Consider the following 57,671-nt stretch of genomic DNA (forward strand, 5'->3'; position numbering starts at 1 on the left):
TGTGGACGTCCGGTCGACGGCCGACGGCCAGCGGGCGTTCCGCCTCGAGCTGGCCGGTCCGACCGGGCAGCCGGTCATGGTGGTGGACAAGGTCGTGGCCGAGCCCGTGGAGCTGGCCCCGGTCACCGTCGCAGGCTCCCCGGCCGGGCTGTTCCGCGTCGACTGGGTCGACCACCCGATGCCGCCCGGCTCCGCGGCCCGCCCGGCCGCACAGTACGTCACCGGTGTCGACGACGTCGCCGCCGCGACGGCCGACCTGCTGGTCCACGAGGTCGACACCGCGGCGGGCGACCCGTGTGCCGTGGTCACGACGGTGCTCGGCGTGCTGCAGGCGTTCGTCGCCCGGCCGGCCCGGGACGACGCCCGACTGGTGGTCGTCACGCCGGAGGGCGAGGAGATCGCCGCGGCCGCCGTGTGGGGGCTGGTGCGTTCGGCACAGTCGGAACATCCCGGTCGGCTCGTCCTCGTGGCGACCGACGCCGCTTCCAGGGCGGCCGGGACGGTGATGGCGGCGGCGCTGACCGGCGAACCGCAGCTGCGGCTGCGGGATGGCCGGGCGTCGGTCCCCCGGCTCGCCCGCCTTGCCCCGGTCGCGACACCCGCCGTGGCTCGACCAATCAGCCCGGCCGCGACATCCCCTGAAGCCGGGCCGCTCGACCAGGCCGTGACTTCGCCCGGAGCCCGCCCGCTCGCCCCGGCCGCGACACCCGCCGGAGCCAGGCCGCTCGATCCCGAAGGCACGGTTCTGATCACCGGCGGCACCGGAACCCTCGCGGCCGTGACCGCCCGGCACCTCGTCATCGAGCACGGGGTCCGGAACCTGATCCTGGCCAGCCGCAGTGGCCCCGCAGCCGAGGGTGCCGCCGAGCTGCGCGACGACCTGGTCGCGCTCGGCGCGAACGTCCAGCTCGCCGCCGTCGACGTGGCGGACCGGGTCCAGCTGGCGGCCCTGCTGGAGGCGGTGCCGGCGGAGCGACCGCTGACGGCCGTCGTGCACACCGCCGGGGTACTCGACGACGCCGTCGTCACGGCACTGAGCGCGGAACGGTTCGGCACGGTGTTCCGCCCGAAGCTGGACGCGGCCCGGCACCTGCACGACCTGACCCGCGACCTCGACCTCGCGGCGTTCGTGATGTATTCCTCGGCCGCCGGCGTGCTCGGCAATCCGGGCCAGGGCAACTACGCCGCCGCCAACGCCGCGGTGGACGCGCTGGCTGGGGAACGCCGGCGCGCCGGCCTGCCGGCCGTGTCCCTCGCCTGGGGCTACTGGGAGCAGGCCAGTGGCCTCACCCGCCACCTGGGCCAGGCCGACCTGCGGCGAAACCAGGGCATCGGCATGGTCGGACTGTCCAACGAGGACGGGATGGCGTTGCTGGACCGGGCGCTCCGGGGCGACACCGACGCCGCGCTGGTGGCCGCGGGATTCGACCTGACGGCGCTGCGTGCCGCCGACGACACCCGGATGCCGCCGGTACTCCGCGGCCTCGTCCCCGCCAGGCGACCGGTCGCCAGGGCCGCCGCCCGGACCGGGACGTCGCTGGCCGAGCGGATCCGGGCGTTGCCGACGGCGGAACAGCAGCTCGACGCCCTGCTCGACCTGGTGCGCCGGCAGTGCGCCCTCGTCCTCGGCCACGCGAACATCGACGCCGTCCGGGTCGACCGGACGTTCAAGGAATCGGGCTTCGACTCGCTCACCGCGCTCGAACTGCGCAACCGGCTCGCCTCGGCGACCGGCCTGACGCTGTCCCCGGCGATGATCTTCGACTACCCGCGGCCCAAGGCGCTCGCCGGTCACCTGCGGACCAAGATCCTCGGCGAGGCGGCGGGTCGGCCGGCGACCGGGCGGACCGGGTCTGCGGTCGACGAGCCGATCGCCATCGTCTCGATGGCCTGCCGGTTCCCCGGCGGGGTGCGCAGCCCCGAGGACCTGTGGCGGGTACTCAGCGGGGAGATCGACGCGGTCACCGAGTTCCCCGCGGACCGCGGCTGGGACATCGAGCGGCTGTTCGATCCCGACCCGGACCATCCGGGTACCACCTATGTCCGGCACGGTGCGTTCCTCGACGACGCCGCCGGGTTCGACGCCGCGTTCTTCGGCATCTCGCCGCACGAGGCGTTGGCGATGGACCCCCAGCAGCGCCTGCTGATGGAGACCTCCTGGGAGCTGTTCGAGCGGGCCGGCATCGACCCCTCCGGCCTGTCCGGCCAGGACGTCGGCGTGTTCGTGGGGGTCAACAGCCACGACTGGACCGTGCGCACCCACTACGCGTCCGACGTCGAGGGTTTCCGGCTGACCGGCGGCTCCGGCAGCGTCATCTCGGGGCGGGTGGCCTACCACCTGGGCCTCGAGGGCCCGGCGATCACCGTCGACACCGCATGCTCCTCCTCGCTGGTCGCCCTGCACCTGGCCGCGCAGTCCGTGCGCAACGGCGAGTGCTCGATGGCGCTCGCCGGTGGCGTGATGGTGATGGGCACCGTGGAGACCTTCGTCGAGTTCTCCCGGCAGCGCGGGCTGGCGCCGGACGGTCGGTGCAAGGCCTTCGCCGACGCCGCGGACGGCACCGGCTGGTCGGAGGGGGTCGGGCTGCTGCTGGTCGAGCCGCTGTCCCAGGCCCGCGAGCGCGGGCACCACGTGTTGGCGGTGCTGCGGGGCACGGCCGTGAACCAGGACGGCGCGTCCAACGGCCTGACGGCTCCGAACGGTCCGGCGCAGCAACGCGTGATCCGCCGGGCGCTCACCGCCGCCGGTCTGCGCCCCGACGAGGTCGACGCCGTGGAGGGGCACGGCACCGGTACCACGCTCGGCGACCCGATCGAGGCGCACGCGCTGCTGGAGGCCTACGGCAGGGACCGCCCGGCCGACCGCCCGCTCTGGCTCGGGTCGGTGAAGTCGAACATCGGTCACACCCAGGCGGCGGCCGGCGTGGCCGGGGTGATCAAGATGGTGCTGGCGATGCGGCACGGCGTCCTGCCCAGGACGCTGCACGTCGATGCGCCCTCGACCCACGTGGACTGGTCGGCGGGCGCGGTCCAGCTGCTCACCGAGGCCCGGGACTGGCCGCGCGACGGGCGTCCGCGCCGGGCGGGGGTGTCCTCGTTCGGCATCGGCGGCACGAACGCCCACGTGATCATCGAACAGGCCGCCGACCAGGCGGAACCACACCGGACCGAGCCGATCCAGGTCGAGCCGAACCACGCCGAGTTGAATCACGTCGAGGCGAGCCAGACCGAGCCACACCAGGTCGACTCGGACCTCGCCGCGTCGGAGTCGTCCCACCACGATGCCTGGGTACCGGTCCCGCTGTCCGGCCGCACCCCAGCGGCGTTGCGCGCCCAGGCCGGCCGGCTCGCGGGCTTCCTGGAGTCCCGCCCGGAGGTGGCCGTCGCCGACGCCGCCCTCGCGCTCGCCACCGCCCGGGCGCACCTGGACCGGCGAGCGGTCCTCGTCGTCCGGCACCGCGAGCGGCTCGTCGCCGATCTCCGGGCACTGGAGGGCGGCTCGGTTCCCGCCGTCGGCGGCGCACCGGTCGACGGCAAGCTGGCCTTCCTCTTCACCGGGCAGGGCAGCCAGTGGGCCGGTATGGGTCGTGAGCTGGCGGCGACGTTCCCGGTCTTCGCCGAGGCGTTCTCCGAGGCGTGTGGTGCCGTGGAGAAGCACTGGGCGGGTCACGCCGTGGAGCGGTTGTCCGACGTCGTCTTCGCCGCGGCGGGATCGGACGTCAGCCAGCTGATCGACCAGACCATGTACACGCAGGCCGGCCTGTTCGCCCTGGAGACGGCGCTGTACCGCCTCTACGCCTCGTGGGGGGTGCGCCCGGACTTCGTCGCGGGACACTCCCTCGGCGAGCTCACGGCCGCGCACGTCAGCGGGGTGCTCGGTCTGGACGAGGCCGGGGAACTGGTCGCCGTGCGGGCCCGGCTGATGCAGGCGTTGCCGACCGGCGGGGCGATGGTCGCGGTCCAGGCGACCGAGGCCGAGGTCACGCCGCTGTTGGCGGACGCGCCGGGCGTCATCGACGTCGCGGCGGTGAACAGCGCCCGGTCGCTGGTGCTCTCCGGTGACGAGGCCGCCGTGCGGTGGGTGATGCAGGATCTCGCCCAGCTCGGCCGCAAGACCCGCAGGCTGCCGGTGAGCCACGCCTTCCACTCGCCGCTGGTGCGGCCCATGCTCGCGGAGTTCCGCGCGGTCGCCGAGTCGTTGACGTACCGGTCGGGTGTGGTGCCGGCGGTGTCCGCCGTCACCGGTCGGCTGGACACCGAGCAGCGGTGGGCGACCGCCGACTACTGGGTCGGGCAGGTCCGGGCGGCGGTGCGGTTCGGGGACGCCGTCGGCACGCTGCGCGATCACGGGGTCTCGACGTTCCTGGAGCTGGGGCCGGGCGGCGTCCTGACCGCGATGGCCGCGGAGACCGTGGACGCGTCCGCGTGCGTCGCCACGCTCCGCAAGGATGGCCGGGAAGCCGCCGACGTCGTCGCCGCACTGGGGGAACTGCACGTCCGCGGCGTGGCGCTGGACTGGCCGGCGGTCCTCGACCGGCCGGCCGGGTCCGCGGCGGTCCTCGCGACGCAGCTGCCCACCTACGCCTTCCAGAGCCGGCGGTTCTGGGTCGACGAGACGCGCACGGTGGCCGAGGTCGCCACCTCCGTGCCGGGTCCGACGGTCGAGGACGCCGACGAGAGGGAACCCCGGTTGGCGGACCGCTCGCGGGGCGACCGCGTGCGCGTCGTCCTCGACCTGATCCGGGAGTCCGCGGCGATCGTCCTGGGCTACCGGGAGGGCGAACTCGACGAGTTCGACGACGACCAGTCGTTCAAGGGCCTCGGGTTCGACTCGCTCGGCGGGGTCCGGCTCCGCAACCGGCTGCGCGACCTCACGGGTGTCGACCTGCCCGCGACGTCGGTCTTCGACTACCCGACACCGAGGGCCCTGGCGGCGTACCTGGTGGCGGAGCTCTCCGGTGGGTCTGCGGCCCCGACCGGCCCGGTTCCGGCGCGGGCGGTGGACCTCGACGAGCCCGTCGCGATCATCGGGATGAGCGTCCGGCTGCCCGGGGGCGTGGAGAGCCCCGAGGAGCTGTGGCGGCTCGTCGCCGAGGGCCGCGACGCGATCTCCGACTTCCCGACCGACCGGGGCTGGGACGTCGACCGGCTCTACCACCCGGATCCCGCGCACGCCGGGACCAGTTACACCCGCTCGGGGGGCTTCCTCTACGACGCCGCGCAGTTCGACGCCGGGCTGTTCGGGATCTCCCCGCGCGAGGCGCTGGCGATGGACCCGCAGCAACGCCTGCTCCTGGAGGCCTCCTGGGAGGCCCTGGAACGCGCCGGCATCGACCCGCTGTCCGCCCAGGGCCAGGAGGTCGGCGTGTTCACCGGGATCGTGCACCACGACTACGCGACCCGGCTGCACCGGATCCCCGAGGAGGTCCAGGGGTACGTCATGACCGGCACCTCGCCGAGCGTCGCGTCGGGCCGGATCTCGTACGTGTTCGGATTCGAGGGGCCGGCGGTGACCGTCGACACCGCGTGCTCCTCGTCGCTGGTCGCGATCCACCTGGCCGCCCAGGCGCTGCGGCGGGGCGAGTGCACGATGGCCCTGGCCGGCGGTGCCACGGTGATGTCCAGCCCGGACGCGTTCCTCGAGTTCTCCCGCCAGCGCGGGCTGTCCGCCGACGGCCGGTGCAAGGCCTTCTCGTCGGACGCGGACGGCACCGGCTGGTCCGAGGGCGTCGGCGTCGTGGTCCTGGAGCGGCTCTCGGTGGCTGTGGAGCGTGGCCACCGGGTGCTGGCCGTGGTCCGCGGGTCCGCCGTCAACCAGGACGGCGCGTCCAACGGCCTGACCGCGCCGAACGGCCCGTCGCAGCAACGGGTGATCCGGCGGGCCCTCGCATCGGCCGACCTGGGCCCGGCGGACATCGACGTCGTGGAGGCGCACGGGACCGGGACGATGCTGGGCGACCCGATCGAGGCCCAGGCGCTGCTCGCGACGTACGGGCGGGGCCGGGATCCGCAGCTGCCGCTGTGGCTCGGGTCGTTGAAGTCGAACATCGGGCACACCCAGGCCGCCGCGGGCGTGGCCGGTGTGATCAAGATGGTCGAGGCGCTGCGGCACGGCGTCCTGCCCGCGACGATGCACGTCGGGGAGCCCACGGCGCAGGTCGACTGGTCCTCCGGCGCCGTCCGGCTGTTGACCGAGGCTCGGGAGTGGCCGCAGACCGGCCGCCCGCGCCGGGCCGCGGTCTCCGCCTTCGGAGCCAGCGGCACCAACGCGCACCTGATCCTCGAGGAGGCCCCGCGCGAACAGGTCCCGGGCTCCACCGGGACCCCGCCACCGTCGGGCGTCGTGCCGTTGGTGGTCTCCGCCAGGACCGCCCGGTCGCTGGCCGCGCAGGCCACCCGGCTGACCGGCTTCCTGGAGGGCGGAGCAGGGTCGGCCCTGCCTGCGACGGCGTCGGCGCTGGCCCGGAACCGGGCGACCCTGTCGGAGCGGGCCGTCGTCCTGGCCGGAACGCGCGAGGAGGCGCTGGAAGGTCTGGCCGCGCTCGCCCGCGGTGAGCTGGCACCCAACCTGACCACGGGAACGGTGGTCGGATCCGGTGCGCCGGGCCGGCTCGTGTTCGTCTTCCCCGGCCAGGGTTCGCAATGGGCCGGCATGGGGCGGGCGCTGCTGGAGACCTCCCGGGTGTTCCGGGACCGGATCGAGGAGTGCGCGCGGGCGTTCGAGCCCTGGGTGGACTGGTCGTTGGTCGACGTCCTGCGCGGCGAGGTGGACGAAGGGACGCTCGAGCGGGTGGACGTCGTCCAGCCGGCGAGCTTCGCCATGATGGTCGCACTCGCAGCGCTCTGGGAGTCGACGGGCGTCGTGCCCGACGCGGTGCTGGGACACTCCCAGGGCGAGATCGCTGCGGCGTGCGTCGCCGGGGCGCTGTCCTTGGCGGACGCGGCCCGCATCGTCGCGGTACGCAGCCAGGCGATCGCTGCCACCCTGTCGGGCCGGGGCGGCATGGCGTCGGTGATGCTCGGCGTGGACGAGGTGCGCGACCGGCTCGCGGCCTGGGACGGCCGACTCGAGGTGGCCGTGGTGAACGGGCCGGCCGCCGTCGTGATCGCCGGCGACCAGGAGGCGCTGACCGAGGCTCTCGAGTCGCTGGCCGGCGACGGGGTCCGGGCCCGGCTGGTGCCCGTCGACTACGCCTCCCACACCCGTCACGTCGAGGACATCGAGGACGCGCTGGCCCAGGCGCTGGCCGCGATCGACGCCGGGACGCCGAGCGTTCCCTTCTACTCGACGGTGACCGGTGGCTGGCTCGACGGCGCAGAACCCCTCGACAGCGGGTACTGGTACCGGAACCTGCGCCGACCGGTCGGCTTCGGTCCGGCGGTCGCGGACCTGTTGACGCAGGGCTTCGGGGTGTTCCTGGAGGTCAGCGCGCATCCGGTCCTGGTGCAGCCGATGACGGACATCGTCGATGACGTCCAGCGGCCGCAGGGCGGCGTCCGGCCGGTCGTCGGCGGCACCCTGCGCCGCGATGTCGACGGCTCCGCGTGCTTCCTGTCCTCGGCCGCGCGGCTGTTCGTCAGCGGCGTCCCGGTCGACTGGACGTCGACCCTGCCCGTGGCTCCCGCGGCCGACCTGCCCACCTACGCCTTCGAGCACCAGCACTACTGGCTGCGGGAGGCCACCACCGACGCCGATCAGACGGTCACCAGCGCCGACGCCGGTTTCTGGACCGCGGTCGACGGGGCGGACTCCGACGGCCTCGCCGGGTTGCTGCGGCTGTCCGCCGGCCAGAGCGAGGCCCTCAGCACCGTCCTGCCGGCCCTCGTCGACTGGCGGAGGGCCAGCCAGAGCCGGTCGACCGCGGAGAGGTTGCGGTACGCCGTCGACTGGGTTCCGCTCCAGCGTGAGGCTCTGGGCGTACCCGCCGGCAGGTGGCTCGTGGTCGGGCCCGGCGGCGACGGTACCCTCCTGGAGACCCTGCGGAGCAAGGGCCTGGACCTGGTGTCGCTCGAGGTCGCAGCGGACACGACCCGGTCTGATCTCGTTGATCTGCTCACTCCGCTGCTCGCCGCGCACGACGTGTCGGGGGTGTTGTCCCTGCTCGCGCTCGACGACGGCGCGCAGGACCCGACGGCGCTGACGGTGTCCACCCTCACCCTGATCCAGGCGCTCGGCACGGCGGGGGCCACCGCGCCGCTGTGGTGCCTGACCCGCGGTGCGGTGAACGTCGGCATCCGCGACTCCTTGTCCGCGCCGGCGCAGGCCGCGCTGTGGGGCCTGGGCCGGGCGGCGGCGCTCGAGCGGCTCGACCGTTGGGGCGGGCTGATCGACATGCCCGCCGAGTCCGACGGCCGGGCCGTCGGGCACCTGCTCGGCGTCCTGAACGGGGCGTCGGGTGAGGACCAACTGGCGATCCGGCGCTCCGGGGTCTACGTCAGGCGCCTGCGGCGCGGATCCCCGGCCGCCGAAACGGTCGGCGACCGCCACTGGCAGCCGCGGGACACGGTCGTGGTGACCGGCGGAGCCGAGGGGCTCGGGCGGCACGTCTCGCTGTGGCTCGCGCAATCCGGGGCCGAGCGACTGGTGGTCACCACCAGCGCCCGCACCCCCGACGGGAGCGTCGGCGCCCTGCGGGACGGGCTGGCGGAGCTGGGCCTGGACACGGTCGTCGCGTCGTGCGAGGACTCCGACCGGGACACGTTGGCCGGGCTCCTCACCCGGACCCCGGACCAGCCGGTGACCGCGGTCGTGCACGCCGCCGACATGTCCCAGACGAGCGCCCTCGACGACACCGGCGGGGCGGACGTCGCCGACGTCTTCCGCGCCAAGGTGGACACCGCCGTCTGGCTGGGCGACGTGCTGGCCGACGTGCCGCTCGACGCGTTCGTCGTGTTCTCCTCGATCGCCGGAATCTGGGGCGGCGGCGGGCAGGCGACCTCCGGGGCGGCGAACGCCGTCCTGGACGCCGTGGTCGACGGGCTCCGCACCCGCGGCGTCCCCGCGATGTCACTCGCGTGGGGTGCGCTGACCGAGGCCGGCGTGGGCATGGACGAGGCGACGCTGGCCCAACTGCGGCGACGCGGTGTCATCCCCATGACCCCCGAGACGGCGCTGGCCGTGCTGGCGCAGGCGGCGCGGGGCGACGCGAAGTCGGTGGTCGTCGCCGACATGGACTGGAACGCGTTCATCGTGCCGTTCACCTCGGTCCGCGACAGCCCGCTGTTCGCCGACCTGCCCGAGGCGGCGGCGGCGATCGAGGCGGCCCAGCCGTCCGGCGACTCCGGGGACACCGCGTCCTCACTCGTGAGTTCGCTGCGTGCCGTGGCGGAGGCCGAACAGGATCGGATCCTGCTCCGGCTGGTGCGGAGCCAGGCTTCCGTGGTCCTCGGGCACGGCGGCGCCGACGGGATCGGCCCGGCCCAGGCGTTCCAGGAGGTCGGGTTCGACTCCCTGGCCGCGGTCAACTTCCGCAACAGCCTGATCGCCGCCACCGGACTGCGGCTGCCGGCCACCCTGGTCTTCGACTACCCGACCCCGCAGGCGCTGGTCGTGCACCTGCGGTCGGAACTGCTCGGCGCCTCCGACGAGCTGGAAGCCCGCGAGGACGACATTCGACGGGTACTGGCCGGGGTGCCGTTCGAGCGGTTCAAGGCGGCCGGCGTCCTGGAGGCGCTCCTCAGCCTGGCCGACGAGGACCCGGACCCCGACGCGACGGCCGGCGGGGACGGTGGCGCCCCGCCGCCCGACGCCGTCGACGACGAGCTCATCGACGCGTTGGACGTCAACAGCCTGATCGAACGCGCGCTCGGAACCCTGAGCTGACCGGCAGGACGGTGTCACATGGATGGTGGACTGGTGCGGCGACGAGTTCCGGTGAGTCTGGGGGACCGTTCCTACGAGGTGGTGATCGGGGCCGGCGTGCGCTCGTCGCTGGCCTCCGTCATCGAGGGGCTGGGGGCGAGCCGCACGGTCGTCGTCTCCGCCCGTCCCCGGGAATGGGTGCCGGACACCGGCGTCGAGACGTCGTTCGTGCCGGCCCAGGACGGTGAGGCGGCCAAGACCCTGGGCACCGTGGAGGCGCTGTGCCGTGAGTTCGCGCGCTTCGGGCTGACCCGGCGGGACGCGGTCGTCTCCTGCGGCGGCGGCACCACCACGGACGTCGTCGGCCTCGCGGCGGCGCTCTACCACCGCGGCGTCGCCGTGGTGCACCTGCCGACGTCGCTGCTCGCCCAGGTGGACGCGAGCGTCGGCGGCAAGACCGCGGTCAACCTGCCGACGGGCAAGAACCTGATCGGCGCGTACTGGCAGCCCAGTGCCGTGCTGTGCGACACCGACTACCTGTCGACCCTGCCCGGCCGCGAGATGCGCAGCGGGCTCGGCGAGATCGCCCGGTGCCACTTCATCGGGGCCGGTGACCTGCGCGGCCTGCCGCTGCTCGAGCAGATCACGGCCAGCGTCGCGCTGAAGGCCAGCGTGGTCGCGGCGGACGAACGCGACGCGGGACTCCGGCACGTGCTCAACTACGGGCACACGCTCGGACACGCGCTCGAGACGGCCACCGGCTTCGCCCTGCGCCACGGTGAGGCGGTCGCCATCGGAACGGTCTTCGCCGGCCACCTCGCCGGCGCGCTGGGCCGCATCGACGAGCGGCGGGTGGCGGAGCACCGGGAGGTCGTGGAGCACTACGGTCTGCCCACCGCCGTGCCCACGGGCATCGAGGTCGCCGACCTCGTCAGGAGCATGCGGCAGGACAAGAAGGCCCTCGCCGGCCTGGCGTTCACCCTGGACGGCCCCGACGGCGCGGAGCTGGTCCGCGATGTGCCCGAGGAGATCGTGGTGCGGGTCCTGGACCGGATGCCCCGTCAGCCGCTGGCGGAGCTGACATCCGGCTGACTCTCCGGCAGGGGCCCGGGATGTCATGCCGACTCTCCGGCATCGGCCCCGGGCGGCCCGGGTGACTTTCCGGCAGGGGCCTCGAGACGTCCGGCTGACTCTCCGGGATCGGCCCCGGGGTGCCCGGCACCGGGCCCCGGGGCGACGTCGACAGGTCGTCCTGCGACCTCACCCCGCGCGGAGCTGCCGGGGAATCAGCTTCGACAGGTCATCGTCTCGAGTGGACGGTGCGCCGGACTCGCCGACCCCGCTCCGCGCACGGACGTTACCGGCGTCCGCGGCCAGCTCGTTCCACATGACCGCCAGCTCGAGCCGCGACTTGACGCCGATCTTCTGGAAGATCTTGCGAAGATGGAACGCCACGGTGTGCCGGGACAGGAACATCTGATTCGCGGCCTGCCCGTTGGTGAGGCCGTTCGAGACCAGCTTCGCCACCGCGTACTCAGTGTCGGTCAGGCCCGGAATGCCGCTGGACGGCCAGAATCTGGCCTGCGACTGCGGATTGGCGTTGATGCACCGCAGGCCACTGCGGACGCGGGAGGAATCGCGGAGCGAACCCATCTCAGCATACGAGCGCATCGCCAACTCGAGATTCTCCACCGCCTCGGGGCAGCCCTCGCGCCCCTCGGCCAGGAGCATGCCGATGTCCTCGACCGCCAGCGCGCGCCCCCAGGGGTCGGTGTGCATGTCGGCGGCCCTGCGGAGCATGTCGATGTCCTCCTCCAACAGCCCCGCCCCGTGCAGTGCCGCGGCGGCTATCTCGGGGACATCGGGATTCTCGGCGGCGAGCCTCTCGGAGAGACGGACCCCGTACCTGGCCAGGTCCGGTCGACGATGGCTGATCATGAGCCGCACGAGCCACGGAATGGCCGAAGGCTCGTCGGTGAGGAGCGAACGGGTGGTCGCCTCCGACTCGAGCAGCTCCCGGGCGAGCATCGCGGCGTGCTCGCGACCCTTCTCCGCCTCGGTGACCTGAATGACGATCCACGCGGATTGGCCGGCGGACAGCATTTCGCGCCCGAATACCGCGTCCTCTTTGAGTCGATTGGCATAGTAGATACTGGTCGATAGTTCACCGCGCCGCAGTGCCGTCGTCGCCAGGATGAGGTTGCCCAGTGGCGTCCACGCCGTCAGGCCGACCTCGTTCGCGAGTTGCAGGCCGATTTCCGATTGCGCCGCCGCGTCGACGAGATCGCCATTTACCAGCGTGATCTTCGCTTCCACCAGCGTCGTAATAGCTGTGAACTTCGGATCGTCGCGAATTGCCGGGTTGGCCGTCACCTCATCGAGGATCTGCCGCGCCTCGTCAATGCGCCGGATCAGGGCGAAGAACAGCGCCTGTTGCAGTCGGGCGTAGAGCGCGCAGGGTTCCTGGCACCTATCGCAGTTCGCGAGGGCCGCGGCCTTCGCGTACGAAATCCCTGCCCCGAGATCTCCGGACCGCCAGCTCGCACGAGCCTGTGTAAGAATTCCTGTGGTTATGCAGTTTGATGACATATATGCACGGGTTTCATCACCGATAATCTGCTCACGTCGTCGGTCGATCAAGATCAAACCCCCGTGTGACAGTATGTTGAATTTGTCAACTACTTGACGCAGAGTGCCGACTAGATAGTTCTCTTCACTGGACGTGCGGGTTCAAGAGGCAAAGCTACCAAAGATCACCAACGGGCAAGCATCACCCATGTTGACAGGGCGATTTATTGGTGTCAATCCTGTGATGGGAGATTCAACTTTGCGTGAGCGTGGGCGCGTTCGAGGGCAAAATGGCCTGCTCAGCCAGCCGGCTTCCGGGGCGAGCCGCCCGCGGGCGGCGGGTGTTGCGCGCGCACACCGGCGCTGACGGCCGCATGGTGATTGTCGGGCACTCGACAGCACGTCGGCAGTCCTCGCGGGGCGTGTCGACAGACAGGCGTTGGCGCGTCACTGTCGGGATGCCAGCCGGGTAGGGGATTGACTGCGGAACGGGTTTGTCGATATAGGAGGCTCCGGGTCGCGCGCGGGCAGGCATCAGTCTCATCAGGACGGTTGTCGAGTGCGCACGACGGTGCCGTTGTTCGCCGGCTCCATGACGGCGCTCTGGTCACCGTGGGTAGTCCGAGGGTGTTCGCGGGGGCGGCGCGCCGCGCGACCACGGTGACCCGGCGCGCACCGGAGGACCTGTGGGACCGGACGGTTGGAGTGCCGGCTCGGCGCCCCCAACGGACTTCGCGCCGGCCCCGGGCAGGGCTGCTGCCGCCGGGCTCCAGGGGCCTGGCCCTGGCTGCCGCCTGTCGGGCTGTGGCCATTGCCACGGATCAGAGCCGCGACGATGTGGATCAGGTGCGGGAAGCCGTTCTCGGCCGAGCCCAGGGCTCCGAGCGCATCAGGAGATCAGGGGCTGAGTCGCCGACAAGGCCGTCGCCGTCGAGGGCTCTGAGCGCTTCTGGAGACCGGAGCGGCGGATCGGCTGCGATGAGCGCGGTAGGCCGGACCACCGCTGTGCATCAGCTCGGCGGCTACCAGGGGGCCCAGGATGCGTCGGAGGTCAGAGCCGGCCACCGGTGGCGGAGGATGGCGAGGCCGCCGACCCCCCGGACGCGGAAAGCCGCCGCCGGATGACGTCCAGCACCCGTTCGCTCTGCTCCACGAGGTAGAAGTGCCCACCCGGCAGCACCAGCAGATCCGTGGGCCCGGTGGTGTGCTCCTCCCACGCGCGCGCCTCGTCCACGGTCACCAGCGGATCACGGTCGCCGGTGAGCACGGTGACGGGACAGTCCAGGACGCGGGACGGATCGTGCCGGTAGGTCTCCACGGCACGGTAGTCGTTGCGTACCACGGGAAGGATCATGTCGCGGATGTCCGGGTCGTCCAGCGCCATCAGGTCGGTGCCGTTCAGCCGACGGATCTGGGCCAGGATCTCGCCGTCCGACATCAGGTGGACCCGGTCGTCCCGGTGGCGCGACGGTGCCCGCCGCCCGGACAGGAAGACCCTCGTGGGCGCTGGCAGTCCGGCGGCGGCCAGGCGCAGCGCGATCTCGTACGCCAGCATCGCCCCCATACTGTGCCCGAACAGCGCGAAGGGCCGATCGACCATGTGGGTCAGCGCGTCGACGATCCGGTCGGCGAGTTCCGGCAGGTTGTCGATGTTCGGCTCGTGGCGGCGGTCCTGCCGGCCGGGATACTGGACGGCCAGCACGTCGATCGCCGGGGCGAGCGCCCGCGACACGGGGAAGAAGAAGCTGGCCGATCCGCCGGCGTGCGGCAGGCACACGAGGGAGACGGCCGCGTCGGCCGCCGGACGGAAGCGGCGGAGCCAGGTCGTGGACCGGGCCGGCGACTCCGACGTCGTCATCGGGTCTCCCGCGCCGCGTCGGTGTCGCACAGCTGGAGCAGCGCCCGGGCGGCCAGGCGGTAGCCGAGCGCGCCGAGTCCGACGACGACCCCGCTCGCGAGCGGTGCGATGACCGACTCGTGGCGGAACTGCTCCCGGGCCCAGACATTGCTGAGGTGTACCTCGATCCACGGCCGCGGGTAGGCCGCGAGCGCGTCGCGCAGGCTCCAGCCCGCGATCATCAGCGCGCCGGGGTTGACGATCGCGCCGATGGTCGAGAAGCGGTGCGCGTGCACCGCCCGGACGAGTTCGCCCTCGGACTCGTCCTGGACCGAGACGACCTTCCAGCCGGCCCCGGCGACCTCGTCGGCGACGTACCCCGCGATGTCGTCCAGGGTGTCGTGGCCGTAGATCTCCGGCTCGCGTTGTCCGAGGATTCCGAGATTCGGCCCGTTGAGCAGAAGGAGGGTGGTCATGGGAGATCTCCTGACAGTGTCGCGGGACACGCGACCGCGGACGGCCGTCAGTCGTCATGCTCGTCGTCGCACGGGGCCGCGGACAACTACCCGGCCTGACAGTGTTCGGCGGGAGTGGTCGTGGAGTCTACTGACCTGGCACGGCGCAGCGTGCCACCCGTAGCCGAAGGAGATCCCATGCCCGATCCGACCCGGGACGCGACGACGATCACGGGGCAGACCCGGTTGGTGGCGGTGCTGGGCGATCCGGTCGCGCAGGTGCGGGCGCCGGCCCTGCTGAACCGGCTGTTCGCGGCACGCGGCGTCGACATCGTGGTGATCCCCGCGCACGTCCGCCCCGATGACCTCGGCACCGTCGTGCGCGGCCTGCAGGCGACCGCGAACGTGGTGGGCCTGCTGGTGACGGTGCCGCACAAGGTCAACGTGCTGCGGTACGCCGATGTCCGCAGCGCCGCGGCCGAGCTCGCCGGGGGTGCCAACGCCCTGCGGCGGCTGGACGACGGCACCTGGCACGCCGACAACTTCGACGGCGCGGGGTTCGTCGCCGGGCTCGTCGAGGCAGGTCACCGGCCGGAGGGTAGGCACGTGGTCCTGGTGGGGGCCGGTGGCGCCGGCGCGGCGATCGCCCCGGCGCTGCTGGGGGCCGGCGTCGACCGTCTGACCCTGAGCGACGTGGACGACACCAGAGTCAAGGAGGTCGCCGAGCGCCTGAGTCCACACTGGCCCGGAAGGATCTTCACGGGTACCGGTCTGGAGTCGGCCGACATCGTCGTCAACGCCACGCCGCTGGGCATGGGGCCCGACGATCCGCTGCCGTTCGACCCGGCGGAGTCCCGACCGGGTGCCCTTGTCGCCGACATCGTCATGAAGCCCCGCGAGACGCGGCTGCTGCGGGAGGCGGCCGGGTTGGGTCGCCCCGTTCTGCCGGGGGAGCCGATGCTCCGCAACCAGATGGACCTGTACCTCGGGTACTTCGCCCCGGGGGCCTAGTTCCCGTAGGGCAGGATCCGGCGCGGCACCGTGCGCTCCTGGGGCCACCGGCGGCGCTCCGAGGGGTAGCGGAAGGAGACCTCCTCGCACCGTACGCCGTCGTACCAGGTGGTCCTCGGGATGTGCAGGTGGCCGTAGACGACCACCTCGACCGGGAACCGGACGTGCCAGTCGGCGGTGGACTCGGTGCCGCACCACTGGGCGAACTCCGGATACCGCAGGACCTCGGTGGGCCGGCGGCTCAGCGGGAAGTGGTTGACCAGCACCAGCCGGGCCCCGTCCTGGTGCTCCCGCAACCGCGCCGCCGTGTACCGCAGCCGGTACGCGCACCACGCGTCGACGCTGGCGAACGGCTGCGGATCGAGCAGGTACTCGTCGCTGCACACGATGCCGGCCTCATGGGCCCGGGCGAGAGACTCCTCCTTGGTCCGGGTGCCCGGCGCGCGGAACGAGTAGTCGTAGAGCACGAACAGGGGAGCGATGACGACCGGACCCCCGGGGCCGTGCCACGTGGCGTACGGGTCCTCCGGCGTGAGGATGCCCGCGCGCCGGCAGAAGGCGACCATGTGCTCGTACCGCTGCTGGCCCCGCAGCTGCTGCGGGTCGGCGGGCGGGGTCCACAACTCGTGGTTCCCCGGCGCCCACACCACCTGGGCGTAGCGGCCGGCGAGCAGCGACAGCGTCCACTCGATGTCCGCCATGAACTCGCCGATGTCGCCGGCCACCACGAGCCAGTCCCCAGGGTTGTCCGGATACAGCTTGTCGGCGACGAAGGCCCGGTTCTCCTCGTAGCCGACGTGCAGGTCGCTGACGGCGTAGAGGGACGGCTCCGTGTTCACCGACCCATCGTGCCAACCCCGGGCACCCGCGCACAGCTGCCAGGGTGAGTGGTTCAGCAGACGGGTCCGCCCGCGACGTGGATGATCTGGCCGGACACGAAGGACGCGCGGTCACTCGCCAGGAAGGTCACGACGTTGGCGATGTCCACCGGCTGCCCGACCCGGCCGAGCGGGATCCCGGCCGCGGCGTGGGCCTGGTGTTCCGCGACGGTCCGGCCGGCGCGGGCCGCGAGCGCCGCGGTCATCTCCGTGGCCACGTAGCCGGGGGCCACGGCGTTCACGGTGATGTTCAGCGGGCCGAGTTCCATGGCCAGCGTCTTGGTGAGACCCTCGATGCCGGCCTTGGCCGCCGAGTAGTTGGCCTGGCCGACATTGCCGACCGCCGCGATGCTCGACAGGTTGACCACCCGGCCCCAGCCGAGCTTGGACATGTGCTCGACGACCGCCTGCGTCATCAGGAAGGTGCCGCGCAGGTTCACGCCGAGGACGAGGTCCCAGTCCTGTGCCGAGAGGCCGAAGAGCAGACCGTCCCTTGTGGTACCGGCGTTGTTGACCAGGATGCCGGGCGGCCCGAGGACGTCGGCGACCTCGGCGACGGCGTCGCGTACCGCGTCGGGGTCGCTGACGTCGGTCCTGAGCGCGACGGCCCGGCCGCCGGCCCGCTCGATGTCGGCCGCCGTGGCCGCCGCTGCCGCCGGGTCGATGTCGAGGATGGCGACCCCGACACCGTCCCGGGCGAGCTGGTCGGCGACGACGGCCCCGATGCCGCGGGCCGAGCCGGTCACGATCGCGACCCGGGTCACGCGGACCCGGCCCCGGACGACCGGGTGACGGGGGAGCTCATCGGCCGATCCGCGCGTTCGGCTCCGGCTTCAGGACGGCCGGCAACGAGCTCATCCCGTGCAGGATGCTGGAGTAGATCCACCGCTCCGGCCCGGTCTGCTCGGCGGACGAGACGAGGGTGCGCAGCGAGTCCAGGACCTCCTCCACCTCGATCCGCGCCAACGTGTGCCCCAGGCAGATATGCGAGCCGAAGGCGAACGTCAGGTGCTTGTTCGGGGTGCGGTCGAGGGCGAAGCGGTCCGGGTCGGCGAAGACCTCGGGGTCCCGGTTGGCCGAGGCGATCCAGACGCTGACGATGTCGCCCCGCTTGACCGCCTGGTTGCCCACCACGGTGTCGGCGGTCGCCAGGCGGCCGCCGTGCAGGGACGGGACGGTCCACCGCAGCACCTCGTTGGCGGCGGTGTCCAGGCCGACGGTGCCCTCCTTGAGCGCCCGCCACTGGTCCGGCCACTCGACCAGGGCCTGCAGGCCGCCGGAGATCGCGTGCCGTCCGGTCTCGTCCCCGCCGATCATGAGCCCGTAGCAGTTGGACATCAGGTCGGCGTCACTCAGCGGCTCCCCGCCGATGTGGCAGTTGGCCAGCAGACTGACCACGTCGTCGGAGTCATTGTTGCCGCGCCGGGTGTGTGCCAGGTCCGCGAAGTACAGCAGGATCTCGCTCTTGGCCTGCCAGCTCTCCTGGGGCGGGGCGTCGGCGTAGTCGGAACTCCACGCGTGCGACGTGAGGCCGAGCAGGTAGCGGCGGTCCGCCTCCGGCACGTCCATCAGGCCGCAGATCGCGCCCAGCGGAATGTTCTCCGACACGTCGTGGACGAAGTCGCACGAGCCCTTGTCGATCGCCGCGACGATCAGGTCGTCGATGGTCTTGCGGATGGCCTCACGGATGCTCTTGAGCCGGCGGGGCGAGAACGCGGCGTTGAGCACGTTGCGCAGCTGGGTGTGCTTCGGGCCGTCGGTGACGGCGAGCATGGAGCCCGACGCCGAGTCGCCGCCGGTGAGGAGGGTGGCGAGCGCGTTGCCGCCCTCGGTGGTGAAGGTCTCCTTGTCGCGGTAGACCGTCATCGCGTCGGAGTAGCGGGTGAAGACCCAGAACCCGGGCTGGTCCCCGCGCGGCGGCTGCCAGTGGTAGGGCCGCTCGTCGCGGAGCCGCCGCCACACCTCGGAGAGGTCGTTTTCGGCGTGCAGCACCGGATCGGCGAGGTCCAGCGAGTCGAGGTCATCGGGGCTGACGATCGGGCGAGTCATCTGCGGCCTTCCGCGGGGGGAGTCGGGGACTGGAGAGGGGTCGCGACCGCGGCCAGGGCCCCGACCGTCGGGTGCTCGACGATCTCCTTGGGCGAGATGCCCAGACCGGCGGCGCGGGCGCGCTGGATCAGCGAGATGGCCATCATGCTGTCGCCACCCAGGTTGAAGAAGTTGCTGTCGAGGCCGATCTCGGCGGTCTTGAGGAGATCCCGGAAGATGGCGCACAACGCGTGTTCGGCCGGGGTCTGCGGGGCCCGCAGGGTCGCCCCCGGGTCGGCGGGACCTTCGCGGTGCGGCACCTCCGGCAGCGCCGCGGCGTCCAGTTTTCCGTTCGGCGTCACCGGCAGCGCCTCGACGAGGACGAACCCGGTGGGCACCATGTGTTCCGGCAACCGGCGTGCGGCGTGCTCGCGGAGGTCGTCCCGGGTGGGCGTGGCCGCGTCGACCGGCACGACCCAGGCGAGGAGCCGGAGCCGTCCGGCGTCGTCCTCGCGGACCCGGACCACCGCCCGGGCGACACTCGGCAGTTCCTCCAGGACGGCGGCCACCTCACCCGGTTCGATCCGGAAGCCCCGCAGTTTGACCTGGTCGTCGGCGCGGCCGTGGAAGTCCAGGCTCCCGTCGGGGCGCCAGGCGGCGACGTCGCCGGTGCGGTACATCCGGCTCCCGGGCGGTCCGTACGGGTCCGCCACGAAGCGTTCGGCCGTCAGTCCCGGCCGGTTCAGGTAGCCGCGGGCGACGCCGGGTCCGGCGACGTACAGCTCGCCGCGGAACCCCGGCGGCACCGGTCGCAGCCCGGGGCCGAGCACGTAGACCAGGGCGCCGGCGATCGGTCGTCCGATCGGCGGCCGATCGCCGCCCGTGATCGGCGAACTCTGCGTCGCGCAGACGGTGACCTCGGTGGGGCCGTACGCGTTGACCATCCTGCGGCCGGCCGACCAGCGCGCGGCGAGATCCGTCGGGCACTCCTCCCCGGCGCTGATCAGGCCCCGGAGCCCGGGCACGGCCCCCGGATCCATGCTGCCGAGCGCCACGGGCGGGAGAATGGCGTGGCTGACCCGCCGGTCGCGCAGGACCGCCGCCAGCGGCTCCCCGGCGAGCGGCCCGGCCGGTGGCACCACCACCGTGGCTCCGGCGGTGAACGCGCCCATCAGCTCGGCGACGAACGCGTCGAAGCTCGGCGACGCGAACTGCAGCAGCCGGGACTCACCGTCGAGGCCCAGACCCTCCCGTTTCGTCGCGGCGAGGTTGGCGAGCCCGGCGTGGGTGACGGCGACGCCCTTCGGCCGGCCGGTCGTGCCGGAGGTGTAGATGACGTACGCGAGGTCCTCCAGCGTCGGGGTCACCCGCGGATCCGCGTCGGAGTCCCCGGCGAGCCGGGCCCGGACCTCCGGGTCGTCCAGCAGGACGCGCGGCCACGGGCGGGTCAGCGGCAGGTCGCCGGACCCCAGACCGCACACCACCTGCGGATCGCAGTCCTCCAGCATGGCCGCGATCCGGTCCCGGGGATAGCCGGGGTCGACCGGGACGAACGCCGCGCCGGTCCGGGCCGTCGCCAGCACCGCCGTGATCATGTCCAGCGAGCGGGGCAGCGCGAGGGCCACCAGCTTCCCCGGTTCGGCACCCGCCGCGGCGAGCACGGCCGCGAGGCGTCCGGCGCGCCGGTCGAGTTCCGCGTAGGTGACCGTGGTGTCGGCCTCGTCCACCGCCGGGCGGTCGGCGTGACCGTCCACGGCGCGCCGCCACAGCTCGCCGAGGGTCGCGGCGGGCTGGGGGACCGCGTCTCCGGGAACGAGAAGACGGGTACCGGGGTCCACGACGTCCACCCGCGCGAGTGGCCGGTCGGGCTCCCGGACGTACCCGTCGAGGAGGTGGACGAACAGGTCGAGCACCTGCCGCGCCGGCTCGCCGCCGATCCGGCCCGGGTCGGTGCGCAGCGTGAGGGTGAGCCCGTCGCCGTCCCGACCGACCCGGAGCTCGACCGCCGGTGGCGTCGACATCTCGGACAGCGGCTGGTCGGGGGACTCGAAGGTGAGGGTGGTGTCGAACAGCGTGTCGACGGCGGCGTCGACCGACGCGCGACCCTCGGGCCCGAGCACGGCGTGCTCCGCCGCCGCGTCCGCGGCCCGCCGGGCCCGCTCGAGTACCGCGGCGATCGGGTCACCGGGTTCGGCGGCCACCACGAGCGGGCGGATGTCGAGGTCGTCTCCGGGGACGGCGAAGGAGCCGCGGGTCCCGAACACCACCGGGGAGGTGGCGCCCAGCAGGCGGAGCAGGACCGCCCACAACCCGCGCAGCACGTGTTCCTCGGCCACGTCGCCTGCGGTCGACCGGAGGGCCGCCGCGTCGAGCCGCCGGACGAGAACCGGGTCGGCGTCCGCGGCCGTGACGGCGTTGGAGGCCGAGACGGCGGGCGCGGCGGCGACGGGCGTGGACAGCATGTCCCGGAGCATCGTGGCGTCGTCGACGCCCGCGAGCGACGACCGCCAGAACCGTGCCGCGAGTGCCTGCTGACGCAGCAGCCCGCGGTCCGGTTTCGCCGAGCCCAGCAGGGGCAGTTCGGCACGGACCTCGATCTCCAGGGGCGCGTGGCTGTCGCCGAGCGTCTCCGCGACGTGCGCCCGCAGGTCGGCCGGTCGGGGGGTGCAGCCGGCGGCGGGCGTCACCACCGCGTGCACCTCGTCCAGCCGGTCTGAGTCCTCGACCCCGAACACCGCGGCCTGGGCGACGTCGGCGTGCTCGAGGAGAACGCGCTCCACGGCCTCCGGGTAGATCTTGACGCCGTTGCCCTTGAGGACACCGCCGAGCCGGCCGTGCAGGGTCAGGTACCCGGACTCGTCGAGCTGGCCGATGTCGCCGGTGCGCACCCACCCGCCGCGGACCGTCCGCGCGGTCTGCTCCGGGTCGTTCCAGTAGTGGCTCATCGCCCAGCGGCCGATGACACAGATCTCGCCGGGGGTACCGGCCGGGAGGACCCGGGCGTGGTCCCGCGGATCGCGGATCGTGATCCGGACGTTCCCGGGGGCGCGGCCGACGGTGCGCCGCCGGTCCGGATCGAGGTGGTCCTGCGGGGTGAGGAGGCTGATCATGCCCGTCTCGCTGGTGCCGTACGCCTGGAACAGCACCGGACCGAGCGCCTTGGCCGCGGCAGCCACCCGTTCGGGGGCCGCCGGGCTGCCGGTGTAGAACACCTCGCGCAGGCTCGACACGTCGCTGCCGTCGAACGCCGGGTGCTCGGTGAGGGCGTAGACCTCCGGCGCGCCCAGTACCAGTCGGGTCACGCCGTGCCGGTCGACGGCCCGCAGCACGGTCTCGGGGTCGAACCCGTGGTGCAGCACGACGCTGCCGCCGGCGATGATGGCGTCGTCTGCCGAGAAGCCGCTCGAGTGGGTCAACGGCCCGGTGATGAGGCAGACGGCCGGCTCGCCGGTGGCCGCGGTCGCGAGCATGTCGTTCTTGACCTCGAACGACCAGCTGATTCCCTTGGGACGTCCCGAGGAGCCGCTGGTGAACGTCACCACGGCGATCTCCGCCTGCTCGGCCGTCGCGTCGTCGAACTCCGAGGCAGGGCACCCCGTGACGTCCAGGACGTCCGGGCCGTGCTGGCCGGGAGCGGTGAGCCGGACCGGCCATCCCGCCGCGGCACGCAGCGTCCGGGCCCGGTCGAGGTTGTCGCGGTCCACGGCGAGCAGCTTCGGCCGGACCTCGGCCAGGATGTCGGCCTGGGTGCGCAGGCGCAACTCGTCGCGCGGGTCGGCGGCGTTGACGCCACGGATGTGGACCACCGTCCCGCCGACCAGGTTCACCGCGTACCGGTACACCAGGGTGGACAGTGTGTTCGGGCTCGTCAGGACGGCCACGGAGTCGCCCGGGCCGATTCCGGCACCGCGCATCGACGCTGCGGTGGCGCGGATCGCGTCGGCGATCCGCGCGGCGGAGAAGGGCTCGTCCCGGAGGAGAACGGGGTTCGCGTCAGGCTCGGCGTCGAGCCGGCCGAGGATCTGGCGGACGTAGTGGTCATGCCCCTGCAACGGTGGCCTCCAATACAGCTCGTCGGGCGCAACCGACGGATGGGCCGGGAGGCGAGGCGCCGGCGCCGGCAGGCCGTGAAGATGCTGTTTCGCTGGCAACGGTAGATTCCGCGCCCGCCGGTCCGGAATCCCTCACGTTGGTAGTGGGGACGGCTCCCCGTCGTACCGTCAGGTCGAGGGATGGTGGCGTCGCGGGCCGGATTCGTATGCTCGCGCAGCCCGGACAGCTTCAGCAGGAAGGCGCGACATGACTTCCCCGACCCCGCCGGCGGACGTCATCGTCGTCGGCTGCGGCCCGGCCGGTGCCGTGCTCGCCAGCCTGCTGGCCCGCAAGGGACGCCGGGTGACAGTGCTCGAGCGGCACCGCGAGGTCTTCGCGCTGCCCCGCGCCACCAGCTTCGACGGGGAGACCGCCCGGCTGCTGGCCGCCGCGGGAGTCGGCCCCGGCCTGCCACGGATCTCGGAGCCCGCGACCGGCTACCAGTGGCGCGGCGTCGACGGTCAGGTCCTGCTGGACATCGCGTTCAGCGCCACCGGCCGGTACGGCTGGCCGGACGCGAACACGATGCACCAGCCCTCGCTGGAGGAGCTGCTCGGCACCGCGCTCGCCGCCGAGCCCGCCGTGGTCGTCCGCCGAGGCCTGTCCGTCGTGGGCGTGCGCCAGACCGACACCGGCGTCACCGCGGTCGCCGAGGACGACGACGGCGCGACCCACACCTTCCAGGCCGGCTGGCTGGTCGGCTGCGACGGCGCGAACAGTGTCGTGCGCGACCTGGCCGGGGTGTCGGTGACCGACCTCGGACTCTCCTTCGAATGGCTGCTGTGCGACGTCCGACCGCACGCACCGCGCGAGTTCGTCCCCACGAACGTGCAGCTGTGCGACCCGGCCCGGCCCACGACGCTGGTGGGCAGCGGGCCCGGCCGGCGGCGGTGGGAGTTCATGCGGCTGCCCGACGAGTCCTCCGCCGAACTCGGCGACGTCGGCACGGCGTGGCGCCTGCTCGCCCCGCACGGCGTCACCCCCGACACGGCGACCCTGCTGCGCAGTGCCACATACCGGTCCCACGCCCGGTGGGCCGACCAGTGGCGGGTGGGCCGGATCTTCCTCGCCGGCGACGCCGCGCACCTCATGCCGCCGTTCGCCGGCCAGGGCATGTGCTCCGGCATCCGGGACGTCAGCAACCTGGCGTGGAAGCTCGACCTCGTCATCGCCGGCCGCGCCGACGAGCGGCTCCTTGACAGCTACACGGTCGAGCGGCGCGGCCACACCAAGGCCGCCATCCTCGCCTCGGTCAAGCTCGGCCGGGTCATCTGCGTGACCGATCCGTCCGCCGCGGCCGACCGCGACGCGGCGATCCGGGCCAACGGCGGCGGGCGCACCACCCCGCCGCCCGAGGCGACCCCGCTGACCGCCGGGCTGTTCGAGCCCGACGCCGGCCGGGGCGGCGGCGAGGTGATCGTCGCCGGCCGGATCGAGGTGGACGGCGTCACCGGCCGGTTCGACGACCTGGTCGGACGTGGGTTCGTGCTGGTCACCACCGAGGAGCCGGAAGCGTTGGGGGAGGCCCAGCGCGCCTTCCTGGCCGAGATCGACGCCACCGTCGTCCACATCGGTCCCCCCGATCGGCCGGCGGCGCCCGGGCGGGCGCGCGACGTGGACGGCGTGTACGGGGCGTATCTGCGCGACCGGGGCGCGACCGCCGTGCTCGTCCGGCCGGACTTCCACGTCTACGGCACCGCCGGTCCGGGCGCGGTCGCCGGGCTCCTCGACGGCCTGCGCGGCCGGCTGCGCGCGGGCTGACGCGGCAGTCACCCGTCAGCCTGAGGGATCCCGGTGCCCGCGGCGAGCATCTAGCGTCGGCGACACGTGCGCCGTCGATCGGCGCGCGCGCACCGTGGCTCCCGCGCGGTCGATGCGAGCAACCGTGGAGGATCGACGTGAGTACGTCGGAAAATGATCTCATCAGGGCTCTGCGTGAGTCGGTCAAGGAAACCGCGCGGCTGAAGCAGAAGAACAGTCAACTGCTCGCCGCGGCCACCGAGCCGATCGCCATCGTGTCGATGGGGTGTCGCTTCGCCGGCGGCATCACGGGACCCGAGGACCTGTGGAAGGTCGTGTCCGAGGGCGTCGACGTGTACACGCCGTTCCCCGACGACCGGGGCTGGGACCTCGAGCGGCTCTACGACCCGGACCCGGACACCCCCGGCACCACCTACGTCAGCCAGGGCGCGTTCCTGCGCGAGGCCGCCGAGTTCGACGCGCGCTTCTTCGGGATCTCCCCGCAGGAGGCGACCGCGATGGACCCGCAGCAGCGGCAGCTGCTCGAGGTCTGCTGGGAGACGATCGAGCGCGCCGGGATCGACCCGGACAGCCTGCGGGGCACCAACACCGCCATCTACGCCGGGATCGTGCACCAGGACTATGCGCCGGACATTGCGGGGGCCGAGGACTTCCTCAGCCTGGAGCGCGCGCTCGGCAGCGCCGGCGGCATCGCGTCCGGCCGGGTGGCGTACTGCCTGGGCCTCGAGGGCGGCGCCGTCACGGTCGACACGATGTGCTCGTCCTCGCTGGTCGCGATCCATCTGGCGTCCCAGGCGCTGCGCCGGGGCGAGTGCACGATGGCGCTCGCCGGCGGGGCCACGGTGATGTCCACTCCGGGTGGGTTCGTTGGGTTCGCCCGGCAGCGCGGCCTCGCGTTCGACGGGCGGTGCAAGTCGTTCGCCGCGGCCGCCGACGGCAGCAGCTGGGCCGAGGGCGTCGGCGTGGTGCTGCTCGAGCGGCTCTCCGACGCGCAGCGCAACGGACACCGGGTGCTCGCCGTGATCCGGGGCTCCGCCGTCAACCAGGACGGCGCGTCCAACGGCCTGACCGCCCCGAACGGACCCGCGCAGCAGCGGGTCATCCGCGCAGCCCTGGACGCCGCCGGCCTGTCCCCGGACGACATCGACGCCGTCGAGGCGCACGGCACCGGGACGACTCTCGGCGACCCGATCGAGGCGCAGGCGCTGTTCGCGACGTACGGGCGTGGCCGGGACGCGGACCGGCCCCTGCTGCTGGGTTCGGTCAAGTCGATCCTCGGCCACACCCAGGGCGCGTCGGGCGCGGCCGCGGTGATCAAGACGGTGCTCGCGTTGCGGCACCGGTACCTGCCGGCGACCCTGCACGTCGACGCCCCGACCCCACAGGTCGACTGGTCGCCGGGAACGGTCGAGCTGTTGACCGAGGGGCGCGCGTGGCCGGAGACCGGCCGGCCGGCCCGCTCCGGCGTCTCGGCGTTCGGCGCCAGCGGGACCAACGTCCACATGATCCTGGAGGAGGCCCCCGCCCCCGCCGCCGCCGGGACCGGGGTCGAAGCCGGGGTCGAGGCCGTGGCCACCCCGCCGGAGACCGCGCTGCCGTTCGTCGTCTCGGCCAAGACCTCGACGGCGTTGGCCACCCTGGCCCTGCGCCTGGGCGACACCGTGGCCGGGGACACCGTGCTCGGTGACCTGGCCCGCGCCCTGGCGACCGAGCGCGCGGTGATGAGCCGGCGGGCCGTGGTCGTCGCCCGGACGCTCGACGAGCTGCGCGCCGGGCTCGAGCTGCTGGCCGACGGCCGCACCGGGCCCGCGGCCGTCGCCGGGGTGTCCGAGGCCACCGGACCGGGAAAGACGGTCTTCGTGTTCCCCGGGCAGGGCACGCACTGGGTGGGCATGGGCCGGCAACTGCTGGACACCTCACCGGTCTTCGCCGCCCGGATCGGGGAGTGCCAGAAGGCGTTCGAGCCGTGGGTGGACTGGTCGCTGGTGGACGTCCTGCGCGGGGAGGGCCCGGACCTCGACCGCGTGGACGTCGTACAGCCGGCGTGTTTCGCGGTGATGGTCGCGATGGCCGCGGTCTGGGAGTCCCTCGGCGTGGTGCCGGACGCCGTCGTCGGCCACTCGCAGGGTGAGATCGCCGCGGCCTGCGTGTCGGGCGTGCTGTCCCTGGCCGACGCCGCCCGGGTGGTGACCCTGCGCAGCCAGGCGATCGCCGAACTGCTGCCCCCCGGTGGCGGCATGGTGTCGATCGGGCTGCCCGAGGACGCGGTGCGGGCACTGATCGAGCCCTGGGGCGAACGTCTCCAGGTCGCGGCGCTCAACGGACCCTCCGCCGTGGTCGTCGCCGGAGAGGGCGCCGCGCTCGACGAACTCGGCGCCCAGGTCGCCGACAGCGAGATCCGGTTCCGCCGGATCCCGGTCGACTACGCCTCGCACAGCCACTACGTGGAGAGTCTGCGGTCCGCGCTGCTGGCCGACCTGGCCGGACTGGCGCGGTCGACCCCGCGCGTGCCGTTCTACTCGACGGTCGAGGCCCGGTGGCTGGACGACGACGCGCTCGACGCCGACTACTGGTACCGCAACCTGCGCCAACCGGTCCGCTTCGATCCGGCCGTCCGCGACCTGATCGCGCGGGACCACCGGATCTTCATCGAGCTCGGGGCCCATCCCGTCCTGCTGCCGGCGGTCACCGAGATCGGCGTGGAACTCGACGCCGACGTCCTCGCGGTCGGTTCGCTCCGCCGGGACGAGGACGGGCCGGCCCGACTGGCCACCTCGGCCGCCGAGGTCTTCGTCCGCGGCGTGCCGGTGGACTGGTCGGCGCTCCTGCCCTCCGGCCCGCCCGCTGGACCGGTCGAGCTGCCCACCTACCCGTTCGACCACCAGCGGTACTGGATCACCATGCCCGGCACCGCCGCGGGCGCCGAGTCGCTGGGCCAGACGACCAGCGACCACCCCCTGCTCGGCGCGGTGGTGGAGCTTCCGCAGACCGACGGCCTGGTCTGCACCTCGCGGCTGTCCCTGGCCACCCATCCGTGGCTCGCCGGCCACCAGATCCAGGACAACGTGCTCGTGCCCGGTACGGCCTACGTCGACCTGGCGATCCGGGTCGGCGACGAGTTCGGCTACGGGGTCCTCGACGAGCTGGTCATCGAGGCCCCGCTCGTCCTCCCGGCGGACGAGTCCATCCGGCTCCAGGTCGCGGTCGCCGGACGGGACGCCTCCGGCCGCCGGCGGGTGGAGGTGCACAGCGCACGGAGCGAGGGCGCCTGGACCCGGCACGCCTCGGGTCTGCTGTCCGACTCCTACGCGGAGACCTCGGGCAGCGGATTCGACTTCGGCCAGTGGCCGCCGCCCGGTGCCGTCCGCGAGGTGATCGACGACTTCTACGAACGGCTCGCCGACCGCGGGTACGCCTACGCGTCGGCGTTCGCCGGCCTGACCGCCGTGTGGCGGCGCGGCGAGGAGATCTTCGCCGAGGCGGCGCTGCCCGTCGGGCACCTCGACGATGTGGACAAATTTGGGATCCACCCGGCGCTGTTCGACGCCGCCCTGCACGCGAACGCCTTCCACCAGCGCACCGACGACCGCAACGTCCTGCCGTTCGCGTGGAACGGCGTCCGGCTGCACGCGGCCGGTGCCGGCGCGCTCCGGGTCCGGGTCGCGCCGTGCGGCCCGGACGCGCTGTCCTTCGACGCCGCCGACGAGACCGGGGCGCTGGTCCTGACCATGGAGTCCCTGGTCTCGCTGCCGATCGCCGACCTGCCGTCGCCGTCGGACCGGCGGGTCCCGGACGTGCTGTGGCAGGTCGACTGGACGCGCCTGCCGTCGGGGGTCGCGGGCGCACCGGGGAACCGGGTGTCCGTCGAGACCTCCGGCGATGTCGTACGGCTGGCGTTGGCCGAGGACCTCGGCGATCCGCTGCCGGACCTCGCGATCCTGGACCTCGCTCCCGGGGCAGAGCCGCTGCCGCTCCTGGGCCGGGTGCTCGGGGTGCTGCAGGCCTGGCTGGAGGAGCCGGTGCTCGCGTCCGTGCCCCTGGTCGTGGCGACCCACGGCGCGGTGCCGGCGTCCGGGCCGGTCCTCGACCCGGCGGGCGCTGCGGCGTGGGGGCTGGTGCGCTCGGCGCAGGCCGAGCACCCGGACCGCTTCCTCCTGATCGACGTCGAACCGGGAGCCGACCTCGACGGGTCGCTCCCCGCGGCCCTCGCCGCCGGTGAGCCGCAGGTCGCGGTGCGCGCGGACGCGGTACTGGCCCCGCGGCTCGCCCGCGCGCGCCTGACCGAGCCGGCCGTCGCGACAGGGTTCGCCGAGGCCGGCACCGTGCTGATCACCGGCGGCACCGGCGTGCTCGGCGCCCTGCTGGCCCGGCACCTGGTGCGCGAGCACGGGGTCCGCAGGCTGATCCTGGCCGGCCGGCGCGGCGCGGCGGCCGGGGGCGTGGCCGAGCTGGTCGACGAGCTGACCGGCCTGGGCGCGTCGGTCGAGGTGGCGGCGTGCGACGTCGCCGACCGCGCGGCGCTCACGGCGCTGCTCGACACTATTCCGTCCGACCACCCGCTGACCGGGGTCCTGCACGCGGCCGGGGTGCTCGACGACGGCGTCATAGGCGCCCTGGACCCGCGCCGCCTGGCCAGCGTCTTCGCGCCGAAGGCCGAGGCGCTGCGCCTGCTGGACGACCTGACCAGGGAACGCGCGCCGGAGGTCTTCGCCGTGTTCTCCTCGGCCGCGAGCGTCTTCGGCTCCGCCGGCCAGGGCAACTACGCCGCGGCCAACGCCTACGTCGACGCGGTCGTGTCCGCCCGCGCCGCCGCCGGCCTGCCCGCCGTGTCGCTGGCCTGGGGGCTGTGGAGCCCGGCGACCGGGATGACCGGTCAGCTCGCCGACGTCGACAAGACCCGGATGAGCCGGGGCGGCGTGCGGGCGATGCCGACGGCTGAGGCACTGGCCAGCTTCGACGCCGGGATCAGCGCCGGCAACCCGCTGCTGGTGCCGATCGGTCTCGACCTCGGCGCGGTCCGGGCCGAGGCCGGTGCCGACGGCACGATCCCCCCGCTGTTCCGGGCACTGGTCCGCCTGCCGAGGCGGGCGGCGCAGGCCGGCGCCGACGGGGCGAAGGGCGCGCTGGGCCGCCGCATGGCCGGCCTTTCCCCCGACGCGCAGACCGACCTTGTGCTCGACCTCGTGCGGGCCGAGGTCTCCACCGTCCTCGGCCTCACCGAACTCGACCCGTCCGCCGACGCCCACCGCTTCGGCGACATCGGGTTCGACTCGCTGACAGCGGTCGAGCTGCGCAACCGGCTGACCGCCGCGACCGCCGTCAAGCTGCCGGCGACCCTGATCTTCGACTACCCGACGCCGCGGCAGCTCGCCGCGCACCTGATCGAGAAGGTGCGGGGATCGGTCGACGGCACCGCCGCGCCCGCGCTCCCGGTCCCCGACCGGACGGCCCCGGTGGGCGACGACCCGGTGGTGATCGTCGGGATGGCGTGCCGGCTGCCCGGCGGGATCACCACCTCCGCCGAGTTCTGGGACCTCGTCGCCGAGGGCCGCGACGGCATGTCCGGGATTCCGGACGACCGCGGCTGGGACGTCGAGAATCTCTTCGACACCGACCCGGACCATGCCGGGACCACGTACATCCGGCAGGGCGGTTTCCTGCACGACGCCGGGTACTTCGACGCGGCGCTGTTCGGCATCTCGCCGCGCGAGGCGACGGCCATGGACCCGCAGCAGCGGCTGCTGCTGGAGACCACGTGGAAGGCGCTGGAGACGGCGGGCATCGACCCGTCCTCGCTGCGCGGCGAGCGGGTCGGCGTGTACACGGGCATGTCCATCCACGACTATCTCGGGGATCTGGCGGACGTCCCCGCCGAGTTCGAGGCGTTCACCACCACCGCGACGGCCGGCAGCGTCGCGTCCGGCCGGGTGTCGTACGTGTTCGGTCTCGAGGGCCCGGCCATGACCGTGGACACCGCGTGCTCCTCGTCCCTCGTCGCGATCCACCTCGCGGCCCAGGCGCTGCGCCAGGGCGAGTGCGAGATGGCCCTCGCCGGAGGGGTCGCCGTCATGGGCTCCCCGGTCGGCCTGACCGGTTTCTCGCGCGCCCGGGGCCTGGCGGCCGACGGCCGGTGCAAGGCGTTCGCCGCGGCGGCCGACGGCACCGTGCTGTCCGAGGGCGTCGGCGTGGTCGTGCTGGAGCGGCTGTCCGTCGCGCGCCGCAACGGGCACCGCCCCCTGGCCGTGATCCGCGGTTCGGCGATCAACCAGGACGGGGCGTCCAACGGCCTCACCGCGCCCAACAGCCTCGCCCAGCAGCGCGTCATCCGGGCGGCACTCGGCGCGTCCGGGATCGGTCCGGACGAGGTCGACGTGGTGGAGGCGCACGGCACGGGTACCACGCTCGGCGATCCGAGCGAGGCGCAGGCGATCATCGAGACCTACGGTCGCGGCCGCCCGGCGGACCGGCCGCTGTGGCTCGGTTCGGTGAAGTCCAACCTGGGGCACACCCAGGCCGCGGCGGGCGTGACCGCCGTCATCAAGATGGTGGAGGCCATCCGGCACGGCACGCTGCCGCCCACCCTCTTCGTCGACGAGCCCACGCCGCACGTCGACTGGTCCGAGGGCGCGGTGGAGCTGCTGACCGAGGGCCGCGGCTGGCCGGAGGTCGACCGGCCGCGCCGGGCGGGCATCTCGTCGTTCGGGATCAGCGGCACGAACGCGCACCTGATCCTGGAGCAGGTGCCAGCCGACGTCGTCGCCGGGCCCGCGCCCGAGACGCCGGACACTGTGCGGCCCTTCGTGCTGTCCGCGCAGAGCGCGACCGCCCTCGCCGGGCAGGTGGGCCGGCTGCGGGCCGCCGTGGCCGACGGACTCTCTCTTCCGGGTACGGCCCGCACGCTCGTCGGCCACCGCGCCCTGCTCGCCCACCGGGCTGTGGTCGCCGCAGCGGACCGTGACGCCCTGCTCGCAGGACTCGACGCGCTGGTCGCCGGCGACGCCGCGCAGGGCACGGCCGTGGGCGCGGTGTCCGTGGGCGCGGCGGCGTCCCTGGTGTTCGTGTTCCCGGGCCAGGGCGCGCAGCGGCTCGGCATGGGCCGCGCGCTCCACGACCGGTTCCCGGTGTACGCCGCGGCCTTCGACGACGCGTGCGCCCGCCTCGACGAGCGGTTGGCCGGCTTCGTCGACGCGTCCGTCCGCGACGTCGTGTTCGCGGAGCCGGGCGGTCCCGGGAGCGACGCGCTGCACCAGACCGTCTACACCCAGGCCGCGTTGTTCGCGGTGGAGACCGCGCTGTTCCGGCTCGTCGAGTCGTGGGGCGTGCGGCCCCGGCTGCTGCTCGGCCACTCGGTCGGCGAGCTCGCCGCGGCGCACGTCGCCGGAATGCTGTCGCTGGACGACGCGGCGACCGTGGTGGCCGCCCGCGGCCGGCTCATGCAGGCGTTGCCGACCGGCGGGGCGATGGCCGCGGTGGCCGCGACGGAGGACGAGGTCCGCCCGTTCCTGGGCTCCGGCGTCGGTCTCGCCGCCGTGAACCAGCCCTCGTCCGTGGTGCTCTCCGGCGACGAGGAGGGGGTGCTCGCCGCCGTGGAGGCGCTGCGGGCACAGGGTCGCAAGGTGCACCGGCTGCCGGTGTCGCACGCGTTCCACTCGGCCCGGATGGACCCGATGCTCGCCGACTTCCGCGCGGCGATCGCCGACGTGACCTGGCGGCCGGCCAGGATCCGGATCGTCGCCCACCAGGACGGCGACCTGACGGACCCCGGCTACTGGGTCGAGCACGTGCGCCGCACCGTGCGCTTCGCCGACGGGGTCAGCGCGGCGCTCGAGCAGGGCGGCCGGCTGTTCGTCGAGCTGGGACCCGGCGCCGGCCTGTCCGGGGCGATCCTGGAGACGGCGGCGGGGACCGGGCACGAGCCGGTGTGCGTGCCGGTGCTGCGGGACGGTCAGGCCGAGCCGCACACCGTGATCACCGCCATGGCCACGCTGTTCGTGCGGGGCGTGCCGATGGACTGGCAGGGGCTCGTACCCGTCGACGCCCCCGTCGTGGATCTGCCGACCTACGCCTTCGACCGCAGGCACTACTGGCTCACGTCCACCGCCGGCGCCGTCAACGCCGCGGCCCTCGGGCAGGTCGACGTCGACCACCCGCTGCTGTCGGCCGTCGTCGCCGTCCCGGACACCGGGGGCGTGATCGGCACGGCCCGCCTGTCGCTGACCACCCACCCGTGGCTGGCCGGGCACCGCGCGCACGGGGTCGTGCTGATGCCGACCGCCGCGCTGGTCGACCTCGCGGTCCGGGTCGGCGACGAGGTCGGCTGCGGCGTGGTCCGCGAGCTGGCGCTCGAGGCGCCGCTGGTCGTGGAACCGAACGCCACGGTACGCGTGGAGATCGTCGTCGGCGCGGACGCTGGGGACGGCACCCGTCCGGTCGCGGTGTACGCCACCCGCGACGGTCAGAGCACCTGGACCCGGCACGCCGCAGGCACCCTGGCCGCCCGCGCCGCCGCCCTCGCCGAGCCGGGGTCCGACGAGCCGTGGCCGCCGGCCGGCGCCGACAGCGTCGAGTCGGATCCGGACATCGCCGGGCTGTCGGGGCTCTGGCGCCGCGGCGGGGACACCTTCGTGGAGGTGGCCCTCCCCGACGAGGCGGAGGCCGGCGGGTTCGGTCTCGACCCGGTCCTCCTCGACGCCGTGACCCGCGCGGTGGCGGCCCCGGGTACGGTCGCCGCCCGGTGGGACGAGGTCGTCCTGCACGCCACCGGTACCCGCCGACTGCGCGCCCGCCTCACCCAGCTCGACGCGGACCGGTGGAGCGTCGCGGCGACCGACGAGGCCGGCATGCCGGTCCTGTCCGCCCGGTCGTTCACGGCGACGCCGGTCCGGCCCGAGGACCTGGGGGCCAGCCCCACGTCCGACGCCGTGTTCCGGCTGGCCTGGCACCCGGCGCCCATCCCGGCGGCGCCGCCCGGCCGGCCGACGACGATCGGCGTGACCGACGCCGCGGACGTGGCAGCGCTCACCGGCGCGCCGGACGCAGCCGTGTACGAGGTGCCGACCGGCCAGCTCCCGCAACCGCTGCTCGCCGACGTGCTCGCCGTGCTCCAGGCCTGGCAGCGCGACGCCCCGGACGGTACCCGTCTGGTCGTCGTGACCCGGGGCGCCGTGGACGTCGGGACCGGCACGGTCACCGACGTGTCCTCGGCCGCCGTGTGGGGCCTGGTCCGCGCGGTCCAGGCCGAGACGCCGGGCCGGGTGCTGCTCCTCGACGTGGAGCCGGGCCTGGACGCCGGGCCCGCCGTCGCGACCGCCCTGGCCCTCGACGAGCCGCAGCTGGCCGCGCGCGCCACGGGTCTCCTGATCCCGGGTCTCGCGCTCGCGGGACCCCTGGCCACGGAACCCGCGGCGTGGAACCCCGAGGGCACGGTCCTGGTCACGGGCGGCACGGGGTCGCTCGGCGCGCTCGTCGCGGGCCACCTGGTGCGCACCCGCGGCGTCCGGCACCTGCTGCTGGTCAGTCGGCGCGGACCGGCGGCCGACGGCGCCGACGCGCTCGCCGCGGACCTGTCAGCACTGGGCGCGACGGTGTCCGTACTGGCCTGCGACGTCGCGGACCGCGACGCCGTGGCCGGTCTGCTCGCCGCGATCCCGGACGGCCACCCGCTGACCGCCGTCGTGCACACCGCCGGCGTCCTCGACGACGGCCTGCTCGCCGCGATGACCCCGGAGCGGTTCGCCGGCGTCCTGGGCGCGAAGGCGGACGCGGCCCGCCACCTGGACGAGCTGACCCGCGACCTGGACCTCGCGGCGTTCGTCGCGTTCTCCTCCGCCGCCGGCCTGCTCGGCTCGACCGGCCAGGCCAACTACGCCGCGGCGAACGCCTACCTGGACGGGCTCATGGCGGCCCGGCGCGCGGGCGGCCGACCCGGCGTCTCGCTCGCCTGGGGCCTGTGGGCCCAGGACGGCGGCATCACCGGCCACCTGGGCGCGGCGGACCTGGCCAGGATGAGCCGCGCCGGCGTGTCGCCGCTGGCCGGCGAGGAGGGGCTCGCGCTTCTCGACGCCGCCGTGGACAGCGGCGAGGCGCTCCTGGTACCCATCAAATTGGATCTCGCCGCGGCGCGCGCCGACGCGGCCAATGGCGGAGCGGTCCAGCCGCTGCTGCGGGACCTGGTCCGGGTCCGCCGCCGCGCCGGCGGGGAGGCCGCCGTCGGTGACCTGGCGCGGTCGCTCGCCGGCCTGTCCGAGTCGGAGCAGGAGAAGAGCCTGCTGGCGCTGGTCCGGGCCCGGGTTGCCCTGATCCTCGGCTACTCCTCGGGCGAGGACATCGCGCCGGACGCCGCGTTCCAGTCCGCGGGCATGGACTCGCTCGGCGGGGTCGAGCTGCGCAACCGGCTGAGCGCCGCGGCGGGCTTCGCGATGCCGGCGACCCTCGTCTTCGACTACCCGACCCCGCGCGAGCTGGCCCGGTTCCTGCGGGAACGGCTCACGGGCGACGACGCTCCCACCGTGTCGGCGGCCCCGGTGGCCGTGGACCCGGGCACGCCGATCGCCGTCGTCGGGGTCGGCTGCCGGCTGCCGGGCGACGTCCACGATCCGGCGGAGTTCTGGGACCTGCTGGCCCGCGGCGGGGAGGGCCTCTCGCCGCTGCCGACCGACCGGGGCTGGGACCTGTCCACCGTGCCGGTCCGCGCCGGTGGCTTCCTGACCGACGCCGCCGAGTTCGACCCCGGATTCTTCGGCATCTCCCCGCGCGAGGCGACGGCCATGGACCCGCAGCAGCGCCTGCTGCTCGAGGTCGTGTGGGAGGCGTTCGAGGACGCCGGCCTCGACCCGGCGGCGTTGCGCGGCAAGGACGTCGGCGTGTTCGTCGGCGTGATGGGCCAGGGCTACGGGATGTACGGCGGCGACGCGCAGACCGACGGCCTGCGCGGCACCGGCGGCGCGGTCTCGGTCGCCTCCGGGCGAGTGTCCTATGTGTACGGATTCACCGGGCCGGCCGTGTCGGTCGACACGGCGTGCTCCTCCTCGCTGGTCGCCATGCACCTGGCCATCCAGGCCCTGCGCAACGGCGAGTGCTCGCTCGCCGTGGTCGGCGGCGTCACGGTGATGGCGACGCCGGGCGCGTACGTCGAGTTCGCCAAGAACGGCGGACTGGCCACCGACGGCCGGTGCAAGGCCTTCGCGGCGGCGGCGGACGGCACCGGCAACGCCGAGGGCGTCGGCGTGGTGCTGCTCGAGCGGCTCGCGGACGCCGACGCGCAGGGCCACACCGTGGGCGCGGTCGTCCGCGGCTCCGCGGTCAACCAGGACGGCGCGTCCAACGGGCTCACCGCCCCCAACGGGCTCGCGCAGCAGCGGGTGATCCAGCGGGCGCTCGCCGTCGCCGGGCTCTCGCCCACGGACGTGGACGTCGTGGAGGCGCACGGGACGGGTACCCGGCTGGGCGATCCGATCGAGGCGCAGGCCCTGCTGGCGACGTACGGCCGGCGCGACCCGGCCCGGCCGCTGTGGTTGGGTTCCGTGAAGACCAACGTCGGGCACACCCAGGCGGCGGCGGGCGTCACGAGCGTGATCAAGATGGTGCTCGCGCTGCGGCACGAGACGCTGCCGGCGACCCTGCACGTGGACGCCCCGACCCCGGAGGTCGACTGGTCCAGCGGCACGATCCAGCTGCTGACCGAGGCCCGGCCGTGGCCGACCCGCCCGGACAGCCCGCGCCGCGCCGGGGTGTCGGCGTTCGGGGCGAGTGGCACGAACGCCCACCTCATCCTGGAGGAACCGCCCCGGCGACCGGGCGGCGACGCGCCGGAGCCCGACCCGGACGGCCTCCTGCCGTTCGTCCTGTCGGCGGGCGACCCGACCCGGCTCGCCGCCGTCGCGACCCGGCTGGCCGACGCCGTCGAGCGCGGACGGGCGCCCCTGCCCCGACTGGCCGCGGCCCTCGCGTACGGCCGGGCGATCCACCAGGCGCGCGCCACGGTGCTCGCCGCGGACCACGACGAACTGGTCGGCCGGCTGCGCGCGCTGGCCGCCGGCGAACCCGACCAGGACGTGGTCACCGGCCGGTCCGGTCCGGGTACCGGCGCGGCGTTCGTCTTCCCCGGCCAGGGCGGCGGGTGGATCGGCATGGGCCGCGAGCTGATGGCGCACTCGCCGGAGTTCCGGGCCTGGGTACGACGGTGCCAGGACCTGCTCGCCGAGTACGACTGCGACTGGACGCTGGAGGAGGCGCTCGGCGGCGGCGACGACCTGTCCCGGATCGACGTCATCCAACCCACCGGCTTCGTCATCATGACCGGCCTGGCCCAGATCTGGGCCCGTGCCGGGGTATCGCCCGAGGTGGTGGTCGGGTCGTCGCAGGGCGAGGTCGCCGCGGCGTGCGTGGCCGGGCTGCTCTCGGTCGAGGACGCGCTCCGCGTGTGCGTGGTGCGCTCCCGGCTGGCCCAAAACCTGCCCCCGACCGGCGGAATGCTCGTCGTGGGCGTCGGCCGCGAACGGGCGCTGGAGCTGCTGGCCGGCTGCGAGGGCCGCCTCGAGATCGCCGCGGTCAACGGTCCCTCGACGGTGGGCGTCTCCGGCGAGATCGCCGCCGTCGAGGAGTTCGCCGCCATGGCGGCGGACCAGGAGATCTGGTTCCGGCGGCTGAAGTTGGACTACGCGTCGCACTCCTTCCTCATGGACGAGCTGGAGCGGCCGATGCTGGCCCAGCTCGACGGGATCGGCGAGCGCCCGGCGCGCGGGCTCGTCGGGCCCTGCCGGTTCTACTCCACGGTCGACAGCCGCTGGATCGGCCCGGACGAGATCCTCGACGCCGGCTACTGGTTCCGGAACCTGCGCCTGCCGGTCGAGCTCGACACGGCCATCCGTGCGATCGCCGCCGACGTGCGCGCGATCGTCGAGGTGTCCCCGCACCCGGGCCTGGTGCCGTCCATCCTCGACGTCGTCGGGGACGGCGGCTGGCAGACCGCGGTGCTCGGCACGCTGCGCCGCGACGAGGGCGGCCCCCGGCGGGTGTTGACGGCGTTGGCGGAGGCGTTCGCGGTCGGCCTGCCGGTCGACTGGACCGTGGCCGTCCCGCGCGACGGGTCCCCGTGGCGCGAGCTGTGCCGGGACCTGCCCACCCATCCGTTCGACCACCAGCGCTTCTGGCTGCGCGGCGGTGCCGCCGTCGACCACGCGGCCCTGGGGCTGACCGGCTCCGACCACCCGCTGCTCAGCACCATGGTGGACCTGCCGCAGTCCGACGGCGTGCTCGCCGTCGCACGGCTCTCCACGCACGACCAGCCCTGGATCGCCCGGGGCACGGGGGAGGTGCCGGGCTCCGTCTGGGTCGAGCTGGCCATCCGGGCCGGCGACGAGCTGGACTGCGGCACCCTGGCGGCGCTCGACCTCGCAGAGCCCCTGGTGCTCGACCCCGGGGTGCCGGTGCGGGTCCAGATCAGCGTCGACGGCGCAGGCGCGTCCGGGAGACGGCCGGTGACCGTGCGGTCCGCGCCCGCCTCGGGAGACGGTGACCGTGCGGTCTGGACCTGCCACGCGACGGGGGAACTCTCGCCGACGGCCGCCACGACCGGGCCGGGCGACGGGCTCGCCGTGGCCGGCCCCGGGGACCACCTCGCCGCGGCCGGGTCCTGGGATGACCCCTCCGCCTGGCCGCCGGCCGACGCCGACCAGGTGGCCCTGTCCGAACTGCGGCTCGACACCGGCCGCGACGTCCCGGACTGCGTGCGCGCGGTGTGGCGGCGGGGCGAGGACACCTTCCTCGAGCTGGCCCTGCCGGACGACCTCCGCGCGGACGGCGCCGGCTACGGCGTCCACCCGCTCCTGCTGGACGCCGCGACCCACGCCACCGGTCTCCGGGAACGGGAGACCGTGGCCTCCTGGCGGGACGTCGAGCTGCACGCGACCGGAGCCACGTCGCTGCGGGTCCGGCTGCGTCCGGTCGACGGCGGCCTGGCGCTGACGGTGGCCGACCACACGGGTCTGCCTGTTCTCACCGCCGGCCGGATCACCGTCCGGCCGGCGGGCGAGCCGCGGCCTGCCCGGCGCGGTGGTGCGCTGCGGACCGGGTGGATCGTTCTCGAAACGGCCGCCGGCCCGGCCGAGACGGTCACCGCCGAGACTGCCCCCGCCCGGACGGTTCCCGCCGACAGCGAGGACGCCGTTCTCGACCTCGGCGCGGACCCGTCGGCGCTGGACGGGGCCACCGCCCTGCTCGACGTCCCCGAGGGGGAGGAGCCCACTGCCGCCTGCCGACGTGTCCTCGGCGTCGCCCAGGCGTGGCTGGACGAGCCGGAGTTGGAGCGTCGCGCGCTGGTGGTGCGTACCCGGAACGCGGTTTCGTTGGACGCCTCCGGGGTGCTCGACTCTGCCGCTGCCGCCGTCTGGGGGATGATCGGTGCCATCCAGGCCGAGTACCCCGACCGGTTCGTCCTCGTGGACGGCGCGGACGCCGGCCTCGGCCAGGTGCTCGCCGCGGGCGTCGCGCAGGCCGCGCTGCGGTCGGGGCGGGTCCACGTCCCCCGGCTTGTGCCGGTCCCCGCCGCCCGACCGGTCGCCGCGCTCGATCCCGACGGCACGGTCCTGATCGTCGGCGGCACCGGCAGGGCGGGGGCACGCGTGGCCCGGCACCTGGCCGCCGAGCACGGCGCGCGCCACCTGGTGCTCGCCTCCCGGCGCGGTCCGGATGCCGGGGGTGCCGCGGCACTGGTCGACGAACTCGCAGCGCTCGGTGCGACGGCGACCGTCGTGGCCTGCGACGCCGACGACCGCGACGCCGTGCGGCACCTGCTGTACGCGATCGTGCCCGAGCACCCGCTGGTCGGGGTCGTGCACGCCGCGGGCCTGCCGGACGACACCCCGCTCGCCGAGCTGGATCCAGACCGGCTCAGTGCCGTCCTCGACGCGCGCACCGCGTCACTGCGGCACCTGGCCGATCTCACCGCGGAGCACAGTCTCGCCCTCTTCGCCGTGGTCACGTCGGCGGCGGGGCTGATCGGACCGGCGCACCACGCGGCCACCGGGGCGGTCGACGGGTACGTGCGGGCCCTGGCCTCCCACCGCCGCGCCTGCGCCCCCGTGCTGGTGGCCGCCACCGGCCCGGACGGGGACACGACGGCGATGTCGGCGCTGAGAGCCGCGATCGACTCCGGAGAGCCGTTCCCGGTCCCGGGCCGGCCCGAACTGTGGGCGGCCCCGGCACCCGGCCGGGCCGTGGCCCCGCTGCTGCGCGGGCTGGTCCGGACCCGCAGGCGGTCGGCGTCGCCGGCGTCGACCGGCCGGGAGGCCGCCGGCCGGTGGGCCGAGCTGCTGGGCGCCCAGACCGGCGAGGAACGGGAGAAGACGATGCTGGACCTGGTGCGGGTACAGCTCGCCGACGTCCTCGGCCTGAGCCCGGACGAGCAGGTCGAGCCCCAACGGGGCCTGTTCGAGATCGGCCTGGACTCGCTGATGGCGCTCGAGCTGTCCCGGCGACTCAGCAGCCACGCCGGCACGGCGTTGACCCCGGCGGCGGTCTTCAACAACCCGACCCCGGCGGCGCTCACCGGCTACCTCATCGGGCGCCTGGGGGAGACCACCGCGGAGGCCTGAGGCCAGGCGTCGAGGGATTGTCCCGGGGTCGGAGGGCGGAAGCCTTCCGACCCCGGCCCACCCCTCCCCACCGCACACGGAAACGAGGCCCCCGGAACGCGGTGCGTCGTGGTCGACACACCAGATACCGGAGACCTCGTTGGATGTGGCCGGTGGCCACGTGTCAGTGCGAGTTCTGCCCCAGCATGTGGGCCAGCGCCACCGCGCCGTGCAGCGTCGAGTTCCCGCCCATCAGCGACGACGTCACCACCGGGGCAGGTACGCCGGGCCGGGCCTGGGTGGCCATGTGCCGGGCGACCGTGTCGGCGAAGCAGGGGAGTCCGGCGGCGAAGCCCCCGCCCACCACGACCAGACTCGGGTGCAGCAGCTCCCGGACCCCGGTGATCGCCACGGCGAGCCGGTGGCAGGAGCGGTCCACGGACTGCACGGCCCACTCCTCGTCAGCGAGGAGGCCCTGCTGGAGTTCGTCGTACCCGACGTCGGCGCCGCGCAGCCGGGCCGCCCGGGCCAGGGTGGCCGGCCCGGAGGCCGTGGCCTGCAGGCAGCCGCGGCGTCCGCACCGGCACTTCGGGCCGTCCGCGTCGGTCACGAGGTGGCCGATCTCGAAGGAGCCGCGGTCCGGCCCCGGCCACAGGACGCCGTCGACGACCAGACCGCCGCCGACGCCCGTGCCGACCCCGACGTAGAGCAGTACGTCGTCGCAGCCCGAGGCGCGGGCCTCGGCCAACGCGCCCAGGGCCCCGTCGTCGGCCCATCCCACCGGTATGTCCCCGAACAGCGCGTGGAAGGTCCGCCGTGCGTTCAGGCCGAGCCATTCGGGCCGGTTCGGCCAGGCCGTGACGAGTCCGTCCGTGCCCACGGCGGCCGGGAGCGCGACGCCCACGCCGGCGAATCCGTCGGGAACCTGCTGTCGAAAGAGCTCCACCTCCGCGGCGAGTTGCGCGAGATCGGACTCGAGGCCGCGCCCGTGCCACCGGAAGACGTGTTCGCGGACCACCCCCGTGTCGGTCTCGGCCCGCAGGGCGACCTTCGTGCCGCCCAGGTCGAGTCCGAGCCAGGTCCCGTCCCGCGGCGGCTTCCGGCTGAGCGGCACGACGCGGGCTATCACCCGTGACCTCGAACGGGGACGGGTGGACACAGCGCCAGCAGTTCCAGCGGGGAGCGGATCACCACATCCGGGCCGGAGCGGAGCAGGTCGTCCTCGTCCACGGTCGCCCAGGTCGCCGCCACGGAGGTCACCCCGGCGTCGCGGGCGCAGCGGATGTCGGCCGGCGCGTCGCCGACCATGACGGCCCCGTCCGGTCGCGCGCCGATCAGGCCGAGTGCCCGCAGCACGATGTCGGGGGCCGGCTTGGGATGGGCGACCTCGTCGGAACCGACCACCTGGTCGAAGTACTCGATCAGTTTCAGGGTGGTCAGCAACGAGCGCGCCCGCGGTCCGGCCTTGCCGGTGGCCACGGCCAGCCGGAAGCCCCGGTCCCGCAGCGTCTCGAGCAGTTCGAAGACCCCGTCACAGACGGGTACCTGGTCGGCGAGCCGGTAGCTCTCCCGGACGAACGGCTCCTCCATCTCCAGGGGCAGGCCCATCCGCCGCATGATCTCCGGAAAATACAGACCCTGATACCGCTGGTACTCCGCGAACGGGGCCGGCTCGTCACCGACCACCTCGGCGTACGCCACGGCGAAGGCCCTGCCCATCGTCTCGTGGCTGTCCACGAGGACGCCGTCGAGGTCGAAGACCACCGCGTCGCGCACCGGGCCGCTGGTCATCGGGGGGCCGCCGCGGTCGCGACCGGCTCGCCCGGTACCAGGGGACCGGCGGAGGCCGCGTAGATCGCCTCGATCGTGGCGACGATCCGGCGCACCCCGGCGATGGCGCGCCCCCGCGACGACGGGTCGGACAGCCGGTGTCGGATGTCGTCGAGCTGATGGTCGTACTCGGCGCCGATCGGCTCGACCGGCACCGCGATCTCCCGCGCCTGCCCCTGGCGGACGGCCGTGATCCGGGGCCGCGGCTCCCGGTTCGGGCTGAACCCGAACGTGGTGCGCAGCGTCGCGGTGCCCTCGCTGCCGTCGACCCGGATCGTGGTCGCGTCATGGGTGGCCGAGTGCGTGGCCCAGCTGGCGCGCACGCTCACGGACAGGCCGGTGTCGGCGACCAGGAATCCGCGCACGGTGTCCTCGACGTCGACCTCGACGTCCGGGGCCGGCCGATCGTGCCGCCAGGCCGCGGCCCAGCGGGGATCGTTCGCGTGGTCGTCCGAGGTGGACGCGGCGACCTGGTCGAAACTCACCGGACCGACGACCTCCTCCAAGACGTCGAGCAGGTGCCAGCCGAGGTCGAGGAGCACCCCGCCGCCGGCCTGCGCCCGGTTGGTGAACCAGCCCCGGGACTGGGGCACGCCGCGGGCCCGTTCCCAGGCCAGCTCGACGTTGCGGAGGCGGCCGAGTTCCGGCACGAGCTTGACCAGCTCCGCCACGTCGGCCCGGTACCGCGAGGCGCTGCCGGCCAGCAGCGTCCCCGCGCCGTCGCGCTCGGCATCGGCCAACGCGTCCGCCTCGGCGGTGGTCAGGCAGACCGGCTTCTCCACGAAGGTGGCGAAGCCCCGCTGCAGGAGGCTCCGCCCGAGCGAGGCGTGCACGTGGTTGGGTGCGGCGACCAACGCGAGGTCGGCGTCCCCGGCGCGCAGCCCGTCGATGTCGGCGAACGCCGGACGGTCCGTCGCGGCGGTGAACGCCTCCCGGGTGGCCGGGTCGGGATCGACGGCCGCCACCACCTCGTAGTCGTCGCGGGCCAGGAGTCGGGGCAGCCAGATCTCCCGGCCTGACCACCCGAACCCGATCAGTACCGTGCGGATCCTCATCCCGTGGCCACCAATTCGGCCACGATGGCCGCGGTGTCGGCGAGGTCCTGCTCGGAGGCGAGCAACGTCCGGTGGTGCAGCCACACGCAGTCCTGGCTGATCGCCTCGACGTTGGGGCACCGCTCGGCGACGGCGTCGACCGACTCCGCGGGTGCCCCGGTCTCCCAGAACGCCGCGGTCCGGTAGATCGCGCGGAAGGCGGCGAACGCCGGGATCCCGGCCTCGACCAGCCGGTCGACGAGCAGGTTGCGCCGCTCCTCCGACCAGCCGGGAAGGCGGAACATCGCCATGTAGTGCGGGTTGCGGTCGGCCCGCGGGTCGCCGGACTGCGGGCGGACGCCCGGGATCTGGGCGAGCAGGTCGGAGAACGCCTGCCACCGCTGGCCACGCACCTCGATCTGGGCGTCGAGGCGGGTCATCTGGGCCCGCAGCACGGCGGCCGAGAACTCGTTCATCCGCATGTTTGTGCCGGCGATCTGGTGGTGGTAGCGACGGTCGGTGCGGGGTCGGCCGCAGGAGTGCCGGAGGAACGCCTGCTCGTACATCTCCTCGTCGGGGAAGAGCACCGCGCCGCCCTCGCCGGCCGTCATCAGCTTGCCGTTCTGGAAGCTGAACACCGCGACGGAACCCAGCTCGCCGACCCGCTTGCCCTGCCACTGTGCGCCGTGCGCGTGGGCGGCGTCCTGGAGCAGCTGCACGCCGGAGTCGGCGGCGAGCTTGTCCAGCCCGTCCATGTCGGCGATCAGCCCGGCCATGTGGACCGGCATGATCACCCGGGTCCGGGACGTGATGGCGGCCGCGGCGGCGGCCACGTCGACGCAGTAGGTGTCCGGGTCGACGTCCACCGGGACGGCGACCGCGCCGATCCGCTGGGCGGCCTGCGAGGACGAGATGAAGGTGAAGCCCGGCACGATGACCTCCGTGCCCGGTCCCACGCCCATGGCCTGCAGGGCGAGCTCCAACGCGTGGGTGCCGTTGGTCACGGCCAGGGCGTGCTGGGCACCGTGGTACCCGGCGAACTCCCGCTCGAAGCTCTCCACCTCGGTGCCGCCCATGCGCCACCACTGACCCTGGGTGAGGGCACGGTCCAGCGCTTGGCGTTCCGTGTCATCGAATTGCGGCCAGTCCGGAAATTTCGGTGCGGGTCGAGGACTCATCTCCACTGCACTCCTTTTGTTTGCCTCCGGCCCGCGGCGATGAGCACTTTCCGAGCACTCTCGGCAACCCACCGTGGGGAGGATTCTCGTACCCGCCGCCATGTCGCGGACGACCCGGTGCACGAACTCCGGGCGATGTCCCGCTGCGGCTGGGCGATCGCGCTTTTTCCACACAGTACGAAGACAGAGTCAGGCGCGACTATCCCTCATCTTGACAGCGCATCGTTCCCGCCCCACGAACCATCCATTGTGGATCGGCTGGGTCAGAGCGGGATGTTCCCGTGCCGGCGCGGCGGAGTGTCCACCCGCTTGGTCGCCAGGAGCCGCAGCGCGCCAGCGACCCGCCCGCGGGTGTGCGACGGCGGGATGACGGCGTCGACGTAGCCGCGGTCGGCCGCGAGGTACGGGCTGGCGGACTCCTCGTACTCCCGGACGAGTTCCGCGCGTCGAGCGGCCAGCTCCCCGCCCTCCAACGCGGCCAGCTCCCTGCGGTTGAGGAGGTTGACGGCCGCCGAGGCCCCGGTCACGGCGATCTGCGCGGTCGGCCAGGCCAGGTTGACGTCGACGCCGAGGTGCTTGGAACCCATGGCGCCGTACGAGCCGCCGTACGCCTTGCGCGTGGTCACCGTGACCATCGGGACGACGGCCTCGGCGTAGGCGTAGATCAGTTTGGCGCCGTGCCGGATGATGCCGCCCCACTCCTGGTCGGTGCCGGGCAGGAAGCCGGGCACGTCCACGAAGGTCAGCACCGGGATGCCGAAGGCGTCGCAGGTCCGGATGAACCCGGCGGCCTTCGCGGAGGCGTCGATGTTCAGGCAGCCGGCGAGGTGCATGGGCTGGTTGGCGACCACCCCGACGCTGCGCCCGTCCACCCGTCCGAACCCGACGATGATGTTGGGCGCGAACAGCTCGTGCACCTCGAGGAACTCCCCGTCGTCGAGCACCCTGGTGATCACCCCGTACATGTCGTACGCCTGGATGGGCGAGTCGGGGACGATCGTGTCGAGTTCCAGGTCGGTGGCCGTGAGGGTCCCGGTGTCCGACCCGGGGTAGACCTTCGCCTCGGACAGGTTGTTGCTCGGCAGGTAGTCCAGAAGGGCTCGGACGTAGTCGAGCGCGTCGGCCTCGTCGGACGCCAGGTAGTGCGCCACCCCGGAACGCGAGTTGTGCAGGCGTCCGCCGCCGAGTTCCTCCAGGTCGACCTCCTCGCCGGTGACGGTCCTGATCACCTCCGGCCCGGTGAGGAACATGTGGCTGGTCCGGTCGACCATGACGATGAAGTCGGTCAGCGCGGGGGAGTACACCGCGCCGCCGGCGCACGGCCCCATGACCAGCGAGATCTGTGGCACGACCCCGGAGCACCGCACGTTGCGGTAGAAGATCCCGCCGTACTGCCCCATCGTGCCGACGCCCTCCTGGATCCGGGCGCCACCGCCGTCGTTGATGCCCACGAGCGGACAGCCGATCTTGACCGCCAGATCCATGACCTTGGCGATCTTCTCGCCGTGCACCTCGCCGAGCGACCCGCCGAACACCGTGGCGTCCTGACTGAACACCGCGACGGTGCGGCCGTCGATCGTGCCGGTGCCGGTGATGACGCCGTCGCCGTAGGGGCGGCGCGCCGCCATCGACGCGACGGTGGAGCGGTGTCGGGCCAGGGCGTCGAGCTCGAGGAACGAACCGGGGTCCAGCAACGCGTCGATCCGCTCGCGTGCGGTCCGCCGGCCGTTCGCGTGCTGGCGGGACACCGCGGCCGCGCCGCCCTGGTGCAGGGCGCTGTCGACGCGGTCGGCGAGGTCGGACAGCTTGTCGGCCGTGGTGTTCCCCTCGGGGGACGGGGCGTCGGCGTCAGAGGAGTCGACGGGCTCGATGGCAGTGGTGGTCCTCATGGTCGCGGAGCTTAACGTCGATGTTCCGGCGCGCCGACCCTTCGCGCGAAGGCCTACAAGCATTGAGGATGGCCGTGGTACCCGGGTCACCCTAGCCTCGACACCGTCGACTGCGGGAGGAGGCGGACCTCGATGGGTGTGATGCTGGGCGTCGGGTCGGCTCCGGTCTGTCCCGTGCGCCCGTGATGAACTCCGGGCGGCTCGCCCCGGTCGGCGATCCCACGGGTTGCTGTTCCCTGCGGGTCGCCGTCGCCGCCACCCGTCCCGCCGCGCAGCTGCCCGGCTGGCGGGACGCCACGCGGGTCCGCGGCGTCCGTGCGGCACTGCGGGGCAGCCCGCCGCTGGTGGCGTCCGGCGAGGTCGACCTGCTGTCGGCCCGGCTGGCAGCGGTGGCGCGGGGCGCGGCGTTCGTGCTCCTGGGCGGCGACTGCGCCGAGACGTTCGCCGGCAACACCGATGCGCACCTGCGGGGCAATCTCGACCTGCTGGCGCGGATGGCCGCCGAGCTGGGCCGCCGTTCGGGCCTGCCGACGGTGGGGGTGGCCCGGATGGCCGGGCAGTTCGCGAAGCCGCGGTCGGCGGCCACCGACGCCGACGGCCTGCCGGTCTACCGGGGGGACATGGTCAACGGCCTCGCCGCCGAGCCCGCCGCGCGCGAGGCGGATCCGGACCGGATGCTGCGCGCGTACCGGGCGTCGTCGACGGCGATCGACTTTCTGCGCGCGTCCGGGCACGGCCGGGTCTTCACGGCACACGAGGCGCTGGTCCTCGACTACGAGCAGGCGCTCCTGCGGCGCGAGCCCTCGGCCGGCTGGGCGCCGTACAGCGGCTCCGCCCACTTCCTGTGGATCGGGGAGCGGACCCGCGACCTCGACGGGGCGCACATCGCCTTCGCCGAGCTGGTGGCCAACCCGGTCGGGGTGAAGCTCGGGCCGCACACCACGCCGGAGGAGGCCGTCGAGTACGTGCGGCGGCTCGACCCGCACCGGGTGCCCGGCCGACTCACGCTGATCAGCCGGATGGGTTCACGGCGGGTCCGCGATGTGCTGCCGGCCATCATCGAGAAGGTGTCCGCCTCGGGACACGCGGTGGTGTGGCAGTGCGATCCCATGCACGGCAACACCGTCACCTCGGCCACCGGTCACAAGACCCGGTACGTCGACCAGGTCAAGGACGAGCTGACCGGCTATTTCGAGGTCCACAGGGGACTAGGCACGTTCCCTGGCGGCGTGCACCTGGAGATGACGGGCGACGACGTCACCGAGTGCGTCGGCGGCGGGGTCGCCGAGTCCGATCTCGGCGCGCGCTACGAGACCGCGTGCGACCCGCGGTTGAACCCCGCTCAGGCGTGGGAGATCGCCACGCTGGTGGCCGACCTGATTCCCACCGGGTACTGAACCCGCCGCGAACGTCGACCGGTGTGCCCACCCGGCCGACGTCCACGGTCGCGTCCGTCAGCGGAACGCCTGCACCCCGGTGATCGACCGGCCGATGACGAGTTCGTGGATCTCCTCGGTCCCCTCGACGGTGAGCACGGCCTCGAGGTTGGACATGTGCCGCATCACCGGGTGCGCGAGGGTGAGGCCGTTGGCGCCGAGCATGGTGCGGGCGCTGCGGGCGACCTCGATCGCCGACCGCGCGTTGGCGAGCTTGCCGAGGCTGATCTGCTCGGGCCGCAGCGTGCCGGCCTTCTTGAGCTGGGCCAGCCGCATCGCGGTCATGCTGGCGTGGGTGATCTCCACGACCATGTAGGCGAGTTTGCGCTGGGAGAGCTGGAAGCTCGCCAGGCTCCGGCCGAACTGCTCGCGGTTGCCGGTGTACTCCAGCGCCGCGGCGTAGCAGGCGCGGGCCGCGCCGATGGTGCCCCAGAGGATGCCGAACCGGGCCTCGTTCAGGCACGACAGCGCCGCGCCCAGGCCGGGGGCGTGCGGGAGGATGGCCGACGACGGCACCCGGACGTCCTCCAGCAGGATGTCGGTGCTGATCGAGGCGCGAAGGGAGAGCTTCTGCCGGATCTCGGTCGCGCTGTACCCGGCGGTGCCGGTGGGCACCAGGAACGCGCGGATGCCGTCCTCGGTCCCCGCCCAGATGACGGCGACGTCGGCGATCGTGCCGTTGGTGATCCAGGTCTTGGAGCCGTTCAGGACCCAGTCGTCGCCGTCGCGGCGGGCCGTGGTGCGCATCGAACCCGGATCGGAGCCCGAGGACGGCTCGGTCAGCCCGAAACAGCCGAGCGCGTCGCCGGTGGCCATCCTCGGCAGCCACTCCTGGCGCTGTTCCTCGTCGCCCCACCGGTGGATCGCGGTCATGGCGAGCGAACCCTGGACCGACACGAGGCTGCGCAAGCCGGAGTCCACGGCCTCCAGCTCACGACACACCACGCCGTACGCGGTGCCCGAGGCGCCCGCGCAGCCGTAGCCGGTCAGTTGCATCCCGAGAAGGCCCAGTGCGCCGAGTTCCTTGGCGACGTGGCGGGGTAGCTCTCCGCGCTCGTACCACTCATTGACCTGCGGCAGTAATTCGGTCGTCGCATAGGCGCGCACCGTGTCCCGCAGATCGCGTTCGCTGTCTTCCAATTCGTCGTCAACGGCGAGATAGTCATGAGGGTCAATGGCTGTCATTATTTCAACATGCCCGCCGATTTGGCGGGATGTCAAGCTGCTCACTCAACGGTATTCGTCCGGCAGAATGACGCGTCAATTCATCGCGGAACCGGGCCCGCGGCATTGTTCGGCGGTGGGCCCGGTTCTCGCGAACAACGGCTATCTCACACCCGGGTGATGGTCGCCAACCACGCCAGCACGCCACCGGGATTGTTGTTGTTGTCGAGCGTCGACGCCTCGATCGCGTCCACCCGCCACCCGTCGGCGAAGCTGGCCCGGATCTCGTCCTGGCTGACCCGCCGCGGCCCGTTGCCGGGCGGCTGGCGGTCACTGAAGCACAGCAGGAACAGCCGGGCGTCCGGGGACGTCACGGTGGCCAGGCTGTCGACGTAACGGGCCCGCTCCTCGTCGCTGAAGACGTGGAACAGCCCGATGTCCAGGACGGTGTCGAACCGCTCGCCCAGCTCGCCCAGAGCGAACGCGCTCGCCACCACGAACCGCGCCGGCAGGTCGCGCTCGGTGGCCTTGCGCCGCGCGATGTCGATCGCCGCCGACGCCGGGTCGATCCCGACCGTCGGCAGGCCGAGCGCCGCCGCCATCAGCGCGTGCTCGCCGGTGCCGCACCCCGCCTCCAGGACCCGGCCGCGGAACGCGCCCGACTCGGCGAGCCGGACAAGCGCCGGCTGCGGGCGTCCGGTCTCCCAGGGCGGCGTTCCCGCGTACTGCACGTTGAAGTGTTCCGGCGACAGCCTGCCGGTGAGCCGGCGCGCCAGCATCTCCAGCGTCGCGACCATCTCCTTGACCTGGTCGGGGTCCCCGATGCCGGCCGCGGCGGCGAGCAGCTCGTCGACAGGCGCCGCCGCCCGGTCGGAGGCGCTGTGCCGGGGGATCGGCCGGACGATGGTCCGACCCTCGTGATCCGGGTCGACCGCGGTCTCCAACGCGCCGACGTCCCGCAGCGTCGCGACGGACGCCAGGATGTGGCTCTCCGGGAAGCCGGTGCGCTCGGTGATCTCGGTGATCGACGTGCCCGGGTGGCCGAACACGTCGGTCAGGATGTGGCGTACGCCGATGGGCAGCCGGCGGAGCCCCGCTGTGTCAGGGATGGCCTCCTCGCCGATCTTCATCAGCTTGCGCCCCAGGTCGTGTAGCTCGAAGCCGTCCATGGTCGATCATCGTGGCCGCAAACGGGACCTGGCGCCATCCCGCACATTGACGGTGCGCGGCAAGAGCACCGCGGTCGGGTCACCGCAGCCACTAGCAGACTGAGGGATGCCGTTGCGGTGCGGCCCGGATCTAGCGTGGCTGGCGAGCACAGCACCATCAGGGCCGTACGAGAGAAGTGATCCTAATGACGTTGACCCAAGCCCAGCGGACACTGCCCAGCTTCCTCGCCTATCTCGACGGGCTGCGCGAGCGCGGCGATGTGCACTTCGACGACAAGGTGCAGGCCTGGCAGGTGATGGGCTACGACGACGTCAACACCGTACTGACGGACTCCGTGACGTTCTCCTCCGACGTCAGCGCCCTGGCCCCCAAGCAGGAGGACTTCGACCTGTTCAAGAGGGGCAACTTCGTCCGGCTGGACGATCCGGAGCACCGCAAGCTGCGCGGCCTGGTCAGCCAGGCGTTCACGCCGAAGATGATCGCCGGCCTCGAGCCGCGCATCGCCGAGGTGACCACGCGGCTGCTTGACGAGGCGGACGCCGCCGGCGGGGACCGGTTCGACCTGATCGACAGCCTCGCGTACCCGCTGCCGTTCATCGTGATCGCCGAACTCCTCGGCATTCCAGCCTCCGACCAGCTGCTCGTGCGCCGGGTGGCCGACACGTTCTTCGAGATCCACAACACCGACCCGGACGAGTCGCTGACCGAGCTCGGCGACAAGGCGGTCCGCAACGTGGCCCCGCTCATCCGCGAGTTGAACACGTACGTGCTCGACTTCGTCCGCCGGCGGCGCGCCCAGCCCGGTGACGACGACCTGACGAGCAAGCTGATGGCTGTCGAGGTCGACGGCGAGCGCATGGAGGACGAGGAGATCGTGGGCTTCATCGGCCTGCTGCTGCTCGCCGGCCACGTCACCGCGACGTCCACCCTGGGAAACACCGTCCTCGCGTTCGAGGAGAATCCCGACGCGGCCGCGCTGGTGCGGGCGGACATGTCCCTGGTTCCGGCCGCCATCGAGGAGTCGCTGCGCTTCCGGCCGCCGTTCCCGCGGCTCGGCAGGACGGCGACGAAGGACACCGTGCTCGGCGGTCAGGAGATCGCCGCCGGGGACTTCGTCCTGTCGTGGCTGACCACCGCCAACCGGGACGAGCGCGTCTTCACCGAGCCCGACCGGTTCGACATCCTCCGCACGTCCAACCCGCACCTGACGTGGGGGAAGGGCATCCACTTCTGCCTCGGCGCGCCGCTGGGGCGCCTGGAGGTCAAGGTCGCGCTGCGCATCCTGATGGAGCGGTACAGCGACATCAGGCTGGCCAGCGACGCACCCATCCACCTGCGCAACCCCTGGGCGATGATCGGCGTCAACAAGCTGCCGCTCGAGGTCCGCCGGTCCTGAGGGCCGTGCCGCCAGCACCTTTCACCATCCCGCCAGAGCCCACGCTCCACAGGCACGTGACCGCAAGGCCAGCCTATCCGCCGATCGGAGAACCTCGATGGAAAACCCGTCCCTCACCATAGTTCCGCAGGACAGCACGGATCCCCGCGAAATCTTCGCCACCGAGACCGCCCGGGCGTCCGCGCTGCCCCCGAAGCTGTCCGCGGTGCTGACCGAGATGGAGGACGTCGCCCGGAGTGAGGGGATCCCGATCATCGGCCGGCTGGAGGGAGCCATCGTCAGCATGCTGGCCGGGCTGCACCTCTCGGCCGGTGCCCGCGTGCTCGACATCGGCACCGCCATCGGGTACTCGGCGCTGTGGCTCGCCGACGCGCTGCCCGCGGGCGGCCGGATCGTGAGCATCGAGATCGACCCGGCGCGGGCCGCCCGGGCCGAGGACTACATCGCGCGGGCCGGTTACGCCGACCGGATCGAGGTGATGGTCGGCGACGCGTTCGAGCTCATCCCCGAGCTGGGCACGTTCGACCTGATCTTCCAGGACGTGATGAAGCACGCGTACTTCGGCAGCGACCCGTACCTGGCGCTGGAGCTGCTCAAGCAGTGCACCTCGCACCTGGCCGAGGACGGCGTCATGATCATCGACAACGCGTTCTGCGGTGGCCACGTGTTCGAGCCCGACGGCGCCGACACCGTCAACCAGGTGCTCGGGGTCCGCAGCCTGAACGAGGCGCTGGCCAAGGATCCGGCCTTCCAGAGCGTGATCGTGCCGCTGCGCGACGGGCTGTGGGTGGCCCGACGCGTCGACGGTGACGCGGAGGGCCGGGCCTGACCCGGTGGCGACGACGCGACCCGCCGGGCGGCGGCGTCGGCCCGTCCTGGAGGATGGCCGCGCCGCTGCCGGGCGTCCGCGCCGGTGCGCCGGATCTGGGCACGGGCCCGCGCCGCCGTGGGCCTGGTCGGCTCCGTCGGTCAGAGGTGCAGCATCTCCATCGCGCCGCCCACGCGCTGCGCGCCGATGCTCTCGAACAGCGTGATGGCCGCCTTGTTGAGATCATCGACCTCAGCGGACACTGACGTGATCCCGGATCGGTGCAACGAGCCCAGCATCTCGGCCAGCATCGCCCGGGCCAGCCCGCGACGCCGGTGGGCGGTCCGGACCGCGACGAGGCCCAGCCGCGAACGGCGGGGCAGCACGGCGACCCGGGTCTGCCCGATGTACTCCCCGTCCTGCACCGCGACGACGTACGCCGACGGGTCGATGACCCCGAGCGTCCCGTCCGGCCGGGTACGCATCTCCGCCGGCATGGACTGCCACCCGACCGTGGCGTCCACCTCCGCGCGCACCACCCGGTCGAGCTCCCTGAGCGGTTCCTCCTCGGCCTGTCCCATGGGGAGGATCGTCACGCCCGGCGGTGCCGGGACCCGGCCGAGCCCGGTGATCTCCGGGTCGGTGGGGACCCGGTACACCCGCTCCTGCCGGCACACCACGAAGCCGGCGCCGCGCCAGCGGGCCCGGGCCTCCTGGTCGTCCTCGTCCACCAGCGTGTAGACGGTGCCGGGGAGATCGGACAGCATCGTGGCGGCCAACAGCCCGAAGACCTCGTCCCGCCAGGCGTCGATGCCGAGGAACACCCGGCCGTCCGGCCGGCGCAGGGCGTCGCCGCGCCCCACGACCTCGTCGTCCTCGAGCGCGTGCCAGCGCAGGCCCTCGACGATCCGGGCGATCTCCACGATGTCCTTCTCCATGCCCCCAAATGTAGTTGCCGGGACCTATCGGCGGTTCGGGGGTGGCCGTCGCGGTGGCCGGCGAGATGGTGTACGCCGCCGGACGCACTACCCGACCGAGGGATGTCCGCCACCGGCCGGCGTTCTACGTTGGGCGAACACGGCCCGCTCACTGAGGATGGTGACTACCATGGCCAATCCGTTCGAGGACGGGTCCGGCGACTTTCTCGTGCTGCGCAACGACGACGGGCAGTACTCGCTGTGGCCCGGCTTCGCCGACGTGCCCGCCGGCTGGCGGGTGGAGGCCGGCCCCGACAGCCGCCCGGCCTGCGTGGCCCACATCGAGCGGTCCTGGACCGACATGCGCCCGACCTCGCTGACGGCGACGGACAGGTAGACCGCCCACCAGCAAACGGGAAAGGGTACCGCCATGAACGCACCGCTCCCGATCGACCGAGCCCCTTTGCCTTTGTTGGGTGTCACGGTCGTGGCGCTCGAACAGGCGGTCGCCGCGCCGATCGCCACCCGGCACCTGGCGGACCTGGGCGCGCGGGTGGTCAAGGTGGAGCGGCCCGACGGCGGCGACTTCGCCCGGGGATACGACCGGGTGGTCGGCGGCCTGTCCAGCCACTTCGTCTGGCTGAACCGGGGCAAGGAGTCCGTTGTCCTCGACCTCAAGACGGCCGGTGGTCGTCGGGTGCTGGGCGACCTGGTGGCCGGCGCCGACGTCTTCGTGCAGAACCTCGCGCCCGGTGCCGCCGGCCGGCTCGGCTTCGGGGCCGCGGACCTGCGGGCCCGGCACCCACGTCTGGTCACAGTGGACCTCAGCGGCTACGGAGCGACCGGCCCGTACCGCAACAAGCGCGCCTACGACATGCTCGTCCAGTGCGAGTCCGGACTGGCGTCGGTGACCGGGTCGCCGGATCGGGCCGCGAAGGCCGGCGTCCCCGCCTCCGACATCGCCGCGGGCATGTACGCGCTCTCGGCGATCCTGGCCGCGCTCGTCAGCCGGGGCACCACCGGCGAGGGCAGCGCGATCGAGATCTCGATGTTCGAGGCGACCGCCGAGTGGCTGGGATACCAGCTGCACTACACCCAGGCCGCCGGGCGCGCGCCGGGCCGGGCCGGCCTGTCCCACCCGAGCGTCGCGCCGTACGACGCCTACCCGACGGCGGACGACCGGGAGGTCCTCATCGGGGTGCAGAACGACCGCGAGTGGGCCCGGTTCGCCGCCGGCTTCCTGGAGCGGCCCGAGCTGGCCGACGACCCCGCCTGGTCCACGAACGTGGCCCGGGTGCGCCACCGCCGGGTGGTCGACGCGCTCGTCGCCGGGCGTACCACGACGATGGACGCCGACGAGGTCATCAAACGGCTCGACGCGATCGACGTCGGTTCCGCCATGCTCAAGGGGGTGCCGGACCTGCTGGCGCACCCGCAGCTCGCCGCGCGGGACCGGTGGCGGGTGGTGCGCACGCCGGGCGGCGACGTGCGCGCGCTGCTGCCCCCGTTCACGTTCGCGGGCGTGGAACTGCCGGCGGGCCCGGTCCCGGCGCTGGGCGAGCACACGGTGGAGGTGCTGCGCGGGCTCGGGTACGCGCCGGACGAGATCAGGGAGCTGACCACGCCCGGCGCGGCCTGACCTGCGGCACGTATTGGTCATCGATGCCCGCTGTTCGTCCGCAGGCTCTGCGGTTTCGTCGGGGGCCCTGGCTACAGTGAGCCCGCTGTGGACACGACCAGGGGAGTGGCAGTGCGGGCTACGGAGTGCGGCACCGACACCTCGGCTGCGACACGGCGGGACGAGGACACCCTGATCATTCCGTCCGACTGGCGCCAGGTGATCGTGCCCCGGCGGGGCGGCGTCCCCGGCCCGGAAATGCGGCCGAAGATGACCACGCCCCGGGAGTTGCTCGGCAGGGGCGCCGCGGCGATCGACCGGGTGCTCGACGGGATCAGCGGCGACCCGGACCGCGTCGCCGCCGCCCGGGTGTACCTGGCCGACGGGGTCGGTGCCGCCACCCCGGTGGGTGCTGCGGCGGTTCTGGCGGCCACGTTGTCCGTGCTCGGCTGGGAGCGGCCGGAGAAGACGGTCGCGCTCGCCGACGCCTGGGTGGCCGGGCGCGGGGTCGCCTTCGCGGCCGCGGCCCTGGCCGAGCTGGCCGATCTCGCCGCCCCCGCGCCCGGCGGCCGGGGGTTCGCCTCCGACCCCGGGCCCCTGCAGTGGCCACGGTGGTCGCCGGTGGCGTGCCGGGTGCGCGCCCACGTCGCCGCCGTCGGGGACACCGACCACGCCGAGGTCGTCCGGGCTCTGGAGGCGTTCCGGGGCGGCTCCGCGCGGCAGCGCGCGACGACCTCGTTCCTCGTGCCGACCGAGACCGCCTGGCCGGATGCCGACTGCCGGCGGTTCGGCGAGCACTCCGACGTGGTGGTGCGACTGATGCTGTGGTGCGCAGCCGGCACGGGAGAGCAGTTCCGGCTGGCGGCCGCGAAGCTGGCCATGCACGAGATCGGCGGCGACCTCGGGTTGCTGGTCACCGCGGCGGAGGGCGCCGGGGCGGCCGGCGCGGAAGCGCTCGCCCACATCCTGGTCGACATGATCGACAGCGAGCGGGGTGCCGCCGACGCCCGGCAGCGCGTGTTGTCGGTGCTCGCGGCGCTGCCCGGTGACGCGGCGATGGCGGTGCTCGTCGAACGGCTGGACCACAGGTATTTCGCCCCCGCGATGGCGGTCGCGGCCGAGCGGTTCCCGGTCCGGGCGGCGCGGCTACTGGCGGCGGCAGCGGCCATCGACTCCGGCGCAGGTCGCACGGCCGGGCAGCTGTTGCACGGCCACGCGCTCAGCCACCCTGATGCGGTCGAAGCCGCCCGACCCGCGCTGGGCGGCGCGGCGCGCGACGTGCTGGCCGTCCTCGTCGACCGGGCGGGATCGGTCCCGGCGACCGAGGCCGACGCGTTGCCGGCGATGCTGGTCAGCCCGCCGTGGACGCGACCCCGGCGGCGGACGACACCGGCGGTGCTCGACCTGCCCCGCACGTCGGCGGCGTCGATCGCGTGGACGGCCGGCGAGTGCGACGTCTGGATGTCCGCCCGGTCGAGCTCCCCGCGGTGGGATCCGAACCGGTCGTGGGAACAGGGCGTCGCCGAGTTCGCCGCCGGGAGGCTGCGGCACCACGAGGAGCAGGGCCTGTTCGCCGACGGGCCCGTCGAGCTCGTCGGCCCATGGGTGTCGGCGTGGCGGGTGGCGGACATGGAGGACGCCGCCGGGTGGATGCCGCGGATCGTCGCCCGGTTCGAGCTGGACGCGCTGCCGGTCGCCCTGGCCGCCGCGAGGTCCCAGCCGGCGACCGCGGCGGGTCTGCTGCTGCCGTACACCGGGCCGGAGGTCACCGAGTTCATGGTCCACGCGCTGGGGCTCAGGTCGGTGCGGTCCGTCGCGCTGGCCTGGCTGGCCCGGCACGCCGGCACCGTGGCGCACGCGCTCGTGCCCGACGCGCTCGGCAGGCCGGGTGCCCGGCGCCGCGCGGCCGAGCAGGCGCTGCTGCTGATCGCCACCCGGTCCGGCCGCGACCAGGTCACGGCGCCGGCGGCCGGCTACGGGGACGCCGCGGGTGCCGCGATCGGGGCGCTGCTGGCCGCCGACCCGCTGGAGACCCTGCCGTCCCGGATCCCGGCCCTGCCGGACTGGGCCGACCCGGAGACCCTGCCGCAGGTGCTGTCGCGCGACCGGACCACCGCCCTGCCACCGGCGGCCGTTGGTCACCTGTGCACGATGCTCGCGATCTCCCGACCAGGTGCGCCCTACGCCGGGATCGCGGTCGTGCGGGAGGTGGCCGATCCGCCGTCGCTGGCGGAGTTCGGCTGGGTGGTGTTCCAGCGGTGGTTGCTGGCGGGGGCGCCGACGAAGGAGAGCTGGGCGTTCGACGCGCTGCGCTGGCTCGGCGACGACGCCACGGTGCACCGGCTGGCCGCGCTGATCCGTTCCTGGCCCGCCGAGGGCGCCCACGCCCGCGCCGCGACCGGCCTGGACGTGTTGGCAGCGATCGGCACCGACGTCGCGCTCAGGCATCTGGACGGCCTCGCGCGGCGGGCGGCGTTCAGGGCACTCCGGCGGAAGGCCGCCGACCGGATCGGCGAGGTGGCCGCCGAGCGGGGCCTCACCGCCGACCAGCTCGCCGACCGGCTGGTGCCCGACCTGGGCCTCGACCCGCGGGGCGCCCTCGTCCTCGACTACGGCCCGCGCAGCTTCACGGTCGGCTTCGACGAACGGCTCAAGCCGTACGTGACCGACGGGTCGGGGGCGCGCCGCAAGGACCTGCCGAAGCCGGGCGCGCGGGACGACGCGGAGACCGCGGCCGCCGCGTACACGGTCTTCGGTGGGTTGCGGAAGGCCGTCCGCGCGATCGCCGCCGACCAGATCCGCCGCCTGGAGCGGGCCATGGTCACGCGGCGCGGCTGGACTGCCGCGGAGTTCGGCGCGCTGATTGTCGACCATCCACTGGTCGGGCGCCTCGCCGGAAGTCTGGTGTGGACGGTGGTGGACGGCGACGGCGGAGTGCGCGCGGCGTTCCGGGTCGCCGAGGACCGCACGTTCGTCGACGTCGGGGACGACGCGTACGCCCTGGCCGACGACGCCACCGTCACCGTGGCCCATCCGCTGTGCCTCGGCGACACCGTGGCCGCCTGGTCGGAGGTGTTCGACGACCGCGGGATCCCGCAGCCGTTCCCGCAGTTGGCCCGCGAGGTGTACGCGCTCACCGACGCCGAGGCCGGCGCGCGCACGCTCACCCGGTTCGGGCGTGCCGTGGTGCCGGTCGGCAGGCTCCTGGGGCTGGAACGGCGGGGCTG

25 protein-coding genes and 1 pseudogene (2 of these 26 cut by a window edge) are annotated in these 57,671 nt (G+C 73.6%); 11 read left to right on the top strand and 15 right to left on the bottom strand.

Annotated elements, in window-relative coordinates; translation table 11 throughout:
- On the top strand, positions 1-9,823 hold the 3' portion of the coding sequence (locus tag IW245_RS38365; RefSeq protein WP_197007949.1) for a type I polyketide synthase. 6,308 nt of this gene lie to the left of the window's left edge; 9,823 of the gene's 16,131 nt are visible here — the last part of the coding sequence; the start codon falls outside the window, past its left edge; it ends in the stop codon at positions 9,821-9,823.
- A 33-nt stretch (positions 9,824-9,856) separates the two neighbouring features.
- On the top strand, positions 9,857-10,894 hold the full coding sequence (locus IW245_RS38370) for a 3-dehydroquinate synthase family protein (protein ID WP_197007950.1): 1,038 nt from the start codon (positions 9,857-9,859) through the stop codon (positions 10,892-10,894).
- A gap of 168 nt (positions 10,895-11,062) precedes the next feature.
- On the opposite strand, the gene IW245_RS38375 is transcribed toward IW245_RS38370, so the two are convergent.
- The 3 genes from IW245_RS38375 to IW245_RS38385 form a co-directional block, all read right to left on the bottom strand.
- Entirely contained in the window at positions 11,063-12,442 is a 1,380-nt protein-coding gene (locus IW245_RS38375) for a helix-turn-helix transcriptional regulator (RefSeq protein WP_197007951.1), read from the bottom strand.
- Positions 12,443-13,421: 979 nt separating this feature from the next.
- Complete coding sequence (locus IW245_RS38380; protein ID WP_197007952.1) at positions 13,422-14,228, bottom strand: thioesterase II family protein; 807 nt, start codon at positions 14,226-14,228, stop codon at positions 13,422-13,424.
- A complete protein-coding gene (locus IW245_RS38385; RefSeq protein WP_197007953.1) occupies positions 14,225-14,683 on the bottom strand; it encodes a type II 3-dehydroquinate dehydratase in 459 nt (152 codons plus the stop codon). Before IW245_RS38385 ends, IW245_RS38380 begins: the two co-directional genes overlap by 4 nt.
- Positions 14,684-14,860: 177 nt before the next feature.
- Here IW245_RS38385 and IW245_RS38390 point away from each other — a divergent pair, with 177 nt between their 5' ends.
- Positions 14,861-15,673: a shikimate dehydrogenase family protein gene (locus IW245_RS38390; RefSeq protein ID WP_197007954.1), complete on the top strand. Its 813-nt coding sequence runs from the start codon at positions 14,861-14,863 to the stop codon at positions 15,671-15,673.
- Here IW245_RS38390 and IW245_RS38395 read toward each other — a convergent pair.
- The 4 genes from IW245_RS38395 to IW245_RS38410 are packed head-to-tail and all read right to left on the bottom strand — an operon-like array spanning position 15,670 to position 22,631.
- A complete protein-coding gene (locus tag IW245_RS38395; RefSeq protein ID WP_197007955.1) occupies positions 15,670-16,512 on the bottom strand; it encodes a metallophosphoesterase family protein in 843 nt (280 codons plus the stop codon). The two genes, IW245_RS38390 and IW245_RS38395, sit on opposite strands and share 4 nt — an antisense overlap.
- 53 nt (positions 16,513-16,565) lie before the next feature.
- The gene (fabG, locus tag IW245_RS38400) at positions 16,566-17,315 is read right to left on the bottom strand and encodes a 3-oxoacyl-ACP reductase FabG (protein ID WP_197007956.1); all 750 of its coding nucleotides are present in this window, start codon (positions 17,313-17,315) and stop codon (positions 16,566-16,568) included.
- Positions 17,316-17,352: 37 nt separating this feature from the next.
- Positions 17,353-18,600 carry a cytochrome P450 gene (locus IW245_RS38405; protein WP_197007957.1) on the bottom strand — a complete coding sequence of 416 codons (1,248 nt, stop codon included), beginning with the start codon at positions 18,598-18,600 and terminating at the stop codon, positions 17,353-17,355.
- Positions 18,597-22,631, bottom strand: a complete 4,035-nt coding sequence (locus IW245_RS38410) for an amino acid adenylation domain-containing protein (RefSeq protein ID WP_197007958.1) — start codon at positions 22,629-22,631, stop codon at positions 18,597-18,599. The genes IW245_RS38405 and IW245_RS38410 overlap by 4 nt, the downstream gene beginning before the upstream one ends.
- Positions 22,632-22,878: 247 nt before the next feature.
- Between IW245_RS38410 and mhpA the strand changes: the two genes are divergently transcribed.
- Positions 22,879-24,432 carry a bifunctional 3-(3-hydroxy-phenyl)propionate/3-hydroxycinnamic acid hydroxylase MhpA gene (mhpA, locus tag IW245_RS38415; protein WP_197007959.1) on the top strand — a complete coding sequence of 518 codons (1,554 nt, stop codon included), beginning with the start codon at positions 22,879-22,881 and terminating at the stop codon, positions 24,430-24,432.
- Positions 24,433-24,659: 227 nt separating this feature from the next.
- A pseudogene (locus IW245_RS38420) lies at positions 24,660-40,025 on the top strand (SDR family NAD(P)-dependent oxidoreductase); the annotation flags it as partial.
- Positions 40,026-40,188: 163 nt separating this feature from the next.
- On the opposite strand, the gene IW245_RS38425 reads toward IW245_RS38420, so the two are convergent.
- The 5 genes from IW245_RS38425 to IW245_RS38445 form a co-directional block, all read right to left on the bottom strand.
- Positions 40,189-41,133, bottom strand: coding sequence for an ROK family protein (locus IW245_RS38425; protein WP_233472972.1), 945 nt, complete (start codon positions 41,131-41,133; stop codon positions 40,189-40,191).
- Positions 41,130-41,795, bottom strand: a complete 666-nt coding sequence (locus IW245_RS38430) for an HAD-IA family hydrolase (RefSeq protein ID WP_197007961.1) — start codon at positions 41,793-41,795, stop codon at positions 41,130-41,132. Before IW245_RS38430 ends, IW245_RS38425 begins: the two co-directional genes overlap by 4 nt.
- On the bottom strand, positions 41,792-42,889 hold the full coding sequence (locus IW245_RS38435) for a Gfo/Idh/MocA family protein (RefSeq protein WP_197007962.1): 1,098 nt from the start codon (positions 42,887-42,889) through the stop codon (positions 41,792-41,794). Before IW245_RS38435 ends, IW245_RS38430 begins: the two co-directional genes overlap by 4 nt.
- Positions 42,886-44,046, bottom strand: a complete 1,161-nt coding sequence (locus IW245_RS38440) for a DegT/DnrJ/EryC1/StrS family aminotransferase (RefSeq protein ID WP_197007963.1) — start codon at positions 44,044-44,046, stop codon at positions 42,886-42,888. Before IW245_RS38440 ends, IW245_RS38435 begins: the two co-directional genes overlap by 4 nt.
- 263 nt (positions 44,047-44,309) lie before the next feature.
- Entirely contained in the window at positions 44,310-45,935 is a 1,626-nt protein-coding gene (locus tag IW245_RS38445) for an acyl-CoA carboxylase subunit beta (RefSeq protein ID WP_197007964.1), read from the bottom strand.
- Positions 45,936-46,120: 185 nt separating this feature from the next.
- Between IW245_RS38445 and IW245_RS38450 the strand changes: the two genes are divergently transcribed.
- Entirely contained in the window at positions 46,121-47,332 is a 1,212-nt protein-coding gene (locus tag IW245_RS38450) for a 3-deoxy-7-phosphoheptulonate synthase (protein ID WP_197008919.1), read from the top strand.
- A gap of 57 nt (positions 47,333-47,389) precedes the next feature.
- On the opposite strand, the gene IW245_RS38455 is transcribed toward IW245_RS38450, so the two are convergent.
- Together IW245_RS38455 and IW245_RS38460 are read right to left on the bottom strand one after the other, a co-directional pair.
- Entirely contained in the window at positions 47,390-48,547 is a 1,158-nt protein-coding gene (locus IW245_RS38455; RefSeq protein WP_233472989.1) for an acyl-CoA dehydrogenase family protein, read from the bottom strand.
- Positions 48,548-48,702: 155 nt separating this feature from the next.
- Complete coding sequence (locus tag IW245_RS38460) at positions 48,703-49,704, bottom strand: class I SAM-dependent methyltransferase (RefSeq protein WP_197007966.1); 1,002 nt, start codon at positions 49,702-49,704, stop codon at positions 48,703-48,705.
- A 185-nt stretch (positions 49,705-49,889) separates the two neighbouring features.
- Here IW245_RS38460 and IW245_RS38465 point away from each other — a divergent pair, with 185 nt between their 5' ends.
- On the top strand, positions 49,890-51,101 hold the full coding sequence (locus tag IW245_RS38465) for a cytochrome P450 (protein WP_197007967.1): 1,212 nt from the start codon (positions 49,890-49,892) through the stop codon (positions 51,099-51,101).
- Positions 51,102-51,198: 97 nt separating this feature from the next.
- Positions 51,199-51,930: an O-methyltransferase gene (locus tag IW245_RS38470; RefSeq protein WP_197007968.1), complete on the top strand. Its 732-nt coding sequence runs from the start codon at positions 51,199-51,201 to the stop codon at positions 51,928-51,930.
- Between the two features lie 140 nt (positions 51,931-52,070).
- Here IW245_RS38470 and IW245_RS38475 read toward each other — a convergent pair whose 3' ends face one another.
- Positions 52,071-52,847: a GNAT family N-acetyltransferase gene (locus IW245_RS38475; protein ID WP_197007969.1), complete on the bottom strand. Its 777-nt coding sequence runs from the start codon at positions 52,845-52,847 to the stop codon at positions 52,071-52,073.
- A 169-nt stretch (positions 52,848-53,016) separates the two neighbouring features.
- On the opposite strand from IW245_RS38475, the gene IW245_RS38480 reads away from it, so the two are divergent.
- From IW245_RS38480 to IW245_RS42525, 3 genes are all read left to right on the top strand, one after another.
- On the top strand, positions 53,017-53,223 hold the full coding sequence (locus tag IW245_RS38480) for an MbtH family protein (RefSeq protein WP_197007970.1): 207 nt from the start codon (positions 53,017-53,019) through the stop codon (positions 53,221-53,223).
- A gap of 90 nt (positions 53,224-53,313) precedes the next feature.
- A complete protein-coding gene (locus IW245_RS38485; RefSeq protein WP_233472971.1) occupies positions 53,314-54,465 on the top strand; it encodes a CaiB/BaiF CoA transferase family protein in 1,152 nt (383 codons plus the stop codon).
- 111 nt (positions 54,466-54,576) lie between these two features.
- On the top strand, positions 54,577-57,671 hold the 5' portion of the coding sequence (locus IW245_RS42525) for a DUF4132 domain-containing protein (RefSeq protein WP_197007972.1). 262 nt of this gene lie beyond the right edge of the window; 3,095 of the gene's 3,357 nt are visible here — the first part of the coding sequence; the start codon lies at positions 54,577-54,579; the stop codon falls past the right edge of the window.

Origin of the sequence: Longispora fulva (assembly GCF_015751905.1) — a bacterium.
GTDB classification, from domain to species: domain Bacteria; phylum Actinomycetota; class Actinomycetes; order Mycobacteriales; family Micromonosporaceae; genus Longispora; species Longispora fulva.

Bases quoted from the DNA above. Each gene is read 5' to 3' on its own strand.
- IW245_RS38460 (WP_197007966.1), bottom strand. From the start codon at position 49,704: ATGGACGGCTTCGAGCTACACGACCTGGGGCGCAAGCTGATGAAGATC.
- IW245_RS38480 (WP_197007970.1), top strand. From the start codon at position 53,017: ATGGCCAATCCGTTCGAGGACGGGTCCGGCGACTTTCTCGTGCTGCGC.
- mhpA (WP_197007959.1), top strand. From the start codon at position 22,879: ATGACTTCCCCGACCCCGCCGGCGGACGTCATCGTCGTCGGCTGCGGC.
- IW245_RS38440 (WP_197007963.1), bottom strand. From the start codon at position 44,046: ATGAGTCCTCGACCCGCACCGAAATTTCCGGACTGGCCGCAATTCGAT.
- IW245_RS38450 (WP_197008919.1), top strand. From the start codon at position 46,121: ATGAACTCCGGGCGGCTCGCCCCGGTCGGCGATCCCACGGGTTGCTGT.
- IW245_RS38445 (WP_197007964.1), bottom strand. From the start codon at position 45,935: ATGAGGACCACCACTGCCATCGAGCCCGTCGACTCCTCTGACGCCGAC.
- IW245_RS38385 (WP_197007953.1), bottom strand. From the start codon at position 14,683: ATGACCACCCTCCTTCTGCTCAACGGGCCGAATCTCGGAATCCTCGGA.
- IW245_RS38475 (WP_197007969.1), bottom strand. From the start codon at position 52,847: ATGGAGAAGGACATCGTGGAGATCGCCCGGATCGTCGAGGGCCTGCGC.
- IW245_RS38380 (WP_197007952.1), bottom strand. From the start codon at position 14,228: ATGACGACGTCGGAGTCGCCGGCCCGGTCCACGACCTGGCTCCGCCGC.
- IW245_RS38435 (WP_197007962.1), bottom strand. From the start codon at position 42,889: ATGAGGATCCGCACGGTACTGATCGGGTTCGGGTGGTCAGGCCGGGAG.
- IW245_RS38430 (WP_197007961.1), bottom strand. From the start codon at position 41,795: ATGACCAGCGGCCCGGTGCGCGACGCGGTGGTCTTCGACCTCGACGGC.
- IW245_RS38405 (WP_197007957.1), bottom strand. From the start codon at position 18,600: ATGACTCGCCCGATCGTCAGCCCCGATGACCTCGACTCGCTGGACCTC.
- IW245_RS38390 (WP_197007954.1), top strand. From the start codon at position 14,861: ATGCCCGATCCGACCCGGGACGCGACGACGATCACGGGGCAGACCCGG.
- IW245_RS38465 (WP_197007967.1), top strand. From the start codon at position 49,890: ATGACGTTGACCCAAGCCCAGCGGACACTGCCCAGCTTCCTCGCCTAT.
- IW245_RS38470 (WP_197007968.1), top strand. From the start codon at position 51,199: ATGGAAAACCCGTCCCTCACCATAGTTCCGCAGGACAGCACGGATCCC.